The 55,621-nt window shown below is 62.7% G+C and carries 52 protein-coding genes and 2 pseudogenes (2 of these 54 cut by a window edge); 22 read left to right on the plus strand and 32 right to left on the minus strand.

The features are described from left to right. A protein-coding gene (locus P7C00_RS27980; protein WP_346635972.1) for an ankyrin repeat domain-containing protein crosses the window boundary here: on the minus strand, positions 1 to 85 show its beginning. Its footprint begins 455 nt before the window's first position; 85 of the gene's 540 nt are visible here — the first part of the coding sequence; it begins with the start codon at positions 83 to 85; its stop codon lies beyond the left edge, outside the window. A gap of 115 nt (positions 86 to 200) precedes the next feature. After that, positions 201 to 1,742 (minus strand): catalase KatB, encoded by a 1,542-nt coding sequence (gene katB / locus P7C00_RS27985; protein WP_404937707.1) that lies wholly within the window; start codon positions 1,740 to 1,742, stop codon positions 201 to 203. Positions 1,743 to 2,029: 287 nt separating this feature from the next. Between katB and mscL the strand changes: the two genes are divergently transcribed. Then, positions 2,030 to 2,443 (plus strand): large-conductance mechanosensitive channel protein MscL, encoded by a 414-nt coding sequence (mscL, locus tag P7C00_RS27990; protein ID WP_404937708.1) that lies wholly within the window; start codon positions 2,030 to 2,032, stop codon positions 2,441 to 2,443. 48 nt (positions 2,444 to 2,491) lie between these two features. Here mscL and P7C00_RS27995 read toward each other — a convergent pair whose 3' ends face one another. Beyond that, positions 2,492 to 3,268, minus strand: coding sequence for a ferredoxin--NADP reductase (locus tag P7C00_RS27995; protein ID WP_404937709.1), 777 nt, complete (start codon positions 3,266 to 3,268; stop codon positions 2,492 to 2,494). Between the two features lie 224 nt (positions 3,269 to 3,492). Here P7C00_RS27995 and P7C00_RS28000 point away from each other — a divergent pair, with 224 nt between their 5' ends. Further along, entirely contained in the window at positions 3,493 to 4,617 is a 1,125-nt protein-coding gene (locus P7C00_RS28000; protein WP_404937710.1) for a methyltransferase, read from the plus strand. A 65-nt stretch (positions 4,618 to 4,682) separates the two neighbouring features. On the opposite strand, the gene P7C00_RS28005 is transcribed toward P7C00_RS28000, so the two are convergent. The 3 genes from P7C00_RS28005 to P7C00_RS28015 all read right to left on the minus strand — a co-directional run bounded on the left by P7C00_RS28005 (position 4,683) and on the right by P7C00_RS28015 (position 7,413). Further along, a complete protein-coding gene (locus P7C00_RS28005) occupies positions 4,683 to 4,850 on the minus strand; it encodes a DUF2474 domain-containing protein (RefSeq protein ID WP_011063586.1) in 168 nt (55 codons plus the stop codon). A gap of 112 nt (positions 4,851 to 4,962) precedes the next feature. Then, positions 4,963 to 5,970 carry a cytochrome d ubiquinol oxidase subunit II gene (gene cydB / locus P7C00_RS28010; protein WP_404937711.1) on the minus strand — a complete coding sequence of 336 codons (1,008 nt, stop codon included), beginning with the start codon at positions 5,968 to 5,970 and terminating at the stop codon, positions 4,963 to 4,965. A gap of 3 nt (positions 5,971 to 5,973) precedes the next feature. After that, a complete protein-coding gene (locus tag P7C00_RS28015; protein ID WP_346635967.1) occupies positions 5,974 to 7,413 on the minus strand; it encodes a cytochrome ubiquinol oxidase subunit I in 1,440 nt (479 codons plus the stop codon). Positions 7,414 to 7,887: 474 nt separating this feature from the next. On the opposite strand from P7C00_RS28015, the gene P7C00_RS28020 reads away from it, so the two are divergent. From P7C00_RS28020 to P7C00_RS28030, 3 genes are all read left to right on the plus strand, one after another. Then, on the plus strand, positions 7,888 to 9,126 hold the full coding sequence (locus tag P7C00_RS28020; RefSeq protein ID WP_346635966.1) for an MFS transporter: 1,239 nt from the start codon (positions 7,888 to 7,890) through the stop codon (positions 9,124 to 9,126). Positions 9,127 to 9,223: 97 nt separating this feature from the next. Further along, on the plus strand, positions 9,224 to 9,502 hold the full coding sequence (locus P7C00_RS28025) for a type II toxin-antitoxin system RelE/ParE family toxin (RefSeq protein WP_404937712.1): 279 nt from the start codon (positions 9,224 to 9,226) through the stop codon (positions 9,500 to 9,502). Between the two features lie 15 nt (positions 9,503 to 9,517). Further along, a complete protein-coding gene (locus tag P7C00_RS28030) occupies positions 9,518 to 9,808 on the plus strand; it encodes a HigA family addiction module antitoxin (RefSeq protein WP_016966170.1) in 291 nt (96 codons plus the stop codon). Between the two features lie 3 nt (positions 9,809 to 9,811). Here P7C00_RS28030 and P7C00_RS28035 read toward each other — a convergent pair whose 3' ends face one another. After that, positions 9,812 to 10,363: a DJ-1 family glyoxalase III gene (locus tag P7C00_RS28035; RefSeq protein ID WP_346635964.1), complete on the minus strand. Its 552-nt coding sequence runs from the start codon at positions 10,361 to 10,363 to the stop codon at positions 9,812 to 9,814. 62 nt (positions 10,364 to 10,425) lie between these two features. Continuing rightward, the gene (locus tag P7C00_RS28040; protein WP_346635963.1) at positions 10,426 to 10,875 is read right to left on the minus strand and encodes a DUF4879 domain-containing protein; all 450 of its coding nucleotides are present in this window, start codon (positions 10,873 to 10,875) and stop codon (positions 10,426 to 10,428) included. Between the two features lie 207 nt (positions 10,876 to 11,082). Here P7C00_RS28040 and P7C00_RS28045 point away from each other — a divergent pair, with 207 nt between their 5' ends. Both P7C00_RS28045 and trmA read left to right on the plus strand, forming a co-directional pair. After that, the gene (locus P7C00_RS28045) at positions 11,083 to 12,378 is read left to right on the plus strand and encodes an NCS2 family permease (RefSeq protein WP_404937713.1); all 1,296 of its coding nucleotides are present in this window, start codon (positions 11,083 to 11,085) and stop codon (positions 12,376 to 12,378) included. Further along, positions 12,375 to 13,454: a tRNA (uridine(54)-C5)-methyltransferase TrmA gene (gene trmA, locus P7C00_RS28050; protein WP_346635961.1), complete on the plus strand. Its 1,080-nt coding sequence runs from the start codon at positions 12,375 to 12,377 to the stop codon at positions 13,452 to 13,454. The genes P7C00_RS28045 and trmA overlap by 4 nt, the downstream gene beginning before the upstream one ends. A 173-nt stretch (positions 13,455 to 13,627) precedes the next feature. Here the strand turns inward: trmA and P7C00_RS28055 are convergent, their stop codons facing one another. The 9 genes from P7C00_RS28055 to P7C00_RS28095 form a co-directional block, all read right to left on the minus strand. Beyond that, entirely contained in the window at positions 13,628 to 14,965 is a 1,338-nt protein-coding gene (locus P7C00_RS28055) for a TolC family outer membrane protein (RefSeq protein ID WP_404937714.1), read from the minus strand. Beyond that, a complete protein-coding gene (locus P7C00_RS28060) occupies positions 14,962 to 16,311 on the minus strand; it encodes an HlyD family type I secretion periplasmic adaptor subunit (protein WP_404937715.1) in 1,350 nt (449 codons plus the stop codon). Before P7C00_RS28060 ends, P7C00_RS28055 begins: the two co-directional genes overlap by 4 nt. Then, entirely contained in the window at positions 16,308 to 18,092 is a 1,785-nt protein-coding gene (locus P7C00_RS28065; protein ID WP_404937716.1) for a type I secretion system permease/ATPase, read from the minus strand. Before P7C00_RS28065 ends, P7C00_RS28060 begins: the two co-directional genes overlap by 4 nt. A gap of 218 nt (positions 18,093 to 18,310) precedes the next feature. Continuing rightward, entirely contained in the window at positions 18,311 to 18,928 is a 618-nt protein-coding gene (locus P7C00_RS28070) for a heme acquisition protein HasA (protein WP_346635957.1), read from the minus strand. An 83-nt stretch (positions 18,929 to 19,011) separates the two neighbouring features. After that, the gene (locus P7C00_RS28075; RefSeq protein ID WP_404937717.1) at positions 19,012 to 21,717 is read right to left on the minus strand and encodes a TonB-dependent hemoglobin/transferrin/lactoferrin family receptor; all 2,706 of its coding nucleotides are present in this window, start codon (positions 21,715 to 21,717) and stop codon (positions 19,012 to 19,014) included. A 131-nt stretch (positions 21,718 to 21,848) separates the two neighbouring features. Then, positions 21,849 to 22,862 carry a FecR family protein gene (locus P7C00_RS28080; RefSeq protein ID WP_404937718.1) on the minus strand — a complete coding sequence of 338 codons (1,014 nt, stop codon included), beginning with the start codon at positions 22,860 to 22,862 and terminating at the stop codon, positions 21,849 to 21,851. Between the two features lie 63 nt (positions 22,863 to 22,925). Continuing rightward, positions 22,926 to 23,447, minus strand: coding sequence for an RNA polymerase sigma factor (locus tag P7C00_RS28085; RefSeq protein ID WP_346635954.1), 522 nt, complete (start codon positions 23,445 to 23,447; stop codon positions 22,926 to 22,928). 122 nt (positions 23,448 to 23,569) lie between these two features. Then, positions 23,570 to 24,016, minus strand: a complete 447-nt coding sequence (locus P7C00_RS28090) for a DUF2442 domain-containing protein (protein WP_404937719.1) — start codon at positions 24,014 to 24,016, stop codon at positions 23,570 to 23,572. Then, positions 24,013 to 24,435, minus strand: a complete 423-nt coding sequence (locus tag P7C00_RS28095) for a DUF4160 domain-containing protein (protein WP_404937720.1) — start codon at positions 24,433 to 24,435, stop codon at positions 24,013 to 24,015. Before P7C00_RS28095 ends, P7C00_RS28090 begins: the two co-directional genes overlap by 4 nt. A gap of 341 nt (positions 24,436 to 24,776) precedes the next feature. Here P7C00_RS28095 and aroQ point away from each other — a divergent pair, with 341 nt between their 5' ends. Together aroQ and P7C00_RS28105 are read left to right on the plus strand one after the other, a co-directional pair. Next, positions 24,777 to 25,226: a type II 3-dehydroquinate dehydratase gene (gene aroQ / locus P7C00_RS28100; protein ID WP_346635951.1), complete on the plus strand. Its 450-nt coding sequence runs from the start codon at positions 24,777 to 24,779 to the stop codon at positions 25,224 to 25,226. Then, positions 25,223 to 26,077: a shikimate dehydrogenase gene (locus P7C00_RS28105; protein WP_404937721.1), complete on the plus strand. Its 855-nt coding sequence runs from the start codon at positions 25,223 to 25,225 to the stop codon at positions 26,075 to 26,077. Before aroQ ends, P7C00_RS28105 begins: the two co-directional genes overlap by 4 nt. Positions 26,078 to 26,128: 51 nt before the next feature. On the opposite strand, the gene P7C00_RS28110 is transcribed toward P7C00_RS28105, so the two are convergent. The 3 genes from P7C00_RS28110 to quiC form a co-directional block, all read right to left on the minus strand. Then, positions 26,129 to 26,353 carry a hypothetical protein gene (locus P7C00_RS28110; protein WP_123724434.1) on the minus strand — a complete coding sequence of 75 codons (225 nt, stop codon included), beginning with the start codon at positions 26,351 to 26,353 and terminating at the stop codon, positions 26,129 to 26,131. 96 nt (positions 26,354 to 26,449) lie between these two features. Further along, complete coding sequence (locus P7C00_RS28115; RefSeq protein ID WP_346635949.1) at positions 26,450 to 27,127, minus strand: TetR/AcrR family transcriptional regulator; 678 nt, start codon at positions 27,125 to 27,127, stop codon at positions 26,450 to 26,452. A gap of 104 nt (positions 27,128 to 27,231) precedes the next feature. Continuing rightward, positions 27,232 to 29,142 (minus strand): 3-dehydroshikimate dehydratase QuiC, encoded by a 1,911-nt coding sequence (gene quiC / locus P7C00_RS28120; protein WP_346635948.1) that lies wholly within the window; start codon positions 29,140 to 29,142, stop codon positions 27,232 to 27,234. Between the two features lie 527 nt (positions 29,143 to 29,669). Between quiC and P7C00_RS28125 the strand changes: the two genes are divergently transcribed. The 3 genes and pseudogenes from P7C00_RS28125 (at position 29,670) to P7C00_RS28135 (ending at position 32,717) form a co-directional block, all read left to right on the plus strand. Beyond that, positions 29,670 to 31,004 (plus strand): MFS transporter, encoded by a 1,335-nt coding sequence (locus tag P7C00_RS28125; protein WP_102882294.1) that lies wholly within the window; start codon positions 29,670 to 29,672, stop codon positions 31,002 to 31,004. A gap of 90 nt (positions 31,005 to 31,094) precedes the next feature. Then, a pseudogene (locus P7C00_RS28130) lies at positions 31,095 to 31,862 on the plus strand (MCP four helix bundle domain-containing protein); the annotation flags it as partial. Positions 31,863 to 31,928: 66 nt separating this feature from the next. Beyond that, entirely contained in the window at positions 31,929 to 32,717 is a 789-nt protein-coding gene (locus P7C00_RS28135) for a methyl-accepting chemotaxis protein (RefSeq protein WP_404940106.1), read from the plus strand. Positions 32,718 to 32,723: 6 nt separating this feature from the next. Here P7C00_RS28135 and P7C00_RS28140 read toward each other — a convergent pair whose 3' ends face one another. The 4 genes from P7C00_RS28140 to P7C00_RS28155 all read right to left on the minus strand — a co-directional run bounded on the left by P7C00_RS28140 (position 32,724) and on the right by P7C00_RS28155 (position 36,553). Continuing rightward, entirely contained in the window at positions 32,724 to 33,602 is an 879-nt protein-coding gene (locus tag P7C00_RS28140) for a DMT family transporter (RefSeq protein WP_346635946.1), read from the minus strand. A gap of 102 nt (positions 33,603 to 33,704) precedes the next feature. Next, on the minus strand, positions 33,705 to 34,520 hold the full coding sequence (locus P7C00_RS28145) for a sugar phosphate isomerase/epimerase (RefSeq protein ID WP_346635945.1): 816 nt from the start codon (positions 34,518 to 34,520) through the stop codon (positions 33,705 to 33,707). 7 nt (positions 34,521 to 34,527) lie between these two features. Continuing rightward, entirely contained in the window at positions 34,528 to 35,580 is a 1,053-nt protein-coding gene (locus tag P7C00_RS28150) for a Gfo/Idh/MocA family protein (protein WP_404937722.1), read from the minus strand. A 196-nt stretch (positions 35,581 to 35,776) separates the two neighbouring features. After that, positions 35,777 to 36,553 carry an IclR family transcriptional regulator gene (locus tag P7C00_RS28155; RefSeq protein ID WP_404937723.1) on the minus strand — a complete coding sequence of 259 codons (777 nt, stop codon included), beginning with the start codon at positions 36,551 to 36,553 and terminating at the stop codon, positions 35,777 to 35,779. A gap of 306 nt (positions 36,554 to 36,859) precedes the next feature. On the opposite strand from P7C00_RS28155, the gene P7C00_RS28160 reads away from it, so the two are divergent. Further along, positions 36,860 to 37,708 (plus strand): aldo/keto reductase, encoded by an 849-nt coding sequence (locus P7C00_RS28160; RefSeq protein WP_404937724.1) that lies wholly within the window; start codon positions 36,860 to 36,862, stop codon positions 37,706 to 37,708. Positions 37,709 to 37,764: 56 nt separating this feature from the next. On the opposite strand, the gene pcaG is transcribed toward P7C00_RS28160, so the two are convergent. From pcaG to pcaQ, 3 genes are all read right to left on the minus strand, one after another. Further along, positions 37,765 to 38,370 (minus strand): protocatechuate 3,4-dioxygenase subunit alpha, encoded by a 606-nt coding sequence (gene pcaG / locus P7C00_RS28165; RefSeq protein ID WP_346635941.1) that lies wholly within the window; start codon positions 38,368 to 38,370, stop codon positions 37,765 to 37,767. A 10-nt stretch (positions 38,371 to 38,380) separates the two neighbouring features. Then, on the minus strand, positions 38,381 to 39,100 hold the full coding sequence (gene pcaH / locus P7C00_RS28170; protein ID WP_404937725.1) for a protocatechuate 3,4-dioxygenase subunit beta: 720 nt from the start codon (positions 39,098 to 39,100) through the stop codon (positions 38,381 to 38,383). A 103-nt stretch (positions 39,101 to 39,203) separates the two neighbouring features. Beyond that, a complete protein-coding gene (gene pcaQ, locus P7C00_RS28175; protein WP_346635939.1) occupies positions 39,204 to 40,133 on the minus strand; it encodes a pca operon transcription factor PcaQ in 930 nt (309 codons plus the stop codon). 139 nt (positions 40,134 to 40,272) lie between these two features. Here pcaQ and P7C00_RS28180 point away from each other — a divergent pair, with 139 nt between their 5' ends. Then, positions 40,273 to 41,166 (plus strand): neutral zinc metallopeptidase, encoded by an 894-nt coding sequence (locus tag P7C00_RS28180; RefSeq protein WP_346635938.1) that lies wholly within the window; start codon positions 40,273 to 40,275, stop codon positions 41,164 to 41,166. Beyond that, positions 41,167 to 42,138: an alpha/beta hydrolase gene (locus P7C00_RS28185; protein WP_346635937.1), complete on the plus strand. Its 972-nt coding sequence runs from the start codon at positions 41,167 to 41,169 to the stop codon at positions 42,136 to 42,138. 24 nt (positions 42,139 to 42,162) lie between these two features. On the opposite strand, the gene P7C00_RS28190 is transcribed toward P7C00_RS28185, so the two are convergent. From P7C00_RS28190 to P7C00_RS28200, 3 genes are all read right to left on the minus strand, one after another. Continuing rightward, complete coding sequence (locus P7C00_RS28190) at positions 42,163 to 42,756, minus strand: HAD family hydrolase (protein ID WP_346635936.1); 594 nt, start codon at positions 42,754 to 42,756, stop codon at positions 42,163 to 42,165. Further along, complete coding sequence (gene tesB, locus P7C00_RS28195; RefSeq protein WP_015637141.1) at positions 42,753 to 43,622, minus strand: acyl-CoA thioesterase II; 870 nt, start codon at positions 43,620 to 43,622, stop codon at positions 42,753 to 42,755. Before tesB ends, P7C00_RS28190 begins: the two co-directional genes overlap by 4 nt. A gap of 103 nt (positions 43,623 to 43,725) precedes the next feature. Next, positions 43,726 to 44,295, minus strand: coding sequence for a GNAT family N-acetyltransferase (locus P7C00_RS28200; RefSeq protein WP_346635935.1), 570 nt, complete (start codon positions 44,293 to 44,295; stop codon positions 43,726 to 43,728). A gap of 75 nt (positions 44,296 to 44,370) precedes the next feature. On the opposite strand from P7C00_RS28200, the gene P7C00_RS28205 reads away from it, so the two are divergent. The 4 genes and pseudogenes from P7C00_RS28205 (at position 44,371) to P7C00_RS28220 (ending at position 48,323) form a co-directional block, all read left to right on the plus strand. Then, on the plus strand, positions 44,371 to 45,291 hold the full coding sequence (locus tag P7C00_RS28205) for a histone deacetylase (RefSeq protein ID WP_346635934.1): 921 nt from the start codon (positions 44,371 to 44,373) through the stop codon (positions 45,289 to 45,291). A 306-nt stretch (positions 45,292 to 45,597) separates the two neighbouring features. Next, positions 45,598 to 45,854 (plus strand): annotated as a pseudogene (locus tag P7C00_RS28210) (hypothetical protein); the annotation flags it as partial. 124 nt (positions 45,855 to 45,978) lie between these two features. Next, positions 45,979 to 46,992, plus strand: a complete 1,014-nt coding sequence (gene galE / locus P7C00_RS28215; RefSeq protein WP_404937726.1) for a UDP-glucose 4-epimerase GalE — start codon at positions 45,979 to 45,981, stop codon at positions 46,990 to 46,992. Between the two features lie 98 nt (positions 46,993 to 47,090). Next, the gene (locus tag P7C00_RS28220) at positions 47,091 to 48,323 is read left to right on the plus strand and encodes a TIGR03862 family flavoprotein (protein ID WP_346635932.1); all 1,233 of its coding nucleotides are present in this window, start codon (positions 47,091 to 47,093) and stop codon (positions 48,321 to 48,323) included. 78 nt (positions 48,324 to 48,401) lie between these two features. Here the strand turns inward: P7C00_RS28220 and P7C00_RS28225 are convergent, their stop codons facing one another. Further along, on the minus strand, positions 48,402 to 49,736 hold the full coding sequence (locus P7C00_RS28225) for a DEAD/DEAH box helicase (RefSeq protein WP_346635693.1): 1,335 nt from the start codon (positions 49,734 to 49,736) through the stop codon (positions 48,402 to 48,404). A gap of 218 nt (positions 49,737 to 49,954) precedes the next feature. Here P7C00_RS28225 and P7C00_RS28230 point away from each other — a divergent pair, with 218 nt between their 5' ends. The 3 genes from P7C00_RS28230 (at position 49,955) to P7C00_RS28240 (ending at position 55,204) form a co-directional block, all read left to right on the plus strand. Further along, positions 49,955 to 50,413, plus strand: coding sequence for a hypothetical protein (locus P7C00_RS28230; protein WP_404937727.1), 459 nt, complete (start codon positions 49,955 to 49,957; stop codon positions 50,411 to 50,413). A 411-nt stretch (positions 50,414 to 50,824) separates the two neighbouring features. Next, a complete protein-coding gene (locus P7C00_RS28235; protein WP_404937728.1) occupies positions 50,825 to 53,971 on the plus strand; it encodes a discoidin domain-containing protein in 3,147 nt (1,048 codons plus the stop codon). A 177-nt stretch (positions 53,972 to 54,148) separates the two neighbouring features. Next, positions 54,149 to 55,204, plus strand: a complete 1,056-nt coding sequence (locus P7C00_RS28240) for an alpha/beta hydrolase family protein (protein WP_404937729.1) — start codon at positions 54,149 to 54,151, stop codon at positions 55,202 to 55,204. On the opposite strand, the gene yedA is transcribed toward P7C00_RS28240, so the two are convergent. Continuing rightward, positions 55,205 to 55,621: the 3' portion of a drug/metabolite exporter YedA gene (yedA, locus tag P7C00_RS28245; RefSeq protein WP_404937730.1), read on the minus strand. The gene runs 492 nt beyond the window's last position; the window shows 417 of its 909 coding nt (coding positions 493-909); the start codon falls outside the window, past its right edge — the gene reads right to left on this strand; it ends in the stop codon at positions 55,205 to 55,207. It lies immediately after the preceding gene.

Genomic DNA, 55,621 nt, shown 5'->3' on the forward strand with positions numbered 1-55,621 from the left:
GGACCTTGACCGCCACCGGGTCGGTTGGCTGCGCATGGGCAGCCAGGGTCCAGGCCAGGGTCAGCAGCGAAATGAACAGGCGCATGACACACCTCCTTTTTTACCTGAGAAGCGCAGGAGCCGGCTTGCCGGCGAAGGACTACCCCGTACTGTGTGGTGTTCCGTTCGCTGGCAAGCCAGCTCCTACAAGGCGTGAAGCATCAGTCGCTCAGTTTGGCCGCCAGGGCCTTGACCCGGGCCAGGTCGCCCTTGGCCACTTTGGTCACGCCGGTGCCGTATTCAGGGTCGGCCTTATAAAGGAACGACAGCATGATGTGCTTGCTCTCGTCATCGGTGGTGGCCAAGGAGCCGCCGAAGCTGTCGATCAGGTCCTGGCGCTCTTTCTTGCTGAAGGAGCGGTACAGATCACCGGCCTGCTTGAAGTTCTGCTCACGCTGGATCTTCGCCTGCTGGGTGCTGCCCGAGAGTGCCATGTGACTGTAACGAGCAGTCTGTGGTTCTTCACGAGGCATCAAGCGGCTCGGCTGATAGTTGACCCCGGTGCTGCTGTGCCCCAGGTTCATCGCGCCGTCCTGGTTGCCGTTGTTCACCGGATTCTTCGGTGCGTTGATCGGCAGTTGCAGGGCGTTGGCGCCGATGCGGTACATCTGGGTATCGGCGTAGGAGAACACCCGGCCTTGCAGCAGGCGGTCTTCCGACGGTTCGATCCCCGGTACCAGATTGGCCGGGGCCATGGCCACCTGCTCGGTCTCCTGGAAAACGTTGGCCGGATTACGGTTCAACACCATTTGTCCCACTTTGCGCTCGGGTACATCGGGCCAGACCTTGGTGGCGTCCAGGGGATCGAAATCAAACTTGGCCAAGTCTTCGGGTTTCAATACCTGGACATACAAGTCCCACTTGGGAAAATCCCCTTTATTAATGTGGGTTACCAAGTCGTTGGTCATATGGCTGTAATCACGCCCTTGTACCTCGACCACTTGTTTCGGATCGAGATTCTTCAGGCCTTGCAGACTCTTCCAGTGGAACTTCACGTAGTGCACTTCACCCTTGGCGTTGATCAACTTGTAGGCGTGTACGCCGTTACCGTCCATTTCCCGGTAACTGGCCGGAGTACCGGAGTTGGAATACAACTCGGTCAAAGTACGAGTGGCTTCGGGAACATGGGAGAAGAAGTCGAAACGCCGCGAATCATCGTCAAGGTTGGTGCGCGGGTCAGGTTTGAACGCGTGCACCATATCCGGGAACTTGATGGCGTCACGAATGAAAAAGGTTGGGAAGTTGTTGCCTACCAGGTCCCAGTTTCCGTCTGCGGTATAGAACTTGGTGGCGAAACCCCGGGGATCGCGCAAGGTTTCTGGGGAGTGGTTGCCATGCACCACGGCCGAGAAGCGCACGAATACCGGGGTCACTTCGCCGGCGGCAAACACCTTGGCACGGGTCAGGTCGCTGAGATTGTCGGTGACAGTGAACGTACCGTGGGCACCGGTGCCGCGGGCGTGTACCACGCGCTCTGGAATGCGCTCACGGTCAAAACGCTGGAGCTTCTGGATCAGTTGCACGTCTTGCAGCAACACCGGTCCGGTAGCACCTGCCGTTTGTGAGTTCTGGTTATCGCCCACTGCCGCGCCATTGTCGCGGGTCAGCGTGGCAGCCTGTACGGAAAGGGAAAGCATACTGGCGGCAAGCACGCCCAGTACGCATCGCTGGGAAAAACTCCCAAGGCCAAGAGAAGCGGTCATGTTGAATTCCTCTAGTTATATAAGGCGCATCTCGGTGCGCCTGCTAGAGGCTAGTGACTAAACATTTGAAAGATAAATAGAAAGGCCATAACCCGTCGATTGACAGAATGTTCTGGTTATCTCGTCAGATGCGGGGTATATCGCGCGCGATTTGATGGCACTTTGAATAAACTATTTGCCTCTTTATCGGTCGATAACCCCGCAAGCTGTAAAAAGTTGTTTCGGCAAAATGCTTTTTGCTGAATTACACTGCCGTAACCAACCTCATCTGCAACAGGGAATAACCTATGGGCGTGCTAAGTGAATTCAAGGCCTTCGCGGTCAAAGGTAATGTGGTCGATATGGCCGTGGGTATCATCATCGGCGCCGCGTTCGGCAAGATCGTCTCTTCCTTTGTGGGTGACGTGGTCATGCCACCCATCGGCGTATTGGTCGGAGGGGTGAACTTCGGGGACCTGGCGGTCACCCTGAAAGCGGCTGCGGGGGACACACCCGCGGTGGTTCTGGCCTATGGCAAGTTCATCCAGAGCATCATCGACTTCATCATCATCGCTTTCGCCATCTTCATGGGCGTCAAGGCGATCAACCGCCTGAAACGCGAAGAAGCCGTGGCCCCTACCCTGCCACCGGTACCGACCAAGGAAGAAGAGCTGCTGGGGGAGATCCGCGATCTGCTCAAGGCACAGAACAACAAGCCCTGAAAAAGGCTTCAGTAACACAAAGACGGCGCCCTCGAGGCGCCGTTTTGGTTACCAGTAGTTCTCCACCGCCACCTGCCCCGGCCGTCGACTCAGGCTCAGGTTCATGCCTCGTTGCTTGAGCAGGGCCCGGGTGTCATCGATCATCTGCGGGTTGCCGCAGAGCATCACCCGAGAGTGCTCGGGGGTCAGTTCCACACCCGCGGCGCGTTCCAGCTCGCCGTTCTCGATCAGTTGGGTGATACGCCCGTTGAGGCTGCCCGGGTGCTGCTCGCGGGTCACGGTGCTGATGAACTGCAACTTATGGGCGAACTCCGCCAGGTACTCACGTTGCGGCAACTCGGCAAGCAGTTGCTGATAAGCCAGCTCCCTGGCCTCGCGCACGCTGTAGACCAGGATGATGCGCTCGAATTTCTCCCACACTTCGAAGTCCTGGAGGATCGACAGGAACGGCGCGATCCCGGTGCCTGTGGATAACAGCCAGAGGTCGCGACCGTCGACGAAACGATCCAGGGTCAGGTAACCGAACGCCTGACGATCCACCAGCAGGCTGTCCCCCACTTCCAGGCGGCTCAGCTCGCTGGTGAACTCGCCACCGGGCACCACAATGGAAAAGAATTCGAGAAACTCGTCGAACGGCGACGACACCATGGAATAGGCGCGCCACACCGTGCTGCCATCGGCCTTGGTCACGCCAAGGCGGGCAAACTGCCCGGCCCGAAAGCGGAAACCCGCATCCCGAGTGGTGCGCAAGGTGAACAGGCTCGGGGTCAGCGGCTGGACGTCCAGCAGGGTCTGGCGGCTGTACTTTTCTTCACTGGCAGTCATGAGGGACTCCACAAAAGCGATGCTCTAGTGTCCCGCAAAGCGCGGCGCAGAAACACCGGCGGTTTGTAATGGCATAGATCGCGGGCAATCGCCGGCAAAAAAACGTACCATTTACCCCCATTTTGAATCGCCCTCCTGCGGCCCGCCCCGCGGCTGTTCAAGGGTTCCTGTCCGCTCCATGTTCCCCAGCGACAGGACATTCACCGATTACCTAGAGTCCGCCCATGCCCCTGCTCGCAAGCCCCTTCGCCCAGCTCGACCTGATCCGCCAGCCCGAACAGCAGAACGAGCCGCTGCAAGCTTTCGACGCGGCGGACGAGTACCTGCTCAATCACCTGGCCGAGCAGCAGCCGACCAGCGACACCCGGGTGCTGGTGCTCAACGACAGCTTCGGTGCCCTGGCTGCGAGCCTGCTGGGCAAGGTCCAGGTCAGCAGCAGCGGCGATTCGTACCTGGGCGCCCTGGCCCTGGAAAAGAACCTGGCACGCAACGGCCTGCCCTTCGATGCCCTGCGCGTGGTGCCGGCCAGCGAGACCTTGAGCGGGCCGTTCGACCGGGTGCTGATCCGCGTACCCAAGACCCTGGCCCTGCTGGAAGAACAATTGATCCGTCTGCAAGGGCAACTGGCCCCCGGCGCCCAGGTGGTGGCGGCGGCCATGATCAAGCACCTGCCCCGCGCCGCCGGTGACTTGCTGGAGCGCTACATCGGCCCGGTGCAGGCATCCCTGGCCGTGAAAAAGGCCCGCTTGCTGATGGCCACTGCAGAAGCCAAACAGCCGGCCCAGTCGCCCTACCCGACCCGCTATCGCCTGGAACAGCCGGCCATCGAGCTGCTCAACCATGCCAACGTGTTCTGCCGCGAAGGTCTGGACATCGGCACCCGCGCCTTCCTCCCGCACCTGCCACAGAACCTGGGCAGCGCCCGAGTCGCGGACCTCGGCTGCGGTAATGGCGTGCTGGCCATCGCCAGCGCCCTGGACAACCCGCAAGCCCACTACACCCTGGTGGACGAATCTTTCATGGCGGTGCAATCGGCCCGGGAAAACTGGCAGGCCGTGCTCGGTGAGCGTGAGGCCCAAATGCGTGCCGGCGACGGCCTGGCCGAGCAAGCGCCACAGTCCCTGGACGTGGTGCTGTGCAACCCGCCCTTCCACCAGCAGCAGGTGGTGGGCGACTTCCTTGCCTGGCGCATGTTCCAACAGGCCCGGGAAGCTCTGGTAGTGGGCGGCGCCCTGTATATCGTCGGCAACCGCCACCTGGGTTATCACAGCAAGCTGGCGCGGCTGTTCCGCGGCGTCGAGCAAGTGGCGGCGACGCCCAAGTTCGTGATCCTCAAGGCACGTAAATAACAGGCAAAAAAAACCCTCCGCTGGCGGAGGGTTGAAACCGTGCCGCAAGGCACGGGATGGGATGATCAGTGGGTGGTCAGGCCTGCGGCATTCATGAACATGCGCATCAGGCTGGCGACCACGAACAGGGCCAGGACACTGCCGCCCCAGATCATGACCAGCCAACCCAGGCGCTGCCACAGCGGCTTCTTTTCCGCCTGTTCGATTTCCTGCAAAGAGTGTTTACCGCTCATAACTGCAACTCCTGCTTAACCCAAACCTTCGTAGGAGCTGGCTGGCCAGCGAAAGCGCCGGCCAGCTGGGCACAAGGCTCAAGGGCCTGTTCGCCGGCAAGCCGGCTCCTACCTAGTGGTAACCGTCTTCGTGGGTGACCTTGCCGCGGAACACGTAGTAGCTCCAGAAGGTGTAGCCCAGGATGAACGGAATGATGAACAGCGTGCCCACCAGCATGAAGCCCTGGCTTTGTGGCGGCGCCGCGGCGTCCCAGATGGAGATCGACGGCGGCACGATGTTCGGCCACAGGCTGATGCCTAGACCGCTGTAGCCGAGGAAGATCAGCACCAGGGTCAGCAGGAACGGTGTGTAGTGGGCGTTGCGGGCCACGGCGTGCAGCAGGCCGTACATGGTCACCAGCACCAGGATCGGCACCGGCAGGAACCAGAACAGGTTCGGCAGGGTGAACCAGCGAGCGGCGATCTCGGCATGGGCCAAGGGCGTCCAGATACTGACGATGCCAATCACCGCCAGCACCACATAGGCCAGGGGCCGAGCAATGTCATGCATCTGCTGCTGCAGCTTGCCTTCGGTCTTCATGATCAGCCAGGTGCAGCCGAGCAAGGCATAGGCCACCACCAACGCCAGGCCGCAGAACAGGGTGAAGGGCGTCAGCCAGTCCAGTGAACCGCCGGCAAACTGCCGATTGACCACCGGCAAACCGTCAATGAAGGCCCCCAGCGCCACGCCCTGGAAGAAGGTTGCCGCCACGGAACCGCCAATGAAGGCCTTGTCCCAGATGTGGCGCTTGTCTTCCTTGGCCTTGAAGCGGAACTCGAAGGCCACGCCACGGAAGATCAGCCCCACCAGCATCAGGATCAGCGGCAGGTACAGCGCCGAGAGCACCACCGAGTAAGCCAGCGGAAAGGCACCGAACAAGGCCGCGCCCCCCAGCACCAGCCAGGTCTCATTGCCGTCCCAAACCGGGGCGACGGTGTTCATCATTACGTCACGGTCGCGGTCGTCCTTGATGAACGGGAAGAGAATCCCGATCCCCAGGTCGAAGCCGTCCATGACCACGTACATCATGATGCCGAAGATAATAATCACGGCCCAGAGCAGCGGAAGATCGATACCCATGACTCAGTTCCCCTTGTTCAGGCGGGTGCCGTGGTCGGCGTCGTGCTCATCGTCGGCTGCGGACAGCGGACGGGCCGGGGTGCGTTGCTGCCCGGGACCACCGTGGCTGGTTTCGGCACCTTCATTGGTGACCGGGCCTTTGCGCACCAGGCGCATCATGTAGCCGATACCCACGCCGAACAGCGAGAAGTACACCACCACGAACAACGCCAGGGTGATGCTCATCTGCACGAAGCTGTGCCCGGAAGAGGCGTCCGCCGTGCGCATCAGGCCGTAGACCACCCACGGCTGGCGACCGATCTCGGTGGTGAACCAGCCTGCCAGGATCGCGATCAGCCCGGATGGGCCCATCCACAACGCCAGGTAAAGGAACGGGCGCGAGGTGTAGAGGGTGTCACGTTTGCGCAGCCAGACGCTCCACAGACCGGTGAAGATCATCAGCATGCCCAGGCCGACCATGATCCGGAACGACCAGAAGACGATGGTCGAGTTGGGCCGATCCTCAGGCGGGAACTCCTTGAGCGCCGGTACCTGCTTGTCCAGGGAGTGGGTGAGGATCAGGCTGCCCAGGTAGGGGATTTCCACCGCGAACCGGGTTTTCTCAGCCTTCATGTCCGGCCAGCCGAAGAGGATCAGCGGAGTCGGCTCGTTACCGACATTCTCCCAGTGACCTTCGATGGCGGCGATTTTCGCCGGCTGGTGCTTGAGGGTGTTGAGCCCGTGGAAGTCACCGATCACCGCCTGCACCGGCGCTACGATCAGGGCCATCCACATGGCCATGGAAAGCATGCGACGAATGGCCGGGTTGTCCCGTCCCCGCAGCAAGTGCCAGGCTGCCGACGAGCCGACGAAGAACGCCGTGGCGACGAACGCGGCTACGGCCATGTGCGCCAGGCGGTAGGGGAACGACGGATTGAAGATCACCGCCAGCCAATCCACCGGGATCACCTGGCCATTGACGATTTCATAGCCCTGGGGCGTCTGCATCCAGCTGTTGGACGAGAGGATCCAGAAGGTCGAGATCAGTGTGCCGATGGCCACCATCACCGTGGAAAAGAAGTGCAGCTTGCGCCCGACCTTGTTCCAGCCGAACAGCATCACCCCGAGGAAACCGGCCTCCAGGAAGAAGGCCGTGAGCACTTCATAGGTGAGCAAGGGGCCGGTGACAGAGCCGGCAAAATCCGAGAAACGGCTCCAGTTGGTGCCGAACTGGTAAGCCATCACCAGGCCGGAGACCACGCCCATGCCGAAGTTGACGGCAAAGATCTTCGACCAGAAGTGGTAGAGATCGCGGTAGGTGTCGTCGCGGGTCTTCAGCCAGAGGCCTTCGAGTACCGCCAGGTAGCTCGCCAGGCCGATGGTGATCGCCGGGAACAGGATGTGGAACGAGATGGTGAACGCGAACTGAATTCGGGCGAGATCAAGAGCCTCTAAACCGAACATAAGCTTTCCTCTATCAGGTAATACCGGCTGCCGGCCAGAGGCCTGCACCCACTGCCCCCACGGATATGGAGTGCGGCGAATTCGGATTCGTTCTTTTTTAAACCATCGCTACGCAGGGAGTCTGGCCCTTTGGCCGCCACATCAGCCTTTGCAAAAAAGGTTTTGATCTGGATCAAGCAACGTTGAAAGAGTAGTCCTAAATTTGCTGCGCAACTCTGTGGTTATTTGCCGCGTGGCAGCTTGCCTCACCCTCTCAAGGCCGGGGTTTTCCCGGGAGTTCGCGGCAATGCGGACTATCACCGCCGCCCTGCGCAACCTATCGCAACCGGCCATGGCGGCTGTTGTGAGGCTCCGTGTAAAAAAACAGTGGAAAACCGGGATAGATGCGCAGCTAACGAATTTCCCGGCAGCCGCAACCATTGGTTACATCTTGGTGATAATCTCGTTTCACTCCCCGCTCAGATTGACCGCCCGATGCCCAGCCAAGACCCTCTGCTGCTCCGCCACCACCGTCCGTTCATCGCGTTCTGGCTGGCCCGGATCTTCACCGCCAGCGGTTTCCAGATGCTCACCGTGGCCATCGGCTGGAACCTCTACCAACTGACCGGCAATGTGCTCGACCTGGGCCTGGTAGGCCTGGTGGAGTTTGCTCCACGGGTGCTGTTCATGTTGCACACCGGGCATGTGGCCGACCGTTACGACCGGCGCCGCGTCGCAGCCATCTGCCAGTCGCTGCAGGCCTTGATCGCCCTGGCCCTGGCCATCGGCAGCCTGACTGACAACGTGACCCGGGAAATGATCTTCATCCTGGCCTTCCTCCTGGGTGGCGCTCGCTCGTTCGAGATGCCCACCACCCAGGCGCTGCTGCCGAGCATCGTGCCCAGCGCCCTGTTTCCCCGGGCGGTGGCCGCCGCACAATCGGCGCAACAGTCGGCAACCATCGTCGCGCCAGCCCTGGGCGGGTTGCTGTACGCCTTCGGCAGCGTCTGGGTCTATGGCCCGACCGTGATCCTCTATGTGATCGCCTGCCTGCTGATGCTCAACCTGCCGGCCCGGCAGACGCCACTGAACAAGGGCAAGGCCACCCTGGACTCGCTGCTGGCGGGGATTCGCTTCATCCGCAGCCGCCCGGACATTCTCGGCGCCATTTCCCTGGACCTGTTCGCCGTGCTGCTGGGGGGCGCCACCGCACTGCTGCCGGTATTCGCCAAGGACATTCTGCTCACCGGCCCCTGGGGCCTGGGACTCTTGCGCTCGGCACCGGCGGTGGGCGCTTTGCTGATGTCGCTTTGGCTGGCGCGCTTTAGCGTCGAGCGCAAGGTCGGGCGGGTGATGTTCACCGCCGTCGGAGTATTCGGCGTGGCTACTATCGCCTTCGGCCTCTCGACCTCGTTCTGGTTTTCCCTGGCGGTACTGGTGGTACTGGGGGCGGCGGACATGATCAGCATGGTGATCCGCGCGTCCTTCGTGCAACTGGAGACCCCGGACGAAATGCGCGGCCGGGTCAGCGCGGTGAACGGCCTGTTCATCGGCGCCTCGAATCAGCTGGGGGAATTCGAATCCGGAGTCACCGCCCACTGGTTCGGCACGGTGCCGGCGGTGGTGCTGGGCGGGGTCGGCACGCTGCTGGTGACCGGAGTCTGGATCAAGCTGTTCCCGACCCTGGCCAAGCGCGACCGGATGATCGAGCGAGTGGAAGAGGCCAAGGCCTGAATCCGCGCCAGGGTGGCCCTGTAACAGGTTGTTGATCATTCTCTGCAATACAAAACCGCTACGAAGAGTGTAAGGTATCGCCTTACACTCGTCCCCCATGATCAAGTCCTTTCAGCACAAAGGCCTACGCGCCTTCTATGAAACCGGATCGACTCGTGGAATACGGGCTGAGCATGCACGACGGCTGGCCCGCCAGCTGTCGTTCATGGATCACGCCAGCGAACCGGCAGACCTCAACCTGCCGGGCTGGCGGCTGCACCCGCTCAAGGGCGACCTGCACGGCTATTGGTCCCTGATGGTGTCCGGCAACTGGCGAGTGATCTTTCGTTTCGTAGGTTCGGATATCGAGCTGGTGGATTATCTGGACTACCACTGAACAGGAGGCAGGATCATGCCCATCCACAACCCGCCCCACCCCGGTGACACCCTGCGCCTGGATGTCTTGCCCGAACTGGGCATCAGCGTGACGGAGCTGGCCCGGCATATCGGCTATGCCCGCCCGCACCTGTCCAAGGTGTTGAACGGTCATGCACCGATCCGCGCGGAACTGGCGGTCCGGCTGGAACGCGCCGGAATCGGCAAGGCCAAGGTCTGGCTGGCGGTGCAGGCCGATTACGACATCTGGCACACCGAGCAGGAACTGCAACCAGTGATCGAGCCTATCGCGGCCCATGTCGGCTGATCCCTAAACCAGCAACTCTCCAGCCACCTGGGCACGCTTGCCGCGGCCGCACAGGGCCTCCACCAGGGTCAGGGCAAACGCCAATGCGGCCCCTGAGCTTTGAGCCGTGATGCAATTGCCATCCACCACTACTGGCTGGTCGACAAAGTTGCAGCCCAACAGTTGATGGCTGGCGCTGGGCAGGCAGGTCATGCGCCTTTGGCGCAGCACCCCGAAGGCCTGCAGGGCCAGGGCTGGGGCTTCGGCAATGCCGGCAAACAAGCGCCCAGCCGCGGCCTGATCCTTGACCAACTGCATCAGGGGTTGATGACCCGCCAGATGCTGAGCCCCCACCGCGCCGCCGGGCAGCACGATCAGGTCGAAGCTCTGGGCCAGTACATCCACCAGCATGGCGTCGGCGGTCAGCCGGGTGCCGCGTGCGCAAGTCAGCATGCGCCGGCCTTCGACGCTGGCGGCCAGCACTTCGACTTCAGCGCGGCGCAATACGTCGATCAGGGTCACGCTTTGCAGGTCATCGATGCCTTCGGCAAGGGTGACCAAGGCTCTGAAGGTCATGGGGATGACTCCACAAGGAAGGTCTTTAGAGCTTAGTCAGCTTTACCGAACGCCGTTCGAAGCTACTTGATGTAGATCTGCGCGCTCAGGGTATTGCCCGGTGCGTTGAGTGAGGTGTTGCTGAAACTGAAGGTGCCTTCCTGTTTGCCCGCCAGATCGAACACATAGATGTAGCCGACGGTGATTCCCGAGTTGCCGCAGGGCACATAGGCGGAACCGTCCTCGCACACCGGTGAGCGAGTGCCGTCGACCTCGAAACCGTCCAGGTTCACATGGGGCTCGCGGCCGTAGCCGATCTCCAGCACGTAGACCTTGATGTTCGGGCCGTTGTGGTCGCACTGGGTGCGTTCACGCCCATCGGAGACATCTTCCAGCCCGCAGGACGGCGACAGCACCTTGAGAATTTCCACCTGACTCAACGGCGGCGCCGAACGCGCCAGGGCCGGAGCCGCCAGCCAGCAGGCCGCGGCCCCCAGCAACGTCAATGCTGTCATTTTCACTGTGCTGCGCATAAATCCCCCCTTAAAAGCAGGGCGCAGTATGCGCTACTTGCCAGCGGGGCAAAACATCGCCGACGATCGCAGCCATTGGCCCACGCTGCTGGTATGATGCGCGGCTTTTTCCGACCCAGAGCAAATCCGCAGGCACCTTATAAAGTCTGTGCTTTGCTGTTGGAGTCGATACATTCACGGCGCCCGGCGGCGCCACGGGGAGCAGACATGCTGGAAAGGCTGTTTCAACTCAAGGCACACAACACCAACGTGCGCACCGAGATTCTTGCGGGCGTTACCACCTTCCTGGCCATGGCCTACATTCTTTTCGTCAACCCGAGCATTCTCGGCGAGACGGGCATGGACAAGGGCGCAGTGTTCGTCGCCACCTGTCTGGCTGCCGCCATCGGCTCCACGGTCATGGGCCTGATCGCCAACTACCCGATCGCCCTGGCACCGGGCATGGGCCTGAACGCCTTCTTCACCTACACCGTGGTCCTGCACATGGGCCACACCTGGCAAGTGGCGCTGGGTGCGGTGTTCATTTCGGCGGTGCTGTTCTTCCTGCTGTCGATCTTCAAGATCCGCGAATGGATCATCAACAGCATCCCCCTGCCGCTGCGCTCGGCGATTGCTGCCGGTATCGGCCTGTTCCTGGCGCTGATCGCCCTGCACAACGCCGGCATCGTGGTCAGCAACCAGGCCACCATGGTCGGCCTGGGTGATCTGAAAAAACCGGCGCCGATCCTCGCCACCCTGGGCTTTGCTCTGATCGTCGCCCTGGAAGCGCTGAAAGTGCGCGGTGCGGTGCTGATCGGCATCCTCGCAGTGACCATTGCCTCGATCATCATGGGCTTCACCCCGTTCGCCGGCGTGACCTCGATGCCACCGTCCCTGGCCCCGACTTTCCTGCAACTGGACATCAAGGGCGCCCTGGACATTGGTCTGGTGAGCGTGATCTTCGCCTTCCTGTTCGTTGATCTGTTCGACAACTCCGGCACCCTGATCGGCGTCGCCAAGCGCGCCGGCCTGATGGGCAAGGACGGCCACATGCCGAAAATGGGCCGCGCGCTGATCGCTGACAGCACCGCCGCCATGGCCGGCTCCCTGCTGGGCACCTCGACCACCACCAGCTACATCGAATCCGCTGCGGGCGTGAGCGCCGGTGGCCGCACGGGCCTGACCTCCATCGTGGTGGCGATCCTGTTCCTGCTGGCACTGTTCTTCTCGCCGCTGGCGGCCAGCGTGCCACCGTTCGCCACCGCGCCTGCACTGCTGTTCGTGGCCGTGCTGATGACCTCGGGCCTGGCGGAAATCGACTGGGACGACATCACCGTCGCCGCTCCAGTGGTGGTCACTGCCCTGGCCATGCCGTTCACCTATTCGATCGCCAACGGCATCGCCTTCGGCTTCATTGCCTGGACCGCGATCAAGCTGCTGTCGGGCCGCGCTCGTGAGCTGAACGCACCGCTGGTGATCCTGTCGATATTGTTCGTGATCAAGCTGGGTTGGTTCGCCGCATGACTTTTGACGCCGCAAGCTACAGCACCCAATTGAACGACAAGGTCACGCGCCTGCGTGACCTGCTGGCGCCTTTCGCTGCCCCCGAGCCCCAGGTCTTCGACTCCCCCCTGCAGAACTTCCGCCTGCGGGCGGAGTTCCGCCTGTGGCGCGAAGCCGGTGAACGCCATTACGCGATGTTCTCCCAGGACGACAAGCGCACGCCGATCCTCATTGAAGAGTTCCCCATCGCCAGCCAGCGCATCAACCAGTTGATGCCCCAGCTCAAGGCCGCCTGGCAAGCCAGCGCGCCCCTGAGCCACAAGCTGTTCCAGGTGGAGTTCCTCACCACCCTGGCGGGCGACGCGATGATCACCCTGTGCTACCACCGTCCCCTGGACGAGCACTGGCACAAGGCGGCGAGCCAATTGGCCGCCGACCTCAAGGTCAGCGTGATCGGTCGCTCCAAGGGCAAGCGCGAAGTCATCGGCCAGGACTATGTGGTGGAAAAGCTCGAAGTCGGCGGGCGCACCTTCAGCTACCGCCAACCCGAAGGCGCCTTCACCCAGCCCAACGGCACGGTGAACCAGAAGATGCTCAACTGGGCCTATGAAGCCCTGGGCGAACGCCAGGACGACCTGCTGGAACTGTACTGCGGCAACGGCAACTTCACCCTGCCCTTGGCCACCCGAGTGCGCAAGGTGCTGGCCACCGAGATCAGCAAGACCTCGGTCAACGCCGCCTTGAGCAACCTCAGCGAAAACGCTGTGGATAACGTCACCCTGGTGCGTCTGTCCGCTGAGGAACTGACTGAAGCCCTGAACGACGTGCGCCCGTTCCGCCGCCTGCAGGGCGTGGATCTGAAGAGCTACGAGTTCGGCAGCGTGTTCGTCGACCCGCCCCGGGCCGGCATGGACCCGGACACCTGCGAACTGACCCGGCGCTTCGACAACATCCTGTACATCTCCTGCAACCCGGAAACCCTGGCGGCCAACATCGCCCAGTTGCACGACACCCACCGCATCACCCGTTGTGCTCTATTCGACCAGTTCCCCTGGACCCACCATATGGAATCCGGGGTCCTGCTGACCCGCCGCTGATACACCCCGCTCCCGCCAACAGCCGTCCTCGTGACGGCTGTTGGCATTCTGCATCCCCCTGTAGGAGCCGGCTCGCCGGCGAAGAGACCCTTGAGACTGGCACCAATCCGGCCAACGCCTTCGCTGGCAAGCCAGCTCCTACGAGGGTGGATTTTGGTGTGGACAGCGGGGTTTCAGCCGACGGGGCGGAAGTAGCCGGCCAGTTGCTGAAGGTCCTGTTCATTGAGCAGGCCGGCGTAATACTTGAGCTGAATCCGCGCCAGCAGGTAGGCATGCCGGGCATCCGCCAGGTCGCGACGGGCGGTGAATAGCTGTTGTTCGGCATCCAGGACGTCGAGGTTGACCCGCTCGCCGCCATGCACACTTTTCTGGGTCGCGGTCACCAGGGTCTCGGCCGAGCTGACGGCCATTTCATAGGCGCGAACCTTGGCCGCTGCACTGGTGTTGAGGTTGAACTGCTTGCGCAGCTCGTTGAGGGTAGTGGCGGTCTTGGCGTCCAGTTCGAACTGCGCCTGGGACAGCTGACTGGCCGCCTGGCGGGTCGAGGCCGATACCGAACCACCGGCAAACAGCGGCAGGCTGACCTGGATACCCACGGTGTTGGTGTCGTACTTCTGGTTGTAGGAGCTCTCCGAATCAGAGCTGGTCTGGCGGCTGCTGGCGTACAAACTCACCTTGGGCAGGTGCCCGGCGCGCTTGCGCTCCACTTCATACTCCGCCACCCGCAGCGCTTGCTGCTGGGACGCCAGCTCCGGGTTGTTGGCCATGGCCAGGTCGCGCCAGCTGTCGAAGCGGTTGGGCAGCAGCGGCTGGATCTCGAACTGCCGGGTCAGCGGGTCCAGCTCGTCGATCTGCAAGGGCTCGCCAACGATGGCTTGCAGTTCGCGCAGGGCCGCATCCTGCTGGTCCTGGGCCTCGATCTCCTGCGCCAGGGCCAGGCTCAGCCGCGCCTGGGTCTCCAGCACATCGGTACGGGTGCCCTCGCCGCCTTTGAGCAGGCGTTCGTTGAGCTGCAAGCGTTCGGCGTAGGCACGCTTCTGTGCCCGGCTCAGTTCAATGCGCTCCTGAGCTAGCAGCGCCTGGCTGTAGGCACTGAGCAGGCGCACCGCCAGTTCCTGGCTCTTGCCACGAAAGCGTTCATCGGCGAACAGCGCCTGGGCCGAACCCTGGCGGTAGCGCGCATAGGCTTCGTAGTCGAGCAACGGCTGTTGCAGGGTCAGGGTCGAGGCGTAGCTGCGGTAGTCCCGGTCATTGGTGACATCACCGCGGACCGTCTCTTGGGTCACTTCGGACTGGTTGCGCGAATTGTTGTAGTTCCAGGACAGGTTCGGCAGCAGCCCGGCACGACCAATCACACGGTTCTCTTCCCCGGCATCGCGCTCCTTGATCGCGGCCTGGAAAGTCGGGTCGTTACGCAAGGCCAGATCGTAGGCATCGAGCAAACCCAGGGCCTGAACCGAAGGGCTGCACAACAGGCACAACACAGGCAGGTACCACCAGACTCGACTCATTCTTCCACCAACGCCATGTGAGTCCGGTCCAGCAGGGGCTTGAACAGGTAATTGAGCATCGAACGCTCGCCGGTACGGACGAAGGCTTCCACCGGCATCCCCGGACGTATCTGCAAGCCCTGCAACTGCTGCATGCCCTGGGCGCTGACCGTGGCCCGCAGGGTGTAGTAAGGCTCCTCGGTGCGCTCGTCCACTTGCCGGTCGGCGGACACCAGGGTCACCTCCCCCGGCACCCTCGGCGTGGTGCTCTGGTTAAAGGCCGAGAACATCAACTCCACCGCCAGCCCCGGGTGCACCTTGTCCACCAGTTGCACCGGCACCCGCGCCTCCACCAGCAGGGGTTCGTCCTGGGGCACGATGTCCATCAGCGGCTGGCCCGGCTTGATCACCCCGCCCTCGGTGTACACCTCCAGGCCCACCACCACCCCCGCAGCCGGGGCGCGCACCTGGCTGTTGGCCAGTTCGAATTCCGCGGAGGCCAGGCGATTGCGCAGGTCTTCAGTGCGAATCCGGGTATCGGCCAACTGGCTGCGCAGGTCCTTCTGAAAGTCCTCCGTGGACTGGCGGATGCGCAGTCGCAGTTCGAGGATCTGCCGCTGCAACTGGCCGATGCGGCCGAAGTCCTCGGCGATCGAGCCGTCGATCTGCGCGTACAAGCGCTCACTGTCCAGCAGGCGATTGCGTGGGATGTAGCCGTCCCGGGCCAGCTCCCGCAGCCCCTGCAACTGTTCGTTCAAGGCTTTGCGCTGCGCCAGCTTGCTGGCCTGGGAATCCCGGGTGCCGCGCAACTGCGCTTCGGACCCGGCAATGGTTTCGGCAATCCCCTGTTGCTCCATGCTCAGGGCCTGACGTCGGCTGCTGAATAACTGCCGTTGCAGGGCCAGGCTGGCAGCCACTTCCGGCTCTCCCGCCAGGGCCTGGAGCTGTGGATCGAAGACGATATCGCTGGCACCATCGCGCTCGGCATTGAGCCGTGCTTCGCTGGCCAGGGAACCCAGGTACTGGCTGCGCAAGGACTGCATCTGGGTGCGCAGGGGGGTCTCGTTGAGCCGTAACAGCACCTGCCCGGCACTGACCCGGTCGCCCTCCTTGACCTCGATCCGCTCGACGATACCGCCGCTCTGGTGCTGCACCGTCTTGCGATGGCCCGAGACCATGACCTTGCCCGACACCGCCACGCCCTTGTCCAGCGGCGCCAGGGCGGCCCAGCCGATGAACCCGGCAAAGCCTCCCAGCACCAGGAGCCAGCCGAGCCGTGAATACTTCCGGTCGTCCAGGGACAGTACATTGCTGGCGGCTGGCCCAGCGACCGACGCAACCGAGCCTGTGGATACACTCACCTTCATGCTTTTTTCCCTTCGCCGCCGGCCACGCCCAGGCGGTAATTCATATTCAGGCTGGTTACCGGATTGCTTACCGGGACCGCGGGTGGCGGCGCAGCCTTGGCCTTCTGGTTCGCCTCCAGCACCCGCGCCGTAGGGCCGAAAGCTTGCAGTTGGCCCTCGCGCAGGATCATCAGTTGGTCGGTCAGGGTCAGCACGTTGGGCTTGTGGGTGATCAGCACCAGGGTCCGCTGCCGTTGCTTGAGTTGGCTGATAGCCTGCAACAGCGCCTGTTCGCCGGCTTCATCGAGGTTGGAATTGGGTTCGTCGAGTACGATCAGCGCCGGCAGGCCGTACAACGCGCGCGCCAGGCCAATGCGCTGGCGCTGCCCACCGGACAGGCCGGCACCGCCCTCACCCAGGCGCGTGTCATACCCCTGGGGCAGTTGCAGGATCAGCTCATGCACCCCGGCCATCTGCGCGGCCTGCAGAACCTGATCCGAGTCCAGCGAGCCGAAACGCGCGATGTTCTCCGCAATGCTGCCGGCGAACAGCTGGATGTCCTGGGGCAGGTAACCGATATGCGGACCCAATTGCTGCTTGTCCCACTGGGCCAGGTCCGCGCCATCCAGGCGCACCTTTCCGGCCAGGGGCGTCCAAGCCCCCACCAGCAACCGGGCCAAGGTCGACTTGCCGCAACCAGAAGGGCCGATCACCCCCAGGACCTGGCCGGCCTCCAGGGTGAAACCGAGGTTGCTCAGGGCCGGGCGCCGGCTGCCGGGGGCACAGGCACTCAACTGCTCGACACTCAACTTGCCCTTGGGCGTCGGCAGGCTCATGCGCGCCGGCCGTGGCGGGTTGGCCTGCAACAGCTGCGACAGGCGCTCGTAGGCCAGACGCGCCGAGCTCCATTGCTTCCAGACCGCGATCAGTTGGTCGATGGGGCTGAGCACCCGGCCCATCAGGATCGAGCCTGCGATCATCATCCCCGGAGTGATCTGCCCCTGCACCGCCAGCCACGCGCCCAGGCCCAGCACCAGGGACTGCAAGGCCATGCGCACGCCCTTGGACCAGGCGCTGATGGTGGCGGTCTTTTCACTGGCCAGGTTCTGCTGGGCAAGAAAGCCCTGGTGGCCGACGAACCAGCGCTCGCGCAGGGCGCCGAGCATACCCATGGCTTCGATGGCGTCGGCGTTGCGCAGGTTGGCTGTGGCCTGCTGGCTGGTGATGATCGACAACTGGCTAGCCTGGGCCAGCGGCGCCTGGCAGATATGCTGGTTGATCCAGGCCAGCGCCACCAGCAACACCGCACCGGCCAGGGCCAGCAGGCCGAGCCAGGGGTGAAAGAGGAAGATCACCAGCAGGTAGACCGGGAACCAGGGCGCATCGAAGAACGCGAACAAGGCATTGCCGGTGGCAAACTGGCGCAGCGCGGTCAGGTCATTCAAGGCCTGGCCGGCGGCCTGGGGGCTTCCCTTGAGCTGGGCCTCGAAGGCGGCGTCATACACCCGCTGGTTCAGGCGCATGTCCATCTGGGTTCCAAGGTGGATCACCACCTGGCTGCGGACCCACTCCAACGCCCCCATCAGACCGAACAGGCCGAGGATCATCAGCGTCAGCATCAACAGGGTCATCTGATTGCCCGAGGCCAGCACTCGGTCGTAGACCTGCAGCATGTACAGGGCCGGGGCCAGCATCAGCAGATTGATCACCGCCGAGAACAGGCCAATGTTGAAAAAGCCGCCCTTGTAGGCCGTCAGGGCCGCCAGCGTCTCGGAAGCGGCAAGTGGATTCGGCCTGCTCATCAAGGTGTCCTGTGGAGAGTTTAGGGATACAGGGTCTTCCGCTCAGGCAGAGCGGAACGACAAGAGGCGCACCCCGTGCGTTGACAGGCACCACGGTGCTCCCCAGAATTTGCCACCGCCGCCGCCCTGGCCTTCGAAAACTCGGGCGACGGAGGTGAGTCAAGCCAGCGAATGGAGGAGCGATCCTGCATTCGCTTTTTTATGCCTCAAGCCGGCACTCAGGCGGCCAGTGCCCAGTCCTGGGCCACATCCTGCACACCCACCAGGCCGACATCGGCTGCAGCGGCGGCCGCTGGGGTGACGTGGGCAACACCGGCGGCGGCCAGGTCGTCGAAAGTGGAGTTCACCGACAGGCTTGGGTCGATCGCCTTGAGCAGGGCATCGATCTCGCCGGCCAGTGCCGAGCTGTCGCCGCTCATCAGGCCGTAGACCACCTTGTGCACTTCACCTGCACGACCTTCATCTTTCAGGCTGTTGAGGCCCAGGTTGGTGAAGCTGACTTCCTGAGTGACCAGGTTGTAGTTGGTGCCCGAACCACCGGCGAGGGTGTCGCCCAGGGAAACGCTGTCCAGCGAGCCCCACAGGGTATGGCTCGGGTTGCTGAACAGGGTGTAGTGCAGGTTGCCGTCGGCCACGAAAGCCGCGTCGCTGGCGGTGCTCTTGATGGCGTACTGGGTGCCGTCGAACGGACCCGGGTTGAAACCACCGGTATTGGTGCCATCAACCACTTGGCCTGGGCGGTGGTTGACATCGCCGAAGTAGGCCGACCAGTCAGTCAGGTATTGCGCAACAGTGTTACCGCCGTAGGTAGCGCTGTAAGAGATCGAAATGCTCATGCAAAACTCCAATACATTAGGTGGGTCATGTCCACAGCACGCCAGTGCCTGCTGCGGTTTTGCCCTTCAGTGGGCAAAAGCGGTCAAAACTGATATTCCACGGTGCCCTGCAAGGTGCGGCCACGGCCGAGGGTGAAGGCCAGGACATCCCCGAGGGGCACCAGATAGGCGCGGTCGGTGACGTTTTCCATGGCCAGGCGCAGGGTCAGTTCTTCAGTGGCGCGGTAGCTGCCATACAGGTCATAGACGGTGTAGGGCTTCCAGTCGGCCGGGTAGACGCCCGTTTGGCTCACGGTCCCGGTCGCCGAGCCGGCGATCGAGTAGCCGGCGCTGTAGCGGGCCCTGGCACCGATATCCAGTTTGCGTTCGAAAAAGCGCGCGCCCAGGGTCAGGGTGCCGCGGTCCATGGGCATGTGTTCGGCCGAGCCGAGGATCGCGGCATTACAACGGCTGGCATTGTTGGCCGCATCATCGGGACGCATGCCGGTGACGATCGCGCCACGCCCCGTGCCGTTCTTCACCGGCTGGGTCACTCCTCCCAACCAGGCGGTCTTCATGCAGAAATCGTTGTCGCCGATCATGTGGGTGTAATTCAACTGGCCGTAGGCGCGACCGGCGTCATAGTCGAGCTGGTACTCGACGCCCTTGAAACGGGTGCTGCTGAGGTCGTTGACGTAGGCGCTGTTACCGATGCCGGGCGAGCCGTAGCCAGGAGGCTGTACCCCCATGGCCATATAGATGAAGTCATCGACCCGGGTATCGAAATAGGCCACCTTGACCCCCAGGCGGTCATCGTTGAACCAGAGGTTTTCCTTGAAGATGTTGAATCCCGCTTCCCAGGTGGTGGAGCGCTCCGGCTTGAGAAAAGGATTGGGGAACGTGCTCTCCGAGCCTCCGCCATGGGGGCGACCGGTGATCATGGTTTCGGTCACCGCCGGTGGCCGCCAGCCCTTCCCATAGCTGGCGAACAGCTGCAACCACTCGACGCCGGGCTTGACCGACAGGCCGAAGGTCGGCGAGAAGCGCCCTTCCTGGTTATCGATGTCATAGGCCACCGGCACCGAGACCTGCTGGGGCGTCTTGCCGATCACGAAGGTGCGGGTGTTGATTCCGGTTTCGCCCCGCAGGCGGTAGCGGTCGTAACGCAAGCCGGCATTGAGATTCAACCAGCCGTCGTAGTCGAAATCCAGCCGCGTGAACAAGCTGCCCAGGGCTCGATCGCCCTCGGGGGTCATGCTCGCCGCAGGCGAGGCGCTGACTGCCGAGCCCTTGGGGACCGGCTGGCTGGAGTCGGGACGGACCTTGTCGTAGAAGAATTCCAGGCCGTAATTGGCCTTCAGCGTGGACAGCTCGCCCAGGGCAAAGGTCGAAGTGTTCTGCGCTTGGGCGCCATAGGTATCGGTCTGGTAGGTGATCGAGTAGCCAGGGCTGCTGCGGCGCGTCAGGGTGCTCTGGTCATTGCTGTTGTCGACGTAATAGAGCTTGGCCTTGAAGTCGATCAGCGGGTTGTCCGGGGTGTAGCTGTAGTCGAGGCCGAAGTTCTGCGAATGCACATCGCTGCTGCCGAGCTTTTCCCAGAGCTGCTCCTTGTTCTCGACGTTCATCATGTTGGCGTCGTCGTAGGACACCTCAGTGGTCAGGTAGCTCAGTTGCAGACGCTGGTCCTGGGGCAGGTTGAGCCCCAGCTTGACCAGGCGCGAGCGCATCACCGAAGCGGAATAGGCCACCTTGGAATTCTTCACCCGATCATTGATCGACGGGTCCATCCAGCTGCCGGTGCGCAATTCGCCGATGCCGCCCTTGGTCCCCGGTTTGTAGTCCCCCAGATGCCGTTCACTGGCGGCCAGCAGCATGTCCCAGACTTCTGTGCCGATGGCGAAGGCGGAGCTGCCGATGAAGTGAGTGCCGTTGCTGCGGCCGCCCAAGCCGGTGGTCAGGCGAATTCGGCCGCCAATCTCCTGGCCAGGCTTGAGCAGGTCGCGGGCCTCGATGGTGCGAAAGTTGGCGACCCCGCCAATCACTCCGGCCCCGCCCATGGTCGAGGTGGCGCCCTTCTCCACCACCACTTCGGAGAGCAGCTCAGGATCGACATAGAGCGTTCCGTTGCGCTGCTGGTGGCCGCTCTGCTGATAGTTCTGGCGCATGCCGTCCACCGACATGTTGACCCGACCATAGTCCTGGATGCCGCGGATGTTCACCGACACGCCCGGGTCCTGCTGGCTGACCGCCGAATACACGCCGGAAGTTTCCTCCAGCATCTCGGCTGCGTGCCGTGGTGGATTGCGATCAAGCTGCTCGCGACCGACCACGCTCACCGAGCGCGGCGCGTTGTATACCCAATCGCTCTGGCGGCCTTCGAGGCCGCCGGAAATCGTGGTGGGGGCCAAGGCCAGGGCGCCATCACGAACGGTTTCCACCCGGCTCAAGGTCACCTGGCGCTCGCCGGTAAAGCGGTATTCCACTGGCGCATTGCCCAGCAGCCGGGCCAGTCCTTCCTCGGCGCTGTAGCGGCCCTTGAGCGGTGAGCTGTGCAAGCCATGCAGACGCAGGCTGTCGAACAGTACCTGCACTCCGGCCTGCTCGGCAAAAGCCAGCACTGCACTGCCGAGGGCCTGGGCAGGGATATCGAAATCCAGTTCGCGTTGCTGCTGAGCACTCTGCGGGGCTGTGCCCACAGGCTCTGCCGCGTGCAGCAAACCGGCTCCCGCCAACAGCCCTGCTACGCCCAAGTGAATGGCCAGGGCCAAACGACTTGCGGCGTGAATTCCAGTGCGACTGCCTACCCTCATGTTCCGTATTCCTGCGCTGGCTACTTTTGTGCATGCGAATGCATCTCAATTAGCTAGACGTGCCAGGCAGGAAAACTCAGTAAGGTTTTTTCAATTATTTTTCACCGAAGGGGAAAAAAGGCCCACAGGCCTCAATAAATCAGGCTGACGCCGGCCAGGTCGAAACGGCGCACCTGCAACTCCTGAGTCAGGGTGACCAGGGCCGCGTCGAGCATGTCCAGGCGGAATACGCCGCTGACCTGACGCTGGGCCAGGGCACTGTCAGTCAGCACCACCCGCCCGGGTCGATAGCGATTAAGGCGCTCCACCACCACGCCCAGGGGCTGGCGGTCGAACACCAGGACTCCGCGCCGCCAACTGGTGGCCCGCTGCAGGTCAAGCCCATCGAGTGCCACCACCCCCGACTGCGGGTCATAGCGTGCACTCTGCCCCTCCTGCACAACCCGCTCGGAAGTGCCACGCTGCGCTGGGGCATCCAGGCTCACCGCGACACTGTGCTGCAACACACCGACCCAGGCTTGTTGATCGCTCTCGCGCCCGACCACAAAACGAGTGCCCAGGGCTCGGGTCTGGCCGCCGGCACTCTGCACGATAATAGGTCGCTTCTCCTCACCGACCATGGGCGCCACATCAAACACCGCGGAGCCGGCCAGCAATTGGATCTGACGCTTGTCGCCGCTGTAATCCAGGCGAATGGCGCTGCCCGAGTCCAGTTCCACTTTGCTGCCATCGGCCAGTTGCACGGTGCGCACCTCGCCCTTGCCGGTCAGGTAGTCGGCCTGCAGGTACAGCAGTGCCTGCGGCCCTTGCAGCCAGCCCAGAAAAACCGCCAGAACCAGCATGGCCGCACTGGCTGCCCGCACCAGTCCGCGTCGACGCCGCAGGCGCTGCAGTGCAGGCACGGGTCGCCCCGTCCGGCGCCGTGGCGGGGCCGTGGCCGCCAGCTCGGGGTCCAGGCGCAGCTCTCCCAGGGCATCCCAGGTCTGCCGGGCAAACGCCAGAGCTTGGGGGTGGCGTGGGTCGGCGGCCTGCCACTGGGCAAGTGCTGCCTGCTCGGCGGGGTTCAGCGTTCCCGCCTGCAAACGCACCGCCCAGTCGGCGGCGGCCTCGGTGATACTGCGCTCTTGCGGACCCTGGCTATTCACGTGTGAATCTCGATTTCTCGTTATATATAAGCAGTGACGTCTGACCCCGACTTTTACCGTAACTCACTCGTCGACCGGCCGACCGTCGGTAGCCTGCAGACGTTGCATCACGTACGCCAGCGCCCGGGACAGGTGCTTTTGCACCGAGCTGTCGGAGATATTCAGGTGCCGGGCCACCTCGGCGTGGGTCATGCCTTCGATACGGTTCAGGCGAAAGATTTCCTGGGTGCGCGCAGGCAGTTCCATGATCGCCTGTTTCAGTGCCTTGCGCTGTTGTTGCGCCATCGCCTGAGCCTCCAACCCGGCCGACTCATCCTCGATGTCGGCCAGCACTTCATGGGGCACGGTCTCGGTCTTGCGCCGCGCCTCCTGACGTACATGGTCGATCAGCAGGTTGTTCGCCGTGCGGTAGAGATAGCCCTGGGAGTTGTCGATTCGCTCACCGCGCGTTTGCTCGGCCAGCCGCAGAAAACTCTCCTGCACCAGATCTGCGGCCAACTGCGGGTCCCGTACCTTGCGCGCCAGGTAACCACGCAAGGTCGCGGCATGCTTGAGAAACAGTCCCTTGAGATCCACGTCCGACAAACCGACTCCCTGGAACATGAAGGAAATTGCCGGGCATCTTACGGTCAGTCGAGAATGATTTTCAATTGATATCAGTATTCATTAGCGAACGGTTACGGCAGTTGCGAGCCGCTCTCCAGGACCTAGGCTGGCACCTCGACCTTGCGCGGCCGGCCGCCCTTCTTGCCGTTCAGGCGTGCCGCCCGAGCCTTGGCCGCGCTGCTTTGCCGACCGTTACGGGACGTGACCAACTGGGTCGCCAGTTTCATCAGCGGCTTGCTGGCGGACAGCAGTCCGATAATCGACAGTTGCAGATCCACGGCTTCATGGCACACCGCCGTGGCGGAAAAGCCCAACTGCAGTTGCTGCAATTGGGTGTCGCTCAGCGCCGCCAGCTCCGGATAGTTTTCCACTGGTAAATGAATCGAGCTGCCATCGGCAAAGCCCAGGCACAGGCAGCCGGCCCCATAGCTCAAGGTGCTGACTTGCAAACCCGCTTCATGACGAGCCTCACCGCGTTCGATTGCTTGATCCAGCAACGCCTGGGTCAAGGGCACATCGACGGGCACCGCTGCCTTGACGACTCTCATAGTTCGATCTCCACTCCTTGCGCCGCGCCCAGCAGGGTCAGGCGAGTCAGGTTTCGTTGTTCCTCGTAGTGCGCCGACTCAATCAGGTAAACCGTGCAGCCGGTGCTTGAACGTTCAACCACAGCATTCGCTTGCCAATCCCACAACTGATGCTCAAGGCACAAGGTATGCAACTTGCTCCACCAGATACGCCGTGCCAGATGCACCCGTTGCTTCAAGGCCTGGCGCAGTCCCTCAAGAACTGCCAGGGCTGGACGGCGACCATGGGGGACAACATCCCAGAGCTCGACGCCGTTGTGCCAGAAGCTGAATCGAAAACGGGCACTCCAACGACCGCCATCCACATGCACATGAGGTGGGCAATGTTCGTCACGCAACATGACGACGACCGCATAGCCCTTGTAAACGAACACTTTCATGCTAACCCATCCGTTAGGTTATTGAGTCCAAAGACTCGTGTTTCCATAATTAATCCGACCACCGGCCTGAAAGGGCAGCAGTGAGTTGACCTACTTGAGGTTAGTCACGGTGAAGGCCAGGAAGGCGTCCGGGCGGCCGCAAAGTCGTCAGCATTTATTGCCGGGCAAAGCCTCGCCACGGCCATCGCCAATAACAGCGTTCGATTATCGAACACTTAATCACCCTTCCCGGCCTCCCCTCTCGGCCATCAATTGACCAAATTAACCAGTTAGTACAATTTAACTCCCCAGTGCCTCGTACCCTCTCCCGAGGCTGACAATAACAACGGAGATCTACCCCCATGCGTCCTATCGTTCTGGTGCTTAACGGCCCGAACCTGAACCTGCTCGGCACCCGTGAACCCGCCACTTATGGCCACGAAACCCTGGCTGATGTCTCTGCCTTGTGCGGCCGTGCCGCCGAGGAACTCGGCCTGGCCGTGGAGTTTCGCCAGACCAACCACGAAGGCGAATTGCTGGATTGGATTCACGCCGCCCGCGGCCGTTGCTCCGGCATCGTGATCAACCCCGCCGCCTGGACCCACACGTCGGTGGCGATCCGCGATGCGCTGGTGGCCAGTGAACTGCCGGTGATCGAAGTGCATCTGTCCAACGTCCATGCCCGCGAACCGTTCCGCCATCACTCCTTTGTCTCGGGTATTGCCCTGGCGGTGATGTGCGGCTTTGGCAGCCACGGCTATCGCCTGGCCCTTCAACACTTCAGCCTGCGGTTCAAGGAGCAAGGCGCATGACCATCCACACTGGCGTTCTGGCCGGGCTGATTGGCGCCGGCATCCAGGCTTCGCGCACCCCGGCCCTGCATGAACACGAAGGCGACGCGCAGAACCTGCGCTACCTCTATCGACTGATCGACCTGGATCAACTGGGACTCGACAGCAGCGCCCTGCCCGATCTGCTCAAGGCCGCCGAGCGGATGAACTTCACCGGCCTGAACATCACCTTTCCCTGCAAGCAGAGCATTCTGCCGCTGCTGGACGAACTGTCCCCCGAGGCTCGCGGCATTGGCGCGGTCAACACGGTAGTACTCAAGGACGGCAAGCGGGTCGGCCACAACACCGACTGCCTGGGGTTTGCCGAAGGATTCCGGCGCGGCCTGCAAGGTGTGGCCAGGCGGCACGTGGTGCAGATGGGGGCAGGCGGCGCCGGAGCGGCAGTGGCCCACGCCCTGCTCAGCGAAGGCGTGGAACAACTGAGTATTTTCGATGTGGAGCAGCAGCGGGCGCAAAGCCTGGCGGACAACCTCAACCAGCATTTCGGCGCCGCTCGGGCCAAGGCCGGAGGCGACCTGCCCAGCACCCTGGCGAGCGCCGACGGCCTGGTCAACACCACGCCCATGGGCATGGCGAAGTTGCCGGGCATGCCGGTGCCAGTGGAACTGCTGCGAGCGGATCTGTGGGTGGCCGAAATCGTCTACTTCCCGCTGGAAACCGAGCTGCTGCGCAATGCCCGTGCCCTGGGTTGCCGGACCCTGGATGGCGGCACCATGGCCGTGTTCCAGGCGGTCAAGGCGTTCGAGCTGTTCAGCGGACGCAGCGCCGACCCGCAACGCATGCTGGCGCATTTCCAGAACATGAATGGCTGACGCGCCAGTGCCTGTAGCCGCTCGCCCTGGCAGCGGCTACAGGCACTGCGTTTATTCGGACTTGAGCTGCAAGCGTGAGAGCAAGCCGATCAGCAGCACGTTGAAGAGGATCATCAGCAGGCTGCCAAGGATGCCCACCAGATTGATCACCGAGCTCGGCAACCAGTCGAATACGCTGAACCCGGTCAGGGACAGCAGGCGCTCACCGAACCAGAACGTGTCGACGACGATCATCAGAATCAGAATGATTTTAAGCGTTGGGACGGGGTTACCCATGGTGCTTTCCTTGTCGTGTGGGGTGGATCAGGAACGGGGTTGGTGGCGATCTTACGGGCGCTTTCGCTGGCAAGCCAGCTCCTACGACAGTGGGGGTCAGGCTTGCAAGTAGCGCAGCACCGACTCGCAGATCATTTCCCGGTGCCGCTGCTTGATGCTTTCGTCCGGCAGATCGATCTGGAAGATCTCGCCAAAGGTGTGGCGGTTCGACACCCGATAGAAGCAGAACGAGCTGATCAGCAAATGCACATCCAGCGGGTCCAGACCGCTACGGAACACACCTTCACGTGCACCACGCTCAAGGATCTCGCCCAGGGCATGGAGGATGGTGTTGTTCATCGCCTTGATCACGCCGGACTGCTTCACGTACTCGGCCTTGTGGATATTCTCGATGCTGACGATGCGCACGAAATCGACATTGCGGTCGTGGTGATCGAAGGTGAACTCCACCAACCGGCGAATCGCTTCCCGCGGCGCCAGCTCGGCAAGATGCAGGCGGCTCTCGGTGCTGCGGATATCGCCGTAGAGTTTTTCCAGGACTTCGACGTACAGCTGCTCCTTGCTGCCGAAGTAGTAATAGATCATGCGCTTGGAGGTATGGATGCGCTCGGCGATCGCATCCACCCGCGCACCGGAAAGTCCCTGCTGGACGAACTCGACAATGGCTTCTTGAAGGATGTTCTCGCGGGTCTTTTCCGGGTTGTTCTTGCGACTCTTGCGCGGTTCGAGAGTTGGCTCATCGGGCGCAATCGAGCGTTCACTGGTCATTGTCATTCTGGGCTCACGGCCATCACTGCACACGCGGGCGATTATGGGCCGCGTCCTGTCGCGAAAGAAAGTACAGAGGCGGTGGATTGCCGCCTCCGGTTACCAATCCGCTACAACTTGGCCTGACGCACCGCGCCACTGCGCGACTTGGCCATGGCCGCCAGGCGCACCGCGACGTTGGCCGCACCATAGCCGGCGTAGCCGTTCTTGCGCTGAATGATCTCGAAGAAGAACCGCCCTTCGAACGGTTCGGTGTAGACGTGAAACAGCTCGCCACCCTGGACGTCGCGGTCATACAAAACGTTGTAGTACGCCAGCTCGCTGAGGAACTCATCATCGAAATCAAAACGCGCCGCCAGGTCGTCGTAGTAGTTGAGGGGGATATCCAGCAGCGGCACCCCGGCCTCTTTGGCGCGACTGACCTCGGCGAAGATGTCGTCGCAGTCGAAGGCGATGTGATGCACCCCCGAGCCACGATAGCTGGACAGTGCATGGGAGATCGCAGTGTTGCGGTTCTCCGAGATGTTCAGCGGCAAGCGGATCGAACTGCAACGACTGCGCAAGGCGCGGCTTTTCACCAGGCCATAGGGATCGGGCAGCACCACCTCATCATCGGCCTCGAAGTCCAGCAGGCTCTTGTAGAACAGCGCCCAACTGTCGAGGCTGTCCGCCGGCAGGGCCATGGCCATGTGGTCGATCCGCTTGAGGCCACCCTTGGCCTGCACATCGTCACGCATGTTGAAGTCGGTGTCGTACAGGTGCTGGCCGCCCTGCTGCTGGTCCACCAGATAGATCAGGCTACCGTCGGGTTCACGCACCGCCGCCAGTTCCAGCTCGTTGGGGCCTACAAGCCCGCGATAAGGCTGGCCCTTGTAGGCCACCGCCCGCTCCAGGGCCTTGGCGCTGTCCTTGACCCGGATGGCCGTGGCGCACACCGACGGGCCGTGGGCCTCGAAGAAGCTGTGGGCAAAGGAATAAGGCTCGGAGTTGAGGATCAGGTTGATATCCCCCTGGCGCATCAGGCTGACACTTTTGGAACGGTGCTGGCCGGCCTTGGCAAACCCCAGGCGCTCCAGCCAGCTACCCAGCTTGGCTCCCAGGGCTTCGTCCACGGCGAACTCGAGGAATTCGGTGCCGCCATAGGCTTCCACCGCCGGCGGGGCAAACAGGATGTCGAGGTTGGCCACCGGCTGCGCCTCCTGCAGCAGGCGCTCGCGGGTCTTCTCCTCCAGGTACAGCAAGGAGCGTAGGCCGTCAGCGGCATTGGCCCGCGGCGGAGCGGCGCGAAAGCCGTCGTTGAAGATTTCCAGGGACAGCGGCCCGGTGTAGCCGCTCTTGATGATCGGTGCCAAAAAGCCCGGCAGGTCGAATTCGCCCTGGCCCGGGAAGCAGCGGAAATGCCGGCTCCACTCCAGCACATCCATGGCCAGGATCGGCGCGTCGGCCATCTGCACGAAGAAGATCTTGTCCCCCGGAATCTCGGCAATCGCCGCCGGGTCGCCCTTGAGCGACAGGGTATGGAAGCTGTCCAGCAACACCCCGAGGCTTGGGTGATCGGCGCTACGCACGATGTCCCAGACCTGTTGATAAGTGTTCACGTGGCGGCCCCAGGCCAGGGCTTCATAGCCGATGCGCAAACCGCGTACTGCAGCCCGTTCGGCCAACAGGTGCAAATCGTCGATGAGGATCTGCCGGTCTCCCAGGCTGTCCGCCTGGGCATTGCTGCACACCAGCACCAGGTCGGTACCCAGTTCCTGCATCAGGTCGAACTTGCGCTCGGCACGTTCCAGGTTGCGCGACAGGCGTTCGCGGCGGCAGCCCTCGAAGTCCCGGAATGGCTGAAACAGGGTGATGGCAATCCCCAGGTCGGCGCACATCTGTCTAATTTCCCGGGGGCTGCCGTCGTAGTAGAGGAGGTCGTTCTCGAAAATCTCCACCCCATCGAATCCGGCGGCGGCAATGGCTTCGAGTTTTTCCGGCAGGGTACCGCTCAAGGAAACGGTGGCAATGGAACGCTGCATGATTCAACTCCCGGGGAATGACGGCCGGTTGCGCCCGAGCCTTTTATTCGATGTTGCGGATTATTCCACAGCGTGATTTAAAGTGTACGAACCAGTTAGTTTTGTGTTCGATTATCGAACACAAAGCCGCTTGGCGAATTGACGATTTTTCAGCCACTGCGCACCATCGACAGCACATTGAGCCGCCCCAAAAAACCGTGGCTTCAATCACCCAGACCCAGAACACACCATAAAAATTTCAAAAATCGGGTACATCCTCATGCTTGCACTCAACGCCCCGCACTGCTGCACATCCCTTTGGCTCGCGCCTGGAACGGCCTCAATCGGCACCCTGGATCACGACCCGCTACAACCCTGAGCGGATCGTCGTACCTGTAGTGTTCGCCGGCCCGGCATCAACGGCACGACGAACCTAACCAGCCGATCAATCACCCAGTCCCAGGCGCTCATGCCTTCGCTGACGATTGATCACGCGCCCTTGAGTTCCAACGAGCCCTGGCTCGTCAGTCACTGAACGGATGGCCTACATGATTCCTTCCCAAAGCTCTCGCATCGCCCCGAGCCTCAGCGTTGCCGGCGGCATCGGCGACAAGATCCGCGGCGCCATGGCCGTCGGCAAGACCCGCTGGGGCATGCTTGCCCTGGTGTTCTTCGCCACCACCTTGAACTACATCGATCGCGCCGCACTGGGCGTGATGCAGCCGATCCTGGCCAAGGAAATGAACTGGACGGCGATGGACTACGCCAACATCAACTTCTGGTTCCAGGTCGGTTATGCCGTGGGCTTCGTGCTGCAAGGGCGACTGATCGACCGAGTCGGAGTGAAACGGGTGTTCTTCTTCGCCGTGCTGCTGTGGAGCCTGGCTACCGGCGCCCATGGCCTGGCCACTTCGGCGGCAGGCTTCATGGTTTGCCGCTTCATTCTCGGGCTCACTGAAGCCGCCAACTACCCGGCCTGCGTGAAGACCACGCGCCTGTGGTTCCCGGCCGGCGAACGCGCGGTGGCCACCGGCATCTTCAACGCCGGGACCAACGTCGGCGCGATGTTCACCCCCATGCTGCTGCCCTTGATCCTTCACGCCTGGGGCTGGCAAGCGGCGTTCCTGTGCATGGCGGCACTGGGCGGTGTGTGGCTGCTGTTCTGGGGCCTGAAGTACTTCAACCCGGAAGATCACCCCAGCGTCAAAGCCTCGGAGCTGGCCTACATCCAGCAACAGGTGGAGCCCGAGCCGACCCGCGTACCCTTCAGCCGCATCCTGCGCATGCGCGGCACCTGGGCCTTCGCCCTGGCCTACTCGCTGACCGCGCCGGTGTTCTGGTTCTACCTGTACTGGCTGCCACCGTTCCTCAACCAGCAGTACAACCTGGGGATCAACGTCACCCAGATGGGCATCCCGCTGATCATCATCTACCTGACCGCCGACTTCGGCAGCGTCGGTGGCGGCATCCTCTCCTCGTTCCTGATCGGACGTGGCATGAACCCGATCAAGGCGCGGCTGCTGTCGATGTTCCTGTTCGCCTGCTGCATCATCGGCGTGATCATGGCCGCCGGCACCGCCAACCTGTGGCTGGCCGTGTTCGCCATCTCCCTGGGGATCGGTGCCCACCAGGCCTGGACCGCCAACATCTGGAGCCTGGTGATGGACTACACGCCCAAGCACATGATGAGCACCGTGTTCGGCTTTGGCGGGATGTGCGCGGCCATCGGCGGCATGTTCATGACCCAGATCGTCGGCCACATCCTCACCGTCACCAACAACAACTACACCCTGTTGTTCACCCTGATCCCGGCCATGTACTTCATCGCCCTGACCTGGATGTACTTCATGGCCCCCCGCAAGATTCCGCACGTAGAAGACTGATGCTCCTTTCACGCAGGCCCGCTCCGGGCCTGCGTTTTTTTATCTGTTCCCCCTCCCCTCTTTGGTTTTTCCACACTCGGAGATCGTCCCATGACGCTGGGTAACCTGAGCATCGCCAAACGCGCCGTGATCAGCTTCGGCGTGATTGCCCTGCTGGTTCTGCTGCAGGGGCTGTTCGCCCTCAAGCAAGTGGCCGAGGTCCGCGCCACCGGCCAGCACACCGAAAACATTTCCCTGCCCAGCACCCGCTACCTGGGGGAAGTGCGCGACTATGTGTTGAGCATCCGCGTGCTGAGCCTGCGCATGGCCCTCAACCGTGAACCGAAAGTGCTGGAAAGCACCATCGCCCGCCTGCACCAAGTGCAAGCCTGGCTCGACCAGGCCCTGGCCAAGTTCGCGCCGCTGGTGGGCGATCACAACCGAGTGCAATACGAGACATTCCTCGCCACGGTAAAGAGCTACCAACAGTCCCTGGCCCAGTATGAAGCCCTGTCCCAGGACAACCGCAGCGCCGAGATGACCGCCCTGCTCAACGGCAAGATCCAGGATTACTCGACCCAGACCGGCGATCAGTTCGCCGAACTGATGAACCTGACTGCCGAGGAAGTCAGCCAGTCGGCGCAGCATGCCGACGCGCTGTACACCCAGGTCAAAGTCACGGTAATCGGCGCCCTGCTGGCCGTCGCCCTGCTGACCCTGTGCCTGGCCTGGCTGTTGATTCGCAGCATCGTCGTGCCCATCCGCCAAGCCGTGGGCGTGGCCGAGCAAGTGGCCGCCGGCGATCTCAGCCGGCCGATCCACAGCGAGGGCAGCGATGAAACCGCGCGCCTGCTCAAGGCCCTGGCCAGCATGCAAGCCAGCCTGCGTGAAACCCTGCAACTGATCAGCAGCACCTCGACCCAACTGGCCGCTGCCGCGCAACAGATGAGCCAGAGCACCCATCAGGACTCCAGCCGCCTGCAGCAGCAACACAACGAAATCGAGCAAGCAGCCACAGCCGTCAACGAGATGACCGTGGCCGTCGAGGAAGTGGCGCGCAACGCGGTGTCTACCTCCGACACCACCCGCCAGTCCACCGCCCAGGCCACCCAGGGGCAGACCCGGGTGATCGAGACCCTGGATTCGATCCAGGCCATGAGCAGCGATGTCGGCACCGCTCTGCAGCAAGTGCAGACCCTGGCCGAGCAGTCACGGGAAATCGGCAAGGTGCTGGACGTGATCCGCGCCATTGCCGAACAGACCAACCTGCTGGCCCTGAACGCCGCCATCGAGGCCGCGCGGGCTGGGGAAGCCGGCCGTGGTTTTGCCGTGGTGGCCGATGAAGTGCGGGCCCTGGCCCATCGCACCCAGCAGTCGACCCAGGAAATCGAACAGATGATCGGCCGGGTCCAGGGCGACACCGACAGCGTGGTGCAGTCCATGCACGGCAACAGTCAGCGGGTGGCCCAGACCCTGTCCCTCGCCGAACAGGCCGGGCTGGCCCTGGGGCAAATCACCCGGGCCATGGAGCAGATCCACGAGCGCAACCTGGTGATCGCCAGTGCCTCGGAAGAACAGGCCCAGGTAGCCCGGGAAGTGGACCGCAACCTGCTGAACATCCGCGACCTGTCCCTGGAAAGCGCCGACGCCGCCACCCGCACCAACGCCACCAGCCAGGAGCTGTCGCACTTGGCGGCGGGGCTGCAGAACCTGGTGGTGCGCTTCCGTTTCTGAGTCGTCTCAGCGGCGGCGCTGCTGCCAGGCCGCCGCCAGTCCGCTGAAGCAGATCACGGCGATGCCCAACTGGGTGATCAGCGGCGGCGTATGGCCGAACAGCAGCCAGCCCAGCAGCCCGGCAAAGACGATCTGGCAGTAACCAAAGGGCGCCAACAGGGCCGGCGCCGCATGGCGAAAGGCCTGGGTCAGGAACAGGTGGGCACTCATGCCGCAAGCCCCCAGCGCCAGCATCAACAGGCCATGGACCAAGCCCGGGGTCTGCCAGAAGAACGGCACCAGCGCGCTCATTACCAGGGTGTTGCACAGCCCGGCGAAGAAGTTGCTAGTGGTGGGGCTGTCATGTTCGGCGAGCTTGCGGGTCAACAGTTGATAGAAACAGAAGAACAGCGCCGAGCAGAACGGCAGCAACACCGCCGGCGTGAAAAGCTCGCCCCCCGGATGCACGATGATCAGCACCCCGATGAAACCGCAGATCACCGCCAGCCATTGGCCGCGCGTCACCTGCTCGCCCAGCAAGGGCACCGACAACGCGGTGACCAGCACCGGCGCCAGGAAGTTGACCGCCGTGGCCTCGGCCAGGGGGATGAACAGCAGCGCCGAGGTGAACAGCAGGCTGGTGCTCAACAGGCACAAGGCCCGGGCCAACTGCAGTAGCGGGCGCTTGCTGCGCAGCACGCGCAAGCCCGATTGCGGCAGGAAGATCCCGGCCATCAGCAAGGTATGGATCAGGTAACGGGCCCAGACCACCATGATCACCGGGAAGAACCCCGAGAGGTATTTGGACAGGGCATCGTGGCTGGCGAACAGAAAGGTCGCCAAGACGATCAGCAGGATGCCCTTGAAGGGGTGATTGGTCCCGGAAAGGGGCGTGCTGAGAGTCATGGGCATTCCTTGGGGGTGATTGAAGACACAGCTTCGCCGGCAAGCCGGCTCCCAGCGGATATTTGTAGGAGCCGGCTTGCCGGCGAAAAGGCCAGCGCCGCTTCAGATCCGAGCCAGCAACTCCCGGGTTCTATCCAGTGCCATCTGCGCTCGCTGCAAGGCACTCACACCCTGCTCCAGCAACTGCACCGTGGGAATTTCCAGACTCAGGGGCAGGTTCTCCGGCAGGCACCTGAGCAGCCCCGCCAGATCACAATCGCCTTCCCCCGGAAAGCGCCGCTCGTTACGGGCCTGGCGCAGGATCTCTTGCATATCGGCAGGACAGGGCCCGGCGACATCGCACAACTGTGCATAACGCAGGCGCGCCGGATCAACCTTGGCCAGGTCCTCCAGGCGCGATCCCGAGCGATCGAAGTGGAAGGCATCCACCAGCACACAGCCATTGTCACAGCCGGCGTTTTCCACCACCCGCACCGCCTGTTCCAGGTTGCGCGCATCGGTCCAGGGCATGAACTCCAGATGGGGATGCAGTCCGTACTGCTGCGCCAGATCGCACAAGGCGGCAAAGTTGTCGGTCATGCGCGCCTCATCGGGATCATTGCCCGCCACCAGCAATTCGCTGGCGGCAAACTCGGCGCCCACCGCCAGCACCGCCTCGAAGTCGCTGATCCGGGTCTGCGGCTTGAGCCGCAGGATCTCCACATCCAGCACCCGAACGCCGGTATCGCGCAGGCGATCCCGGGTTTGCCGGCGCAAGCCGGCATCGGCCACCAGCGGGAAATGATGTTCTTCCGGGGTCGCCGGCACCAGCCGCAAGCCCACATGGCTGTAGCCGGCACGGGCCGCCACTTCCACCATCTCGGGCGGAGACAGCTCCAGCACGGTCAGGCTGGCCAGGGAAAAAATCCGCTCACTCATCAGTCGTTCACTCAATGGGGGTTGGGGTGCAGGCGCGACCCGTGGCGGCGGCCTGGCGAATCGCTTCGATCAGGGCCAGGGTTCGCGCAGCATCGGCGGCGCTGACCAGGGGCGCGACTTCGCCCCGGGCAACCTTGACGAAATGCTGCAGTTGCAAGCGCAGCGCCTCATCCGGCACGCAGCTTTCCTGCTGCATCAACAAGGGCTGGTGCCAACCGGCGCCCGCCTCGGCGTAGTGCCAGCGCTTGAGCTGGGGAATGCTCAAGGCCCCCTGAGTGCCGGCCAGCAGGTAACAAGGCTGATCGGCCTGGCGCGGATACACCGGGTTCTCCCCGGAATCCAGCTCCCAGCTCCAGGGTGCGGCCACCGCATCGGACCCGGTGAGGCTGCCCAGGGCGCCATTGTCGAATTGCAGCAGCACCGCCGCACAATCCTCATTGGCGTAGCCACGCACGTGGTTGCTGGTGATGGCCTGCACCTGCTGCACTTCTCCGCACAGGTGACGCAGCAGATCGAGGTCGTGAATCAGGTTGGTCAGCAACATGCCGGCGCCGGGCTCTCGGCGCCAGGGCACATCGAAGTAACTCTCGGGCTTGTGCAACTGCCAGAGCGCGGTGACTGTGGTCAGCCGGCCCAGGGCGCCGCTATGTACCAGTTCATGGGCACGGGCGATCAGCGGGTTGTGTCGTCGATGGTGCCCCACCAGCACCGGCACGCCGCTAGTGCGCGACGCCGCCACCAGCTCGCGCACTTCATCCAGATGCACACCCACGGGTTTTTCCAGCAGCACCGGGACACCCGCCGCCAGACAATCCAGGGCAGTACTGACGTGAAGGTTATTGGGGTTGGCGACGATCACGGCATCCGGGCGTACTTCCTTGAGCAAGGTCCGGTGATCGCTGAAATGCGGCACCTGCCATTGCCCGGCGATGACTTGCGCCTGGGGCCCGGGATCGGCCACGGCGCACAGACTGGCCTCGGCCAGAGTCTTGAGATGTTGATAGTGCTGCTGCCCCATATTGCCGACGCCGATCAGGGCAATGCGCAGTGGCGGGTTCAATGGCGAATCCTCTTGTGATTGTTATCAGGACGCTGACATTCAATTATTTAGAACTCAGTTCCAATTTCACACAAGAGCGATAAAAAATACTGTCCGATTACCGAACAGCTTTGTAAGGATTCGCGCAAACCCTGCGCCTTCATGCTCCGTCCGTAGCCGTCAGGGCAAGCAACGGCTACGGGCAGAGCGCGTGGCGTCAGTTGAACAGTTCGGAAGCCTGGCTGGCGGCCGACAGCTCTTGGGCAAATTGCAGCAGCAATGGCGCCAGTTCATGCAGCCGCGCCAGGGGCAGGCGCGCGCTGGGGCCGGCGACGCTGAGCACGCCCACGACCCGGCCATCGATGGGATGGCGCACCACTGCGGCAATCGCCGAGGTGCCTACCGCCGAGCTTTCCTCGACCCAGGCGTAGCCCTGCTCGCGGGCCAGGCGCAGGCGCTCCAGCAACTCGATGTTCGAGTGCGGTGCATTGGGCCCCAGGTCCGCCGGGGCCTCCACACTCTGGCGTTCCACCAGGGACAACGCCTCGGCGTCACTCAGAGTGGCCAACCAGGCATGCCCGGAAGCGGTGTAGAACAGCGGCGCCTCGCGGCCCATGTCCGGGTCGTAACGCAGCCCGGAACGGGCGCCCTGGGACTTGGCGATCCAGGTCTGGCGCTCGCCTTCGATCACCCCCAGGCGTACCAGCTCGCCGGACTCCTGGGCCAGGCGATCGAGTACCGGCTGGACGATGTCCGCGCCGCTGGCCGACAGGTAACGAAAGCCCATGGCCACCAACCGGGTGGACAGCTGGTAGCGCAGGTTGTCCGGGTTCTGCCGTACATAGCCCAGGCGAATCAGCTCAGCCAACAGGCGATGGGTTGCACTTTTGGGGATCTCCAGCTGCTCCGCCAGGCTCTGCAACGGCAGGCCGCGGGGATCACCGGTAAGACGTTCGAGAACGCTGAAGACGCGTTCGATTTGACTGCCAGCCATGGTCGGGTCCCGACAAAATTTGGCCGATTCTAGTGACAACGGGCCGGTTGGGGAACTGCAGGGCGTGGTTCGATTACCGCCCGGAATCGACGAAAGCGGGCTTTGCACCCGGCACAACGCCTTGTGCGCAGGTTAGCCGAGCTCGTATATTTTTTGGAATCACTTTCCATAAACACAATGGCCGCGACGGGCCTCCACACTCGATTCGCCGGGCATTTTCTGAGCCGCTGCGCTGTCCAACCCTCAGCGACCCTCTTCAACCCCCACCGCCGCGGCCGAGTTCTTTTATCCACAGGGAGATTGCCCATGCCTCACTCCGTAGATTGCCCAGTCCTGACCCACAGCGGCCTGCACATGCCCAAGCTTGGCCTCGGCACTTGGCCGATGCTCGATGACGAATGCACCCGCGCCGTGGAACAGGCCCTGGACCTGGGTTACCGGCACATCGATACCGCCCAGGCCTACAACAACGAAGACGCCGTGGGCCAGGCCCTGATCAACACTGAGGTGCCCCGGGAGCAGATCCACGTCACCACCAAGGTCTGGTGGGATCAACTGCGCCCCGACGCCATGCGCCACTCCCTGGAGCGCAGCCTCAAAGCCCTGCGTTGCGACTATGTGGACCTGTTTCATATCCACTGGCCCACCAGCGACTGGGAACTGGAACGCAGCATCGAAACCCTGGTGTCGTTCAAGGAACAGGGACTGGTGAAGCACATTGGCGTGGCCAATTTCCCCCTGGCGCTGCTGCGTCGGGTGATCGAAGGGCTGGGCGCACCGCTGTCGGCGATCCAGGTGGAATACCACGTGCTGCTGGGGCAAAGCGGCCTGCTGGACTATGCCCGCAGTCGCGACATGGTGCTGACCGCCTATACGCCGCTGGCACGCAACAAGGTGTCCGAGGTGGCCGAGATCCGGCAGATCGCCGCCAAGCACGGCGTGCTACCGACCCAGGTGGCGCTCAAGTGGTTGCTGGATCAGGACAATGTCGCGGCCATTCCCAAAGCCAGCAGTCGGGCCAACCAATTGGCCAACCTGGAGTCCCTCAGGTTGCAACTGGACGACGAAGACCGGGCGCTGATCGCCGGCCTGCCCAAGGATCAGCGTCAGGTCAGCCCGGACTTCGCCCCGGTCTGGGATCATTTCGATCATTGACCCAGCGCGGCCATGCGTGACCCACAACGGATGCCATGCATGGCCTCAGGCTTTTTTCAGAAGTCGAAGAACACCGTCTCGCCTTCACCCTGGATGCGAATGTCGAAGCGATAGGCGCGCTGGCCATTCACCTCGCAAGGATGGGCCAGCAGGGTTTCCCGACGTTGCGGCTGCTCAATCAGGTTCAACACCGGACACTGGGCGTTGGCCTCCGGCTCGTCGGCGAAGTACAGCCGGGTATGCAGGTGGATATTGATCCCCCGGGCAAACAGCGACAGGTTGATGTGCGGCGCCATGGGCACGCCGGCGGCGTTGTTCACCACCCCGGGCTTGACGGTATTGAGGGTCCACTCCCCGGCATCGAAGGTGGTGGCGGTGCGGCCAAAGCAGTTGAAGGGTTTTTCCGTATCGAACACCGGGTCGTAGACCCCGGCAGAATCGGCCTGCCAGAACTCCAGGAAGGAATCGCGCACCAGGTGGCCATTGCCATCGTAGACGTGGCCGATCAACAGGATCTGCTCGCCCGGTGCATCGGGCTTGGCCATCTGGTTCCAGATCTCCTCGGGACGGGTGGGGTTTCCCGCCGCCGCCAGGGCCAGGCCGATATGCACATAGGGGCCGGCCGTTTGCGAGGGGGTTTCAGGCAGCAATTGAACAGGCATGGCAGGCTCCTCAGCAGTTCTCGAAGTGGGTCTTGCGCTGGCCGCGCAGCACGATGTCGAAGCGGTAGGCCAGGCAATCCATGGGATTGGCACTGCCCATGTCCAAGCGCGCGATCAGGCTCTGCACCGCCTCCGGGTTGGCAATGGACTTGACGATCGGGCACAGCGGAATCAACGGATCGCCTTCAAAGTACAGCTGGGTGATCAGCCGAGTGGCAATCGACGGGCCGCTGATGGAGAAGTGGATATGCGCCGGGCGCCAGTCGTTGGGACCGTTGCGCCATGGGTAAGGCCCCGGCTTGATGGTGCGGAAGCTGTAGTAGCCGTCACGGTCGGTGAGGGCTCGGCCGACGCCGCCGAAGTTCGGGTCCAGGGGCGCCAGGTAGCGGTCGTTCTTGTGCCGGTAGCGACCACCGGCGTTGGCCTGCCACATCTCCACCAGGGTGTGGGGGATCGGCTTGCCGTATTGATCGCAGACTCGCCCGGAAACGATGATCCGCTCACCTACCGGCAAGCCTCCGTGGTTGAAGTTGAGCAAAAGGTCGTTATCGAAACGCCCGGTGCGCAGGTGGGAAAAGTCCGGGCCGCTGGTTTCACTGGCCGATTGTGGAATGCTCACCAGTGCCTGGCGCGGCGAGCGGGCGACGGAGGTCTTGTAGTCGGGGGTCAGGGCCTTGGGGTGCCAATTACGGTCGCGAATCACGAAGCGACTGCTGTCTGCATCAGACATGTCGATCTCCTGTTGTTTGATTTATGGAGCGCAGCCGACGCAGTTTCAAACAAATCAGGAGGGTGGAAAATTGAAAAGCCACCACTCAACCATAACCAAATAGTTATGGATAACTGCCCTCGCGATAGGCCAGCCCCACTTCTCTGAGCACCTCCACCGCCCACTGCGCCGCCAGAGACAGCGGCAGGCTGGCATTACTGGAGATCCCTACCGAACCGCCCGGCTCGCGCAGGCCCAGGTCCAGCTCCTGCAACTCGCCATTGGCCAGATCCAGGCGCACCGCATCCAGCGGCGCGATCCACAGTGCATCGCTGGACAGGGTGTAACGCCGGCTCAGGGCCACCGACAGGGTTTCCAGGCGTTGTTGCGACTGGGCGATACCACACTGAATGAACAGGCTGTCGGCATGCTTGCGGATACTGGTACCGCCCAGAGGCAGTACCAGCGGATAGGCGCTGACCGCGTCGCGGTCCAGGGGCCCGGTCGCCAGTGGATGCTCGGGACGGGCCACCAGGGTCATGGATTCGCTGTACAGGTGCTCGAAGCTCAGGCCCTGGATCTCTGGGCTCTCGGTCATGCGCCCCACCACCAGGTCCAGATCGCCGACCCGCAACTGCGAGAGCAGGTAGGCGCTGGGCCCGGTCACCACGCTGACCGTCAATGCCGAATGCCGCTGGTGCAGGCGCCGCATCACCTCCGGCAACAGCAGGCTTTCCACGGTGGACAACACGCCGATACGTACCAGCCCGGCAGCGTATTCGCCGCCGCGCAAACTGCTGACGCCTTCGCGCAGGGCCTGCACCGAAGGCCCGGCATAACGCAGGAAGGCTCGCCCGGCTTCGGTCAGGCTGAGCCCGGCCTTGCTCCTGACAAACAGCCGGGTTTCCAGCAGTTCCTCCAGTTCCTTGAGGGTTTTCGACATTGCCGGCTGGCTCACCGACAGTACGTCGGCGGCCCGAGCCAGGCTGCCTTGGCGGGCCATTTCAAGAAAACACACCAAGTGACGGAATTTGATGCGGGTATCGATGTTCAATAGGGAGCCCCGAATGCGCCTGGAGCGGAGAGATCCGCAGTCGGGCCATGGTAGCGTGCGCAAAAATCCCTGACGACCGGACTGGCGCCGGTTCGAGCCAGCAGCAACACTGACCAGCAGAAAAAACGAGGACTCCCCCATGCTTTGGAAAAAAGGCCGGCGTAGCGACAACGTCGTGGATGCGCGAGATGACAGCAGTGGCGGCGGCGGTGGCGGCCTGCGTTTTGGCGGTGGCAAGGGGCTGAGCCTGACGGCGATCATCCTGATCGTCGGTATCGGCTGGGCCACCGGCCAGGACCCGTTGCAGATCCTCGGCCAGCTGGTGGGCCAGAGCGGCCAGACGTCGGCCCCGGCCACCACCCAGGCGCGCAAGAATCCACCGGCCAATGACGAGCAGGCGGAGTTCGTCCGCGCCATCCTTGGCGACACCGAAGACACCTGGGGCCAGATCTTCCAGCAGGCCGGCCGCCAGTATCAGGCGCCCAAGCTGATTCTGTTCCGTGGCCGGGTCAACTCCGCCTGCGGCGCCGCCACCTCTGCCAGCGGCCCTTTCTATTGCCCTGCCGATCAGCAGGTGTACTTGGACATGGACTTCTTCCGCGAGATGGCCCAGCGCTTTTCCGCTGCCGGCGACTTCGCCCAGGCCTACGTGATTGCCCACGAAGTCGGGCACCACGTCCAGACCCTGCTGGGGGTCTCGGCGAAAATGCAGGCCGCACGTCAGCAAGGCCGGCAAATGGAAGGTGATGGCGGTCTTCTGGTGCGCCAGGAACTGCAGGCCGACTGTCTGGCCGGAGTCTGGGCCTACCATGCGCAGAAGCGCCTGAACTGGCTGGAGCCCGGTGATGTGGAAGAAGCACTGAACGCCGCCAATGCCATTGGTGATGACCGTCTGCAGCAACAGGGCCAGGGCCGGGTCGTACCGGACTCCTTCACCCACGGCACTTCGGCGCAACGGGTGCGCTGGTTCAAGACCGGCTTCAACCAGGGCCAGGTTGGCCAGTGCGACACCTTCGCCGCCAAGAGCCTGTAGATGGGCCGACTGCTGGCGACTTTGCTGTGCCTGGGCTGCCTGTGCGCCCAGGCCGCGGAACACGGGGTCAAGGTCATCAGCCCTGAACGCCTGCCCCTGGAGGGCGGGCAACTGGCCCTGGGTCTGAGTCTGGATTGGCGTCAGCCACTGCCCGGCGTACAGCGCGCGCTGATCATCGTTCACGGTCGGCTGCGCAACGCCCAGACTTACCTGAAGAGCGGCGAAAGTGCGGCAGGACAGGCCGGGCAAAGCGCCGTAACCCTGGTGATCGCCCCCCAGTTTCTCAACCAGAGCGATATCGCCCGCCATCAGCTACCGGACGCGCTACTGCGTTGGAAAGGTAATGACTGGATGGCCGGCGAGCCCGCTACCGGTCCCGTTGCCATCAGCTCCTATGCGGTGCTGGATGCCATCCTCCAGCGTCTGCAGGACCGCCAGTTCTTTCCTGCACTCAAGGAAGTAGTGATTGCCGGCCACTCCGGCGGCGCCCAGGTGGTGCAGCGCTATGCCCTGACCACCGGCAACCATCCGGAGCTGGAAAAAGCCGGGATCGCCCTGCGCTACGTGATCGCCAATCCGTCGTCCTACGCCTATTTCGATGCAACGCGCCCGGTGGCTTTCGAGCCGGCCAGTTGCCCAGGTTTCAATGACTGGAAATACGGCCTGCAGCACCTGCCGGCCTATGCGCTCGGCAAATCTGCGGCGCAGCTGGAACAGGGCTATGTGCAGCGCCACATCACCTACCTGCTGGGCCAGCAGGACATAGACCCCAACCACCCGGCCCTGGACAAGAGCTGCGCGGCCGAGACCCAGGGTGCCCACCGGCTGATTCGCGGGCACAACTACTTCGACTACCTGATGCGGCGTCATCCACAAGGCTTGCCACAACGGCTGGTGGAAGTGCCCGGGGTCGGGCATGACGGCGACCGGATGTTCACCTCGCCCGCGGGGCAGGCGGCGCTGTTCCAGTAGGAGCCGGCTTGCCGGTGAAGGCCCTCAGGCCGACAGCAGCTCGCGCAACTGTGCGCAATCGCGCGCATGCCAGTCGGTCAGCTCCGGCCAGGGGTTGTCCGGCAGGTTCACCAGCACCGTGCGCGTCCCCGCTGCCCGCCCACAGTCCAGGTCGAAGCGGTAATCACCGACCATGACCATGCGCTGCGGCGCCACATCCCAGGCCTCGGCCAGTTTCAGCAAACCACCGGGATGGGGTTTGGGCGGGGCCTCGTCGCGCCCCAGCACATCCGCCTCGGCAAAGCAGTCCGCCAAGCCGATGGCCTCCAGGGTCACGTGAGCCAGCTCCCGGGCATTGCGCGTGAGGATGCCCAGGCGATAACCGCGCCCGGCCAATTCCCGCACCAGTTCCACCGCACCCGGCGCCGGGCGCGAACCCAGGGCCAGGTCGCGCTCGTGCTCCAGCAGCCAGGCGTGCTTGGCCGCGGATTCAGCCGCCGGCAAGGCCGCCAGGTGAGTAAGGATGTCGTCCTCCGGAGGAATCGACAGCGCCTGGCGGATCGCCGCGAAATCATGCACGGCGATGGTCAGGGTGCCGTCCATGTCGAACACCCAATGTTCTATGTCTGAAAGACTCATGCCCAATCCTTGCGATGACGGATCAACCCTTCCTGAGTCACCGAGGCTACCAGTTGACCGGCACGGTTGAACACGCTGCCCCGGGAGAAACCACGGGAGTTACCGGCCCAGGGGCTGTCCATGGCGTACAGCAGCCAGTCGTCGGCCCGCAGGTCGGCATGGAACCACAGGGCGTGATCGAGGCTGGCCACCTGCATGTCCTTCTGCCATACCGACTTGCCGTGGGGCAGCATCGAGGTGGTCAGCAGGCCGAAGTCCGAGGCGTAGGCCAGCAGGTACTTGTGCAGCGCCGGGCTGTCCGCCAGGGCGCCGTCGGCGCGAAACCAGACGTACTTCACCGGGTCCATGGGCTGCGGGTTGTAGGGGTCCTTCTCGGTTACCGGGCGCACTTCGATGGGCTTGGGGCACAGCAGTTTCTCGCGCATATGCTCGGGAATCAGGTGCGCACGCTGGGTGGTGATTTCCAGTTCCGACGGCAGGTTCTCCGGACCGACCACCTGGGGCATGCTGTTCTGGTGCTCGAAGCCTTCTTCGTCGTACTGGAAGGAAGCACTGCAGGTGAAGATCGGGTTGCCCTTCTGAATCGCCGTCACCCGACGGGTGCTGAAACTGCCGCCATCACGCACCCGATCCACCTGGTAGACCACTGGCAAGGCGGCGTCCCCCGGACGCAGGAAATAACCGTGCATGGAGTGCACGTGGCGCGCCTCCTCGACTGTCTGGCTGGCTGCGGACAACGACTGGCCAAGCACCTGGCCGCCAAACAGTTGGCGAAAACCGAGGTCCTGGCTGCGACCGCGAAACAGGTTTTCTTCAATGGCTTCCAGGGTCAACAGATCGACCAGATCATCCAGCACATGACTCATTCAGACTCTCCTCACACAGGGCAACACCGCGCAATCTCGGCTGCGGCGGTGATATCAATTGGGGCCAGGTATCTCATCGGCACATTCTAAACGTGCGCGCCTGCTATCCATGCAAGGTTTCCAGCCATTGTTCGCGGGTAATGCGGTACAGCACATGCTCGCGCAGCGGGTGATCGCCGGCGAGGTTCGGATGTTCGAAGTCGTCCTCGACAGCGTGATGCATGCCAATGGCTTGCATGACCTTCTGCGACGGCAGATTGGCCCGGGTGGTAAAGGCCACTACCTCGTCCAGGGCCAGGCGGTCGAAGCCGCAACGCAAGGCAGTCCAGGCCGCCTCGCTGGCATAACCCAGGCCCCAGTGCTCGCGAGCCAGGCGCCAGGCGATTTCCACTGCCGGGGTGAACGACGCCTCGAAACCGACGACGCCCAGGCCGGTAAAACCGATGAACGCACCAGTGTCCTTACGCTCCAGGGCCCAGACCCCGAAGCCGTGCTCGGCAAAATGCCCGCGTATCCGCCCGATCAGCGCGGCACTTTCCAGACGACTCAAGGGCGCGGGAAAGTAGCGCATCACCTGTGGATCGGCACACATTGCCGCAAATGCCGGCAAATCGTCGTCGCGCCATTGGCGCAGCAACAGGCGCGCGCTCTCGAGTTGCAATATCGGCTCCATCGGTGCCCTCCGTTTTCATGGGTGCAAGTCTACATCGCTGGTAGGATCCTTCACGGGTTCCTCTAAGAAAATGCCATGTCATTGCCACTGATCTATCACGACGATTACAGCCCCGAGTTCCCGGCGGAGCACCGCTTCCCCATGGACAAGTTCCGCCTGCTGCGCGATCACCTGGTGGACAGTGGCCTGACCCGGGACGCCGACCTGCTGCGCCCACAACTGTGCCCCGCGGAGGTCCTGGCCCTGGCCCACGATCCTGGCTATATCGAACGCTACATGAGTGGCGAGTTGTCCCGGGAAGACCAGCGGCGCCTCGGGCTGCCCTGGAGCGAAGCCCTGGCCCGGCGCACGGTACGCGCCGTCGGCGGCTCCTTGCTGGCCGCCGAACAGGCACTGAAGCATGGCCTGGCGTGCCATCTGGCGGGCGGCACCCACCACGCCCACTACGACTATCCGGCGGGGTTCTGCATCTTCAACGACCTGGCGGTGATCAGCCATTACCTGCTGGAAAGCGGGCGCGTGGGACGGGTATTGATCTTCGACTGTGATGTGCATCAGGGCGATGGCACCGCACGGATCCTGCAACATACTTGCGATGCGGTGACCGTCTCGTTGCACTGTGAAAAGAACTTCCCCGCACGCAAGGCCCAGAGCGACTGGGACATCCCGCTGCCCATGGGCATGGGCGACGCCGACTACCTCAACGTGGTGGACGATACCCTCAACTACCTGCTGCCCCTGTATCAGCCTGATCTGGTGCTCTACGACGCCGGGGTCGACGTGCACCAGGACGATGCCCTGGGCTACCTCAAGCTCACCGATGCCGGCCTGGCCGAGCGTGACGAGCGGGTCATGCGCCATTGCCTGGGCCGGGATATCCCCGTGGTCGGCGTGATCGGCGGTGGCTACAGCAAGGATCGTCAGGCCCTGGCCCGTCGCCACGGCATCCTCCACCACAGCGCACAACGAGTCTGGGAGTCGTCAGGCTGCTACTGAGCCCTTGCGCCCTTACCCACATCCGCTGTGGAGCCGCTTGTGGATAACCTGGGAGAAAGCCTCTACAGCCCTTGCTCCACGCGGCCTCAAGGCTATCGTCTGTTTTTTGATCAATGTCACCAGACGGTCATGTTGTTGTGGATCGCTTACCCCCAATACCTGTGGAGCTGCCTGTGGATAACCTGAGTGAAAGGCGCTAGATCCCTTGCGCTGCAAGGCTTGCAGAGCGGTGTCTGTTTTTTGATCAGGGTGGCGACACACCTCCCTGGCGTTTTTCGACGCCCACACTCGTTGCCAGATAACGACTTGCTCGACAAGCCAGGTGGAGCCGCAAACCTTTTCTGCCCTTTGAAGCTGCGCGTCGCGTCCTTGCGCAAGTCACTCAACTGCGCACCGGTAAACGTCGATGGAGCTGCCGAAGCATGATGCGGTCGCACGATTATGTGCGTCATGGCACCGCCACGCTGTTGATGGCCCTGAACTAACTTCAGGGGCATTCGACCAGGAGTATTGGATATAAACATCGGCATCAGCAGTGACTGGAGTTTCTCAAGAAGATCAATTGAGAAACACCCAGGCAACTCCAACCGCATTTGATCGCCGATAACTATTTTTAAAAATCCACCATCAGATCCAGATAATATTGCGGCCGGACTGTCAGCACTCACTTGAAACAGGCTCATTACTATGCGGTTCTTAATCACTGGCGGTGCAGGGTATATCGGTTCACACACATTGCTGGAATTGCTTCAGGCAGGCCACGAGGCGGTGGTTCTGGATAACCTGTGCAATAGTTCCATGCGCTCACTAGAGCGCGTGCAACAAATAACCGGCAGCACCCCTGTATTTGTGCAAGGTGATGTTTGCGACCGCGCCGTCCTTGACCGTATTTTTACCCAGTACGAGATTGATGTGGTATTGCACTTCGCTGGCCTGAAAGCCGTCGGAGAGAGCGTAAAACAACCCTTGTCCTACTATCAGAACAACGTGAGTGGCAGCATCACCTTGTGCCAGGCCATGGCCACCGCAGGCGTCTACCGTCTGGTGTTCAGCTCCTCCGCCACAGTGTACGGCGACCCGGTGCAGATGCCGATTGTCGAGAGCTGCCCACTGGGAACACCTACCAACCCCTATGGCACCTCCAAGTTAATGGTAGAGAAGATGCTGCAGGATATGGCAACTGCCGATCCACGCTGGTCAGTTGCCCTGCTGCGCTACTTCAATCCGGTGGGTGCACATCAGAGTGGACTGCTGGGCGAAGACCCCAACGGCCTGCCGGAAAATCTATTGCCCTACATAAGCCGTGTCGCAGTGGGAAAACTCGAAAAACTTTCCATCTATGGCAACGACTATCCGACCCCCGATGGCACCGGCGTTCGCGACTACATTCATGTAGTTGATCTTGCCAAAGGGCACGTAGCGGCCGTGGACTACATTTGCCAGCACAGCGGTATAAATGCCTGGAACCTCGGAACGGGGGTGGGTTACTCGGTACTGGAGATGATCCGGGCATTCGAGGACGCCTCTGGCTGCAGCATTCCCCACACTCTCTCCCCACGTCGCCAGGGCGACATTGCGCAATGCTGGTCAGACCCGTCCAAGGCACTTCACGATCTGGGCTGGAAGGCAGAACTCGGGTTGAAGGAGATGATGGAGGATACCTGGCGTTGGCAGTCGAATAACCCAGATGGGTACCGGTAGTTTTAAATGAAGACTGCACTGGCCGGCAACTCATCCAATAGGTGCTGTTCCCGAGCCTTGCTTACAATAACCACCCCTCCCATTTTCTAGGTTTTTTGATGTCCCCCTCCCCTACTTCCCACGTCGCGATTATCGGTGGCGGTCCCGCCGGCCTGATGGCCGCCGAGGTACTGAGCCAGGCCGGAGTTCGGGTCGACCTGTACGACGGCATGCCATCGGTGGGCCGAAAATTCCTCCTGGCCGGGGTGGGTGGCATGAACATCACCCACTCCGAAGCCTATCCGGCCTTTCTCTCCCGCTACGCCGAACGGGCGCCACACGTCGCCCCGCTGCTGCGGGAGTTCGGCGCCGAAGCACTGTGCCAGTGGATTCATGGCCTAGGCATCGAAACCTTTGTCGGCAGCTCGGGACGGGTGTTCCCCACCGACATGAAAGCCGCGCCGCTGCTGCGCGCCTGGCTCAAGCGCCTGCGCGACGCCGGGGTGGTTATCCACACCCGGCACCGCTGGCTGGGCTGGAATGCTGACGGCAGCCTGCGCATCCAGCACCCCGAAGGCGAAAGCGCGGTAAAGGCGGATGCCGTCCTCCTGGCATTGGGCGGTGGCAGTTGGTCGCGACTGGGTTCCGATGGTGCGTGGCTACCCCTGCTGGAGCAGCGTGGTGTGCAGGTTGCGCCGTTGCAACCAAGCAATTGCGGTTTTGAGGTCAGTGCCTGGAGCGAGTTGCTGCGCGGCAAATTCGCCGGCGCCCCGTTGAAGAACGTCGCCATCGGCCTCAATGACGACCGCCCACGCCTGGGGGAATGCGTGATCACCGCCAGCGGCATCGAGGGCAGCCTGATCTATGCGCTGTCGGCATCGATTCGCGAAGCGATCAATCAAGGCGGCCGGGCAACCCTTCATATCGATCTGCTACCGGGCAAGCCCCTGGACAAGATCCAGACTGCCCTGACCAAGCCTCGCGGTTCGCGCTCCATGGCCAAGCACTTGCAGAGCCAACTGGGGATCGAAGGCGTGAAAGCGGCGTTGCTACGGGAGCTGACACCCGCCGAGGCGTTCAATGAGCCAGCGCTCCTGGCGGCAGCAATCAAGGCACTGCCCTTGACGCTGGTGAAGACCCGCCCATTGGACGAGGCCATCAGTAGCGCCGGCGGCGTAGTCTTCGAAGCGCTGGATGAGCGGCTGATGCTGGAGCCATTGCCTGGAGTGTTCTGCGCCGGGGAGATGCTCGACTGGGAGGCGCCCACCGGTGGTTACCTGCTGACCGCCTGCTTTGCCAGCGGCCGTCGGGCCGGGCTGGGAATGCTGGAGTGGCTGCAGCACAGGCCGTAAACAGCTTCGCCGGCAAGCCGGCTCCTACGGGGGGTTGCAGGAGCCGGCTTGCCGGCGAAGAGATCAGCGCAATTCAGATCAAGGCTTGCGCTTGCGCGGCCCAGTGTTGAACGCCGGGACCTTGCGTACAGGTTTCACCGCCGGCGCTTCGGCCACTTCACCACTGTCTACCCACTTGCCCAGGTTGCGCTTGCCGCCACCGCCAGAAGTTTTCGGTTTCTTGGGCTTCTTCGGCTTCTTCACCACCTGACCACTGGCGTCGGTTTCCGGCACCCGGTGCTCGGGCTCGAAATCCTGTTCTTCATGACGTTTCAAGGTCTGGCGAGTCAGCATCTCGATCGCCGACAGCAGGTTGACCTCGTCGGCACACACCAGGGAAATCGCCTCACCGGTAGAACCGGCACGCCCGGTGCGACCAATGCGGTGGATATAGTCCTCGGCCACGATCGGCAGGTCGAAGTTGACCACCAGCGGCAGATCTTCGATGTCCAGGCCTCGGGCCGCTACATCGGTAGCCACCAGGATCTGGATCTCGCTGGCCTTGAAACGGTCCAGGGCGCGTTGGCGCGTGGCCTGGGGTTTGTCGCCATGGATACCGTCGGCATTCACGCCCTGGCCCTGGAGTTTTTCCACCAGGGCGTCCACACCGTTGCGGGTCTTGGCAAACACCAGCACCTGCTTCCAGCGGTTCTTGCGCAGCAGGTGACTGAACAACTCCGGCTTGCGCTTCTTGTCCACCGGCACCACCCACTGTTTGACCGTATTGGCGGCCACGTTGCGCGGGCTGACTTCGATGCTCAGCGGGTCGTTGAGCATTTGCCCGGCCAACTCACGGATGGCGTCGGAGAAAGTGGCGGAGAACAGCAGGGTCTGGCGCTTCTTCGGCAGCGCGGCATAGATGCTCTTGAGCTCTTCGGAGAAGCCCAGGTCAAGCATACGGTCGGCCTCATCCAGCACCAGGGTCTGCAACTGGCTGAACTTCACCGCGTTCTGGCGGAACAGGTCCAGCAGACGCCCCGGGGTGGCCACCAGCAAGTCCACGCCTTTGCGCAGCTTCATCATCTGCGGGTTGATGCTGACCCCGCCGTACACCGCATAGGTGCGCAGCGGCAGGTGCTCGGCGTACTGGCGCACGCTTTCGTGGACCTGCTCGGCCAGCTCCCGGGTCGGCACCAGGATCAGCGCGCGCACCGAGTTGCTGTCCACCTTCGGCCCTTCCATGGTCAGCAACTGCAGCAGCGGCAAGGCGAAACCGGCGGTCTTGCCCGTGCCGGTCTGAGCAGCGGCCATCAGGTCACGACCGGCCAACACCGCCGGAATGGCTTGCGCCTGCACCGGGGTCGGGGTCTGGTAGCCGAGGGTTTCAAGGGCGCGCAGCAAGGGTTCGATCAGGCCAAGAGTGGCGAATGTCATGGGGGTACCGTAGGAAAAAGTCAGCACAGAGAGGCAATGGGCGGCAGTTTACCCTAATTCCGGGACATGCTCCTGAGCCGTCCCAGGCCTGCGCAGCACGCCCCGGTGAGTGTATCCTCGCCGCACTGATTGCCACGGGTTGCCAGACAGAACGACGGGACAGCCCACCTGGCACCTACCTGTTCCCTTTGTTTTACCCCTCAGGAGCCCCACCTCGCATGGATAACCAAAACCCTTTCCAAGCCCCCACTGCCGAACTTCTCGCCAACAAGCCAGCCGATCAGAACCTGAGCCTCTACAGCATCGCCGCCATTGGTCTGAGCACCTTTATCGGCACCTCGGTGGCGGGCGCCTATTTCATCAGCCAGAACCTCAAGGCACTGGGGCGCGAAAGTGAAGTGAACAAAGTCTGGGCCATGGGCATCGGCCTCTTCATCGCCATGAGCCTGGCAGGCTTTTTCCTTCCGGAGAGCATTCCCGCCGTGGTCTTCATTCTGCCGCCGATCTACGGGATGAATGCCTACGCACGCCAACTCTTTGGTCCGCAGGTGGTGGAACACAAGGCCAGCAACGGGCGCTTTGTTTCGCTATGGCGAGTGGCAGGAATCAGCCTGCTGTTTTGCCTGGCCATGGCAGCAGTGGTCTTCACACTGGTGCTGCTGATCGGGTTCGAGTGAGCCTTTGATACTGAAACCATAACGCCGGGCATTGCCCGGCGTTGTTTATTGCGACCGCGCTGCTCCCTGGGCCGTTGTGGCCGACTCGCCGGTCCTTCTCCTCTGCCCCCCAACAGCCCCCACCATTGGGCCAACAACCATTGCGCAACGGGCCTTGCCCCAGGGCCGGCAAACTCCCTAGGACCGGTACTAAAAGCCTCCCTCTCGATATACGGCGACGGTTCCCCTGCCTATGATGCCGACCGCCGGCACAACTCCTTATCCACATCATCAGCGCGGACGCTTTAGCGGTCCTGTTCGCCAGGTTTTGCGCCGCGCTGTGACTTTCCAGGAATGGTTATGTCGAGCTTCAGATTAAACGCCCTGTCCCGTGCCACCCGTCTTTGGGTCGCCAGTCTCGGGACTGCCGTAATGTTGCCACTGAGTGGCTTGGCCCTTGCTGCACAAGCACCTGCCACACCTGCACAGCCGCTTGGCGAGCAAGTCATCAGCGGTCACTTCATCAATCTCCAGGCGCTGACCGCCAATCCGATGCAGCGCAGTGCTGTCGAAGCCGGGACCGACCTGCTGTTGCAGGAAACCGGGATGCGCATCCGCAGCCTGATCCCGCAGCAGAACGAGACGTTCAAGGACCTCAAGGTCATGACCGGTCAGTTGGAAGGCCGCGCCCGTTCGCTGAGCGCACCCGGGGAGATGACCCTGGTTGCCCGTGACGACGGCAGCTTTATCGCCCTGCTGCCCGACGTTGGCGCGATCATTCGCGGCAACGCCAATGGTGAACAGTCGATGATCCGTCTTGAGGCCAATCCGGCGCAGACACGGAACAGCATCGACTACGTGGAAAGCGATGTCGTCGAGTCCTCCCAGGTGCTGGAAACACTCAGTGGCCAGCGCAGCCTGCAACTCAACCGCAACGCCCAGGGCGAAACCGTCATCGACGTGCTGGCCGGTTTCTCCCAGGTAGCGGCCGACTACATCGGCGACCACGAAGCCTATGCCGTGGGCCAGATCGCCGCCGTCAACCGCGCCCTGAAACAGTCCCTGGTCCAGGGCGTGCGCCTGCGCCTGGTGGGCACCCAGGTGATCCCCGGTGACTATCCGATTACCGCCTCTGCCAGCACCGGTACCCTGGGCAAGGTGAGCACCCTGTTCGCCGAAGGCATGAAGCAATACAGCCCTGACATGGTGGCGGCATTCGTCAAAGGCACCCCCGGCGAGGACACCGCCGCGGGCTGGGGTTATGTCGGTGGCCGCTACACCCTCAACTACATTGGCTCGGCCGCAGTCTTCCGTCATGAAATCGGTCACAACGCCGGCGGCCACCACTGCTCCGATGGTTCCAGCTACAAGTTCGGTCATAACAACGGCTCGGTCGGCAGCATCATGTGTGGCAACAACATCGGCTACTTCTCCAACCCCGACGTGAAAGACATCCGCGGAGTACCGATAGGGGATGCACGCACCGCCAACATGGCTCGGGTGTGGCGTGAAAACGCGGCAAGAATGTCCGCTTTCGCCCCCGCCGTGGTGCCCCTGGCCGAGGAGCAAGCAAGCCGGGTCCTCGAAGAGCGGATCAACCTGGACAAGAATCAATGGCGCTACCTCCCCATTGACGTGGCCCCCGGTACAGAGCGCCTGGTGTTCATGATCACCAGCGGTGAGCGTACCGAACACCCCGCGGCCACCCAGTTGCTGATCAAGCGCGGCGCCCAACCAAGCCTCAGCGATTACGACTATCGCTCCCTGGAAAGTGCCGGGCCATCGCTGGGGGTGAACAACCCGCAAGCCGGCCGTTGGTACCTGGCCGTGCGTGGCAACAAGAGCAAGGCCGTCTCCGATCTGGTGCTCGATGGATTCAGCTACGCCAACCGGAATGAAAGCGTCCAGGCTCGCTACCTGAAGCTGGTGGCCACCTCCGCAGTGGACGGCAAGGACGGCGCCAGCGTGGCCGAATTGCTGCTGGCCGATGCCAAGGGCCAATCACTGCCACGCAGCAGTTGGCGTGTCCTGTCCACCAGCAGTGCCGTGGCCGGCTCCGGGGCTCACGCCATCGACGGCAACCCCAAGTCCTACTGGAACTCCGCCGCCGGTGCGCGTTACCCCCATGAGATCGTCATTGACCTGGGCGCGGACAGCCGCTTCTCGCAACTGCATTACCTGCCCCGCCAGGATGGCGGCCAGGCCGGTAACATCAAGGGCTACCAGGTGTATGGCAGCAACAGTCCAAGCGGCGTCTGGAGCTTGCTCGCCGATGGCGAGTTCAGTGCCGACAACCAAGTCAAGGCAGCGTCCCTGAAGTCTTTGGATCCGGGTAAAGCCCCAGTGCCGGTGATCAGCGGCAAGGCCGAAGCCAATGCCGGAGACACGATCGTGCTGGATGCTTCAGAGTCCAGCGATCCGCAAGGCAATGCCTTGAGTTTCGCCTGGCAAGCCTCGCCCAAGCTGGATTTCAGCTTCGAAGGTGCTCGTATCAGCTTTACCGCTCCAGAACTGCAGGAGGACACCCGTTACTACTTCACCCTGACCTTGAGCAACGGCAAACAGAGCAGCACCCGGACCCACGAAGTGCTGATCAAGGGCAAGGCCGTCACCACCAGTTGCAAGCCGGAGTGGAAAGTCGGCAACACCTACGTCACCAATGATGTAGTGCAGTGGAAAGGTCGTCAGTACCAGGCTCGTTGGTGGACATCGGGCAGCGAGCCGGGCAATCCGTCCTTCACAGGGCCTGATGGCGCTGGCAAAGTCTGGCGTGACCTCGGCCCCTGCCAGAGCGGTGGCGAGAAACCGACCGAACCGCCAGTGGAGGAGATCAAGCCGCCGGTCGCCATCATCGGCGGTGCCTCTGAGGCCAAGCCGGGTGAGATGGTTTACCTCAATGCCACGGCGTCCAGTGACCCGGCCGGCCTCAAGCTGAGCTACAGCTGGAAAATCAGCCCCAGCGTCGGTTTCGACGCAGCAGGCACGCTGATGAAGTTCGTCGCCCCCAAAGCCGATCAGGACGTCATCTACAACGTCAGCCTGACAGTGAACAACGGCAAGCACAGTGCAACCCGTGAGCATCAGGTCAAGGTCTTGGCCGAGACTCCGGCAGTGGTCAAGCCGCCGGTGGCCCACATCGCCGGTACCGCCCAGGCCAAAGCCGGCGAGTCGGTCACCCTCGACGCCGCAGGCTCCAGTGATCCGGCCGGCCTCGCCCTGAACTACAAGTGGAGCGTGACGCCCAGCGTGGCCTTCCAGGCCTCAGGGTCGAAACTGACCTTTGTCGCCCCCAAAAGCGATAAGGACGTCAGCTACCGTTTCACCCTGGACCTGGGCAACGGCAGCCATACCGTCAGCCGCGACCACAGCGTGACAGTGCAGGCGGACAAGGTTGAAACCCCAACCGGCTGCCAGGGCGCCTGGAGTCCCAAAGGCACCTACTGGGCCAATGACAAGGTCAGTCACAAGGGGCGTTTCTATATCGCCCGCTGGTGGACCAGCGGCAATGAACCTAGCGCCGCCACTGTCGGCGGAGAAGGCAGCGGCAAGGTCTGGCGTGACGCCGGCACCTGCAACTGAGGCAACAAGGTTGACCGGTAGCGCTGCGATCCGGTCGACTTTACCCGGCATTCTCAGGTAAAAGAGTCGGCGGCGGCCATCAGTCGTCGCCAACTCTCTGCCGCTGATCGCCGCTTGCTCCCCCATTGCGCGCCCCCCCACTGGCAGAACACCGATGCTTTGCCTATGGAGACGTTGATGCGCAACCTTGTCCTGTCCGCATGGATGCTAGCGGGCCTTGCACTTTCCCTGCCCCAGGCGCAGGCCACCGAACTCATCGGTTTTCGTGAAGTGACGCTGGCGGACGCAAGCCAGCAGCGCCCCCTGCATGTCGCCCTCTGGTACCCCACCGCCAACACCGCCCCGCTGCTGACATCTGCTGACAACCCGGTCTTCCAGGGCCTAACGAGCATCAAGGATGCCGCTCCTACCGGCTCCGCACATCCGTTGGTGGTGCTATCCCATGGCTATCGCGGCAATTGGCGCAATCTGAGTTGGCTGGTATCCAGCCTGGTCGACCAGGGCTATATAGTCGCGGCCCCCGATCATCCGGGCACCACCTCTTTCGACCAGCGCCCCGCAGAAGCCGCCAAACTCTGGGAACGCCCGCACGACTTGAGCCGGGTCATCGACCGGCTCACCAGCGACAACACCTTGGCCGGCACCGTCGACCCGCAACGCATTGCCGCCATCGGCCATTCCCTGGGCGGCTGGACAGTCACCGCGCTGGCCGGCTCCCGCTATAGCGCGCAACGCTACCTTGAAGAATGTCGGCTGCATCCCAACCCGCGCCTGTGCGGGCTGGCACCGGAACTGGGAATTACCCCGCAGAATCAAGGCCCCCTGGGCGCCGATCTGCGCGACCCGCGAGTCAAGGCGGTCGTTTCCCTGGACCCGGGGCTGGTCCGCGGGTTTACCCCCGAAAGCCTGTCAGCGGTGCAAACGCCGACCCTGATCCTGGGGGCCGGGGTCGATATTGCTGGAATGCCGGTGGCGCTGGAATCGGGCTATCTGCAGGCCAACCGGGCGCCAGCCACTTCAAGCCTGCTGGTGATCGACGATGCCAGCCACTTCAGCTTCATGCAGATCTGCAAGCCAGGCGCCACGGCTCTGCTCAAGGAGCACGCCCCCGAGGATGAAATTATCTGCCGGGACGGCAACGGCCGCAGCCGCGAAGCGATTCACCAGCAAGTGACCCAGGTCATCGGCGGTTTTCTCGACCGGAGCCTTGCCGGCCAGTCGCTTGAACAGTGATCAGGCCGTCTCTTCCTGGACCACGGCCTTGGGCTTGCGCCATTGCGGCAAGCCGATCAGCACCACGGCGCTGATGATCACCAGCATGGCCATGGCTTCCTCGATGCCGATGGTTTCACCCACGAAGACAATGCCCAGCAGCACCGCTACCGCCGGGTTGACATAGGCGTAGCTGGTGGCCGCTGCCGGGCGTACGTGCTTGAGCAGGTACATGTAGGCGTTGAAGGCGATGATCGAACCGAAACCAGCCAGGTAGGCCAGGGCCAGCCAGCCTTCCAGCGGCGGCATGGCGTCCAGATGCTCGCCGCTCAAGACACTGCCGATCATCAACACCACGCCACCGACGAGCATTTCTGCAGCGCTGGCCATGGCCCCCTGAGGCAGCGGGAGGTGCCTGCTCAACACCGAACCGAAGGC

Source organism: Pseudomonas sp. JDS08PS003 (assembly GCF_045013505.1).
Taxonomy (GTDB): Bacteria; Pseudomonadota; Gammaproteobacteria; order Pseudomonadales; family Pseudomonadaceae; genus Aquipseudomonas; species Aquipseudomonas protegens_B.

Coding starts and splice junctions, on each gene's coding strand:
- katB (WP_404937707.1), bottom strand. CDS start 1,742: ATGACCGCTTCTCTTGGCCTTGGGAGTTTTTCCCAGCGATGCGTACTG.
- mscL (WP_404937708.1), top strand. CDS start 2,030: ATGGGCGTGCTAAGTGAATTCAAGGCCTTCGCGGTCAAAGGTAATGTG.
- P7C00_RS27995 (WP_404937709.1), bottom strand. CDS start 3,268: ATGACTGCCAGTGAAGAAAAGTACAGCCGCCAGACCCTGCTGGACGTC.
- P7C00_RS28000 (WP_404937710.1), top strand. CDS start 3,493: ATGCCCCTGCTCGCAAGCCCCTTCGCCCAGCTCGACCTGATCCGCCAG.
- P7C00_RS28005 (WP_011063586.1), bottom strand. CDS start 4,850: ATGAGCGGTAAACACTCTTTGCAGGAAATCGAACAGGCGGAAAAGAAG.
- cydB (WP_404937711.1), bottom strand. CDS start 5,970: ATGGGTATCGATCTTCCGCTGCTCTGGGCCGTGATTATTATCTTCGGC.
- P7C00_RS28015 (WP_346635967.1), bottom strand. CDS start 7,413: ATGTTCGGTTTAGAGGCTCTTGATCTCGCCCGAATTCAGTTCGCGTTC.
- P7C00_RS28020 (WP_346635966.1), top strand. CDS start 7,888: ATGCCCAGCCAAGACCCTCTGCTGCTCCGCCACCACCGTCCGTTCATC.
- P7C00_RS28025 (WP_404937712.1), top strand. CDS start 9,224: ATGATCAAGTCCTTTCAGCACAAAGGCCTACGCGCCTTCTATGAAACC.
- P7C00_RS28030 (WP_016966170.1), top strand. CDS start 9,518: ATGCCCATCCACAACCCGCCCCACCCCGGTGACACCCTGCGCCTGGAT.
- P7C00_RS28035 (WP_346635964.1), bottom strand. CDS start 10,363: ATGACCTTCAGAGCCTTGGTCACCCTTGCCGAAGGCATCGATGACCTG.
- P7C00_RS28040 (WP_346635963.1), bottom strand. CDS start 10,875: ATGCGCAGCACAGTGAAAATGACAGCATTGACGTTGCTGGGGGCCGCG.
- P7C00_RS28045 (WP_404937713.1), top strand. CDS start 11,083: ATGCTGGAAAGGCTGTTTCAACTCAAGGCACACAACACCAACGTGCGC.
- trmA (WP_346635961.1), top strand. CDS start 12,375: ATGACTTTTGACGCCGCAAGCTACAGCACCCAATTGAACGACAAGGTC.
- P7C00_RS28055 (WP_404937714.1), bottom strand. CDS start 14,965: ATGAGTCGAGTCTGGTGGTACCTGCCTGTGTTGTGCCTGTTGTGCAGC.
- P7C00_RS28060 (WP_404937715.1), bottom strand. CDS start 16,311: ATGAAGGTGAGTGTATCCACAGGCTCGGTTGCGTCGGTCGCTGGGCCA.
- P7C00_RS28065 (WP_404937716.1), bottom strand. CDS start 18,092: ATGAGCAGGCCGAATCCACTTGCCGCTTCCGAGACGCTGGCGGCCCTG.
- P7C00_RS28070 (WP_346635957.1), bottom strand. CDS start 18,928: ATGAGCATTTCGATCTCTTACAGCGCTACCTACGGCGGTAACACTGTT.
- P7C00_RS28075 (WP_404937717.1), bottom strand. CDS start 21,717: ATGAGGGTAGGCAGTCGCACTGGAATTCACGCCGCAAGTCGTTTGGCC.
- P7C00_RS28090 (WP_404937719.1), bottom strand. CDS start 24,016: ATGAGAGTCGTCAAGGCAGCGGTGCCCGTCGATGTGCCCTTGACCCAG.
- P7C00_RS28095 (WP_404937720.1), bottom strand. CDS start 24,435: ATGAAAGTGTTCGTTTACAAGGGCTATGCGGTCGTCGTCATGTTGCGT.
- aroQ (WP_346635951.1), top strand. CDS start 24,777: ATGCGTCCTATCGTTCTGGTGCTTAACGGCCCGAACCTGAACCTGCTC.
- P7C00_RS28105 (WP_404937721.1), top strand. CDS start 25,223: ATGACCATCCACACTGGCGTTCTGGCCGGGCTGATTGGCGCCGGCATC.
- P7C00_RS28110 (WP_123724434.1), bottom strand. CDS start 26,353: ATGGGTAACCCCGTCCCAACGCTTAAAATCATTCTGATTCTGATGATC.
- P7C00_RS28115 (WP_346635949.1), bottom strand. CDS start 27,127: ATGACAATGACCAGTGAACGCTCGATTGCGCCCGATGAGCCAACTCTC.
- quiC (WP_346635948.1), bottom strand. CDS start 29,142: ATGCAGCGTTCCATTGCCACCGTTTCCTTGAGCGGTACCCTGCCGGAA.
- P7C00_RS28125 (WP_102882294.1), top strand. CDS start 29,670: ATGATTCCTTCCCAAAGCTCTCGCATCGCCCCGAGCCTCAGCGTTGCC.
- P7C00_RS28135 (WP_404940106.1), top strand. CDS start 31,929: ATGAGCCAGAGCACCCATCAGGACTCCAGCCGCCTGCAGCAGCAACAC.
- P7C00_RS28140 (WP_346635946.1), bottom strand. CDS start 33,602: ATGACTCTCAGCACGCCCCTTTCCGGGACCAATCACCCCTTCAAGGGC.
- P7C00_RS28145 (WP_346635945.1), bottom strand. CDS start 34,520: ATGAGTGAGCGGATTTTTTCCCTGGCCAGCCTGACCGTGCTGGAGCTG.
- P7C00_RS28155 (WP_404937723.1), bottom strand. CDS start 36,553: ATGGCTGGCAGTCAAATCGAACGCGTCTTCAGCGTTCTCGAACGTCTT.
- P7C00_RS28160 (WP_404937724.1), top strand. CDS start 36,860: ATGCCTCACTCCGTAGATTGCCCAGTCCTGACCCACAGCGGCCTGCAC.
- pcaG (WP_346635941.1), bottom strand. CDS start 38,370: ATGCCTGTTCAATTGCTGCCTGAAACCCCCTCGCAAACGGCCGGCCCC.
- pcaH (WP_404937725.1), bottom strand. CDS start 39,100: ATGTCTGATGCAGACAGCAGTCGCTTCGTGATTCGCGACCGTAATTGG.
- P7C00_RS28180 (WP_346635938.1), top strand. CDS start 40,273: ATGCTTTGGAAAAAAGGCCGGCGTAGCGACAACGTCGTGGATGCGCGA.
- P7C00_RS28185 (WP_346635937.1), top strand. CDS start 41,167: ATGGGCCGACTGCTGGCGACTTTGCTGTGCCTGGGCTGCCTGTGCGCC.
- P7C00_RS28190 (WP_346635936.1), bottom strand. CDS start 42,756: ATGAGTCTTTCAGACATAGAACATTGGGTGTTCGACATGGACGGCACC.
- tesB (WP_015637141.1), bottom strand. CDS start 43,622: ATGAGTCATGTGCTGGATGATCTGGTCGATCTGTTGACCCTGGAAGCC.
- P7C00_RS28200 (WP_346635935.1), bottom strand. CDS start 44,295: ATGGAGCCGATATTGCAACTCGAGAGCGCGCGCCTGTTGCTGCGCCAA.
- P7C00_RS28205 (WP_346635934.1), top strand. CDS start 44,371: ATGTCATTGCCACTGATCTATCACGACGATTACAGCCCCGAGTTCCCG.
- galE (WP_404937726.1), top strand. CDS start 45,979: ATGCGGTTCTTAATCACTGGCGGTGCAGGGTATATCGGTTCACACACA.
- P7C00_RS28220 (WP_346635932.1), top strand. CDS start 47,091: ATGTCCCCCTCCCCTACTTCCCACGTCGCGATTATCGGTGGCGGTCCC.
- P7C00_RS28225 (WP_346635693.1), bottom strand. CDS start 49,736: ATGACATTCGCCACTCTTGGCCTGATCGAACCCTTGCTGCGCGCCCTT.
- P7C00_RS28230 (WP_404937727.1), top strand. CDS start 49,955: ATGGATAACCAAAACCCTTTCCAAGCCCCCACTGCCGAACTTCTCGCC.
- P7C00_RS28235 (WP_404937728.1), top strand. CDS start 50,825: ATGTTGCCACTGAGTGGCTTGGCCCTTGCTGCACAAGCACCTGCCACA.
- P7C00_RS28240 (WP_404937729.1), top strand. CDS start 54,149: ATGCGCAACCTTGTCCTGTCCGCATGGATGCTAGCGGGCCTTGCACTT.